52 protein-coding genes are annotated in these 53,608 nt (G+C 72.6%); 32 read left to right on the top strand and 20 right to left on the bottom strand.

Translation table 11 applies throughout. From position 1 onward, the window contains the following. Positions 1 to 21: 21 nt before the first annotated feature. From QMO56_RS06110 to QMO56_RS06080, 7 genes are all read right to left on the bottom strand, one after another. Positions 22 to 438, bottom strand: a complete 417-nt coding sequence (locus QMO56_RS06110; RefSeq protein ID WP_283524171.1) for a hypothetical protein — start codon at positions 436 to 438, stop codon at positions 22 to 24. Further along, a complete protein-coding gene (locus QMO56_RS06105; RefSeq protein WP_283524169.1) occupies positions 435 to 2,048 on the bottom strand; it encodes an ABC transporter ATP-binding protein in 1,614 nt (537 codons plus the stop codon). Before QMO56_RS06105 ends, QMO56_RS06110 begins: the two co-directional genes overlap by 4 nt. A 271-nt stretch (positions 2,049 to 2,319) precedes the next feature. Then, a complete protein-coding gene (locus QMO56_RS06100) occupies positions 2,320 to 3,357 on the bottom strand; it encodes an ABC transporter permease (RefSeq protein WP_283524167.1) in 1,038 nt (345 codons plus the stop codon). Further along, a complete protein-coding gene (locus QMO56_RS06095; protein ID WP_283524165.1) occupies positions 3,354 to 4,454 on the bottom strand; it encodes a microcin C ABC transporter permease YejB in 1,101 nt (366 codons plus the stop codon). The genes QMO56_RS06100 and QMO56_RS06095 overlap by 4 nt, the downstream gene beginning before the upstream one ends. Before the next feature lie 138 nt (positions 4,455 to 4,592). After that, positions 4,593 to 6,461 carry an extracellular solute-binding protein gene (locus tag QMO56_RS06090; protein ID WP_283524163.1) on the bottom strand — a complete coding sequence of 623 codons (1,869 nt, stop codon included), beginning with the start codon at positions 6,459 to 6,461 and terminating at the stop codon, positions 4,593 to 4,595. A 326-nt stretch (positions 6,462 to 6,787) separates the two neighbouring features. Then, complete coding sequence (hisN, locus tag QMO56_RS06085) at positions 6,788 to 7,561, bottom strand: histidinol-phosphatase (RefSeq protein WP_283524162.1); 774 nt, start codon at positions 7,559 to 7,561, stop codon at positions 6,788 to 6,790. After that, on the bottom strand, positions 7,561 to 8,097 hold the full coding sequence (locus QMO56_RS06080; RefSeq protein WP_283524160.1) for a cytochrome c family protein: 537 nt from the start codon (positions 8,095 to 8,097) through the stop codon (positions 7,561 to 7,563). The genes hisN and QMO56_RS06080 overlap by 1 nt, the downstream gene beginning before the upstream one ends. 252 nt (positions 8,098 to 8,349) lie before the next feature. Between QMO56_RS06080 and QMO56_RS06075 the strand changes: the two genes are divergently transcribed. Continuing rightward, complete coding sequence (locus QMO56_RS06075) at positions 8,350 to 9,204, top strand: prephenate dehydratase (RefSeq protein WP_283524158.1); 855 nt, start codon at positions 8,350 to 8,352, stop codon at positions 9,202 to 9,204. Positions 9,205 to 9,238: 34 nt separating this feature from the next. On the opposite strand, the gene QMO56_RS06070 is transcribed toward QMO56_RS06075, so the two are convergent. Further along, on the bottom strand, positions 9,239 to 10,102 hold the full coding sequence (locus QMO56_RS06070; protein WP_283524157.1) for a sigma-70 family RNA polymerase sigma factor: 864 nt from the start codon (positions 10,100 to 10,102) through the stop codon (positions 9,239 to 9,241). Next, complete coding sequence (locus QMO56_RS06065) at positions 10,092 to 10,559, bottom strand: carboxymuconolactone decarboxylase family protein (RefSeq protein ID WP_283524156.1); 468 nt, start codon at positions 10,557 to 10,559, stop codon at positions 10,092 to 10,094. The genes QMO56_RS06070 and QMO56_RS06065 overlap by 11 nt, the downstream gene beginning before the upstream one ends. Before the next feature lie 164 nt (positions 10,560 to 10,723). Between QMO56_RS06065 and QMO56_RS06060 the strand changes: the two genes are divergently transcribed. Beyond that, on the top strand, positions 10,724 to 11,539 hold the full coding sequence (locus QMO56_RS06060; protein WP_283524154.1) for an MBL fold metallo-hydrolase: 816 nt from the start codon (positions 10,724 to 10,726) through the stop codon (positions 11,537 to 11,539). A 90-nt stretch (positions 11,540 to 11,629) separates the two neighbouring features. On the opposite strand, the gene QMO56_RS06055 is transcribed toward QMO56_RS06060, so the two are convergent. Beyond that, positions 11,630 to 14,311: an SLBB domain-containing protein gene (locus QMO56_RS06055; protein WP_283524153.1), complete on the bottom strand. Its 2,682-nt coding sequence runs from the start codon at positions 14,309 to 14,311 to the stop codon at positions 11,630 to 11,632. Positions 14,312 to 14,521: 210 nt separating this feature from the next. Between QMO56_RS06055 and QMO56_RS06050 the strand changes: the two genes are divergently transcribed. From QMO56_RS06050 to QMO56_RS06000, 11 genes are all read left to right on the top strand, one after another. After that, positions 14,522 to 16,243 (top strand): heparinase II/III family protein, encoded by a 1,722-nt coding sequence (locus tag QMO56_RS06050; protein WP_283524152.1) that lies wholly within the window; start codon positions 14,522 to 14,524, stop codon positions 16,241 to 16,243. A 31-nt stretch (positions 16,244 to 16,274) separates the two neighbouring features. Next, complete coding sequence (locus QMO56_RS06045; RefSeq protein WP_283524151.1) at positions 16,275 to 17,114, top strand: hypothetical protein; 840 nt, start codon at positions 16,275 to 16,277, stop codon at positions 17,112 to 17,114. Next, positions 17,111 to 18,340: an O-antigen ligase family protein gene (locus QMO56_RS06040; RefSeq protein WP_283524149.1), complete on the top strand. Its 1,230-nt coding sequence runs from the start codon at positions 17,111 to 17,113 to the stop codon at positions 18,338 to 18,340. Before QMO56_RS06045 ends, QMO56_RS06040 begins: the two co-directional genes overlap by 4 nt. Continuing rightward, positions 18,333 to 18,968: a sugar transferase gene (locus tag QMO56_RS06035; protein ID WP_283524147.1), complete on the top strand. Its 636-nt coding sequence runs from the start codon at positions 18,333 to 18,335 to the stop codon at positions 18,966 to 18,968. The genes QMO56_RS06040 and QMO56_RS06035 overlap by 8 nt, the downstream gene beginning before the upstream one ends. A 170-nt stretch (positions 18,969 to 19,138) precedes the next feature. Then, positions 19,139 to 20,269: a DegT/DnrJ/EryC1/StrS aminotransferase family protein gene (locus QMO56_RS06030; protein ID WP_283524145.1), complete on the top strand. Its 1,131-nt coding sequence runs from the start codon at positions 19,139 to 19,141 to the stop codon at positions 20,267 to 20,269. A gap of 5 nt (positions 20,270 to 20,274) precedes the next feature. After that, on the top strand, positions 20,275 to 21,519 hold the full coding sequence (locus QMO56_RS06025; RefSeq protein ID WP_283524144.1) for a glycosyltransferase family 4 protein: 1,245 nt from the start codon (positions 20,275 to 20,277) through the stop codon (positions 21,517 to 21,519). Then, on the top strand, positions 21,516 to 22,637 hold the full coding sequence (gene wecB / locus QMO56_RS06020) for a non-hydrolyzing UDP-N-acetylglucosamine 2-epimerase (RefSeq protein WP_283524142.1): 1,122 nt from the start codon (positions 21,516 to 21,518) through the stop codon (positions 22,635 to 22,637). Before QMO56_RS06025 ends, wecB begins: the two co-directional genes overlap by 4 nt. Next, positions 22,637 to 23,842, top strand: a complete 1,206-nt coding sequence (locus tag QMO56_RS06015) for a glycosyltransferase (protein ID WP_283524141.1) — start codon at positions 22,637 to 22,639, stop codon at positions 23,840 to 23,842. Before wecB ends, QMO56_RS06015 begins: the two co-directional genes overlap by 1 nt. Positions 23,843 to 23,922: 80 nt before the next feature. Next, positions 23,923 to 25,890, top strand: a complete 1,968-nt coding sequence (locus tag QMO56_RS06010) for a nucleoside-diphosphate sugar epimerase/dehydratase (protein ID WP_283524140.1) — start codon at positions 23,923 to 23,925, stop codon at positions 25,888 to 25,890. After that, a complete protein-coding gene (locus QMO56_RS06005) occupies positions 25,887 to 27,359 on the top strand; it encodes a nucleotide sugar dehydrogenase (protein ID WP_283524139.1) in 1,473 nt (490 codons plus the stop codon). Before QMO56_RS06010 ends, QMO56_RS06005 begins: the two co-directional genes overlap by 4 nt. A 38-nt stretch (positions 27,360 to 27,397) precedes the next feature. Then, on the top strand, positions 27,398 to 28,555 hold the full coding sequence (locus QMO56_RS06000; RefSeq protein ID WP_283524138.1) for a DegT/DnrJ/EryC1/StrS aminotransferase family protein: 1,158 nt from the start codon (positions 27,398 to 27,400) through the stop codon (positions 28,553 to 28,555). A 184-nt stretch (positions 28,556 to 28,739) separates the two neighbouring features. On the opposite strand, the gene QMO56_RS05995 is transcribed toward QMO56_RS06000, so the two are convergent. From QMO56_RS05995 to QMO56_RS05980, 4 genes are all read right to left on the bottom strand, one after another. After that, the gene (locus QMO56_RS05995) at positions 28,740 to 29,606 is read right to left on the bottom strand and encodes an aldose 1-epimerase family protein (RefSeq protein WP_283524137.1); all 867 of its coding nucleotides are present in this window, start codon (positions 29,604 to 29,606) and stop codon (positions 28,740 to 28,742) included. Next, positions 29,603 to 30,538 (bottom strand): 2-dehydropantoate 2-reductase, encoded by a 936-nt coding sequence (locus QMO56_RS05990; RefSeq protein ID WP_283524136.1) that lies wholly within the window; start codon positions 30,536 to 30,538, stop codon positions 29,603 to 29,605. Before QMO56_RS05990 ends, QMO56_RS05995 begins: the two co-directional genes overlap by 4 nt. Positions 30,539 to 30,643: 105 nt before the next feature. Beyond that, complete coding sequence (gene acs / locus QMO56_RS05985; RefSeq protein WP_283524135.1) at positions 30,644 to 32,578, bottom strand: acetate--CoA ligase; 1,935 nt, start codon at positions 32,576 to 32,578, stop codon at positions 30,644 to 30,646. A gap of 113 nt (positions 32,579 to 32,691) precedes the next feature. Next, on the bottom strand, positions 32,692 to 33,042 hold the full coding sequence (locus QMO56_RS05980; protein ID WP_283524134.1) for a Rieske (2Fe-2S) protein: 351 nt from the start codon (positions 33,040 to 33,042) through the stop codon (positions 32,692 to 32,694). Between the two features lie 176 nt (positions 33,043 to 33,218). Here QMO56_RS05980 and QMO56_RS05975 point away from each other — a divergent pair, with 176 nt between their 5' ends. Further along, positions 33,219 to 33,635 carry a hypothetical protein gene (locus tag QMO56_RS05975; RefSeq protein WP_283524133.1) on the top strand — a complete coding sequence of 139 codons (417 nt, stop codon included), beginning with the start codon at positions 33,219 to 33,221 and terminating at the stop codon, positions 33,633 to 33,635. An 8-nt stretch (positions 33,636 to 33,643) separates the two neighbouring features. Here the strand turns inward: QMO56_RS05975 and QMO56_RS05970 are convergent, their stop codons facing one another. From QMO56_RS05970 to QMO56_RS05960, 3 genes are all read right to left on the bottom strand, one after another. Then, on the bottom strand, positions 33,644 to 34,207 hold the full coding sequence (locus QMO56_RS05970) for a hypothetical protein (protein WP_283524483.1): 564 nt from the start codon (positions 34,205 to 34,207) through the stop codon (positions 33,644 to 33,646). Positions 34,208 to 34,346: 139 nt separating this feature from the next. Then, a complete protein-coding gene (locus tag QMO56_RS05965) occupies positions 34,347 to 34,778 on the bottom strand; it encodes an EVE domain-containing protein (protein ID WP_283524132.1) in 432 nt (143 codons plus the stop codon). A 9-nt stretch (positions 34,779 to 34,787) separates the two neighbouring features. After that, the gene (locus tag QMO56_RS05960; protein WP_283524131.1) at positions 34,788 to 35,084 is read right to left on the bottom strand and encodes a YciI family protein; all 297 of its coding nucleotides are present in this window, start codon (positions 35,082 to 35,084) and stop codon (positions 34,788 to 34,790) included. 117 nt (positions 35,085 to 35,201) lie between these two features. Between QMO56_RS05960 and QMO56_RS05955 the strand changes: the two genes are divergently transcribed. From QMO56_RS05955 to QMO56_RS05920, 8 genes are all read left to right on the top strand, one after another. After that, on the top strand, positions 35,202 to 35,999 hold the full coding sequence (locus QMO56_RS05955; RefSeq protein WP_408906511.1) for a heme ABC transporter permease: 798 nt from the start codon (positions 35,202 to 35,204) through the stop codon (positions 35,997 to 35,999). A gap of 64 nt (positions 36,000 to 36,063) precedes the next feature. After that, a complete protein-coding gene (locus QMO56_RS05950; protein ID WP_283524130.1) occupies positions 36,064 to 36,210 on the top strand; it encodes a hypothetical protein in 147 nt (48 codons plus the stop codon). Next, positions 36,207 to 36,740: a cytochrome c maturation protein CcmE gene (gene ccmE, locus QMO56_RS05945; protein ID WP_283524129.1), complete on the top strand. Its 534-nt coding sequence runs from the start codon at positions 36,207 to 36,209 to the stop codon at positions 36,738 to 36,740. Before QMO56_RS05950 ends, ccmE begins: the two co-directional genes overlap by 4 nt. Before the next feature lie 9 nt (positions 36,741 to 36,749). Next, positions 36,750 to 38,711, top strand: a complete 1,962-nt coding sequence (locus tag QMO56_RS05940; protein WP_283524128.1) for a heme lyase CcmF/NrfE family subunit — start codon at positions 36,750 to 36,752, stop codon at positions 38,709 to 38,711. A gap of 127 nt (positions 38,712 to 38,838) precedes the next feature. Next, on the top strand, positions 38,839 to 39,402 hold the full coding sequence (locus QMO56_RS05935; RefSeq protein WP_283524127.1) for a DsbE family thiol:disulfide interchange protein: 564 nt from the start codon (positions 38,839 to 38,841) through the stop codon (positions 39,400 to 39,402). Next, positions 39,402 to 39,866 carry a cytochrome c-type biogenesis protein gene (locus tag QMO56_RS05930; RefSeq protein WP_283524126.1) on the top strand — a complete coding sequence of 155 codons (465 nt, stop codon included), beginning with the start codon at positions 39,402 to 39,404 and terminating at the stop codon, positions 39,864 to 39,866. The genes QMO56_RS05935 and QMO56_RS05930 overlap by 1 nt, the downstream gene beginning before the upstream one ends. Then, on the top strand, positions 39,863 to 40,657 hold the full coding sequence (gene ccmI, locus QMO56_RS05925; RefSeq protein WP_283524125.1) for a c-type cytochrome biogenesis protein CcmI: 795 nt from the start codon (positions 39,863 to 39,865) through the stop codon (positions 40,655 to 40,657). Before QMO56_RS05930 ends, ccmI begins: the two co-directional genes overlap by 4 nt. Positions 40,658 to 40,924: 267 nt before the next feature. Then, on the top strand, positions 40,925 to 41,656 hold the full coding sequence (locus QMO56_RS05920) for a DUF1194 domain-containing protein (protein WP_283524124.1): 732 nt from the start codon (positions 40,925 to 40,927) through the stop codon (positions 41,654 to 41,656). 42 nt (positions 41,657 to 41,698) lie between these two features. On the opposite strand, the gene QMO56_RS05915 is transcribed toward QMO56_RS05920, so the two are convergent. Then, entirely contained in the window at positions 41,699 to 42,115 is a 417-nt protein-coding gene (locus tag QMO56_RS05915) for a DUF3775 domain-containing protein (RefSeq protein WP_283524123.1), read from the bottom strand. 149 nt (positions 42,116 to 42,264) lie between these two features. Between QMO56_RS05915 and QMO56_RS05910 the strand changes: the two genes are divergently transcribed. From QMO56_RS05910 to QMO56_RS05900, 3 genes are all read left to right on the top strand, one after another. Beyond that, entirely contained in the window at positions 42,265 to 42,612 is a 348-nt protein-coding gene (locus tag QMO56_RS05910) for a hypothetical protein (protein WP_283524122.1), read from the top strand. Between the two features lie 802 nt (positions 42,613 to 43,414). After that, a complete protein-coding gene (gene typA / locus QMO56_RS05905; protein WP_283524121.1) occupies positions 43,415 to 45,244 on the top strand; it encodes a translational GTPase TypA in 1,830 nt (609 codons plus the stop codon). Between the two features lie 111 nt (positions 45,245 to 45,355). Beyond that, positions 45,356 to 46,465 carry an AGE family epimerase/isomerase gene (locus QMO56_RS05900; protein WP_283524120.1) on the top strand — a complete coding sequence of 370 codons (1,110 nt, stop codon included), beginning with the start codon at positions 45,356 to 45,358 and terminating at the stop codon, positions 46,463 to 46,465. A gap of 66 nt (positions 46,466 to 46,531) precedes the next feature. Here QMO56_RS05900 and QMO56_RS05895 read toward each other — a convergent pair whose 3' ends face one another. Further along, positions 46,532 to 47,431: a LysR family transcriptional regulator gene (locus tag QMO56_RS05895; protein WP_283524119.1), complete on the bottom strand. Its 900-nt coding sequence runs from the start codon at positions 47,429 to 47,431 to the stop codon at positions 46,532 to 46,534. Between the two features lie 108 nt (positions 47,432 to 47,539). On the opposite strand from QMO56_RS05895, the gene QMO56_RS05890 reads away from it, so the two are divergent. The 4 genes from QMO56_RS05890 to QMO56_RS05875 all read left to right on the top strand — a co-directional run bounded on the left by QMO56_RS05890 (position 47,540) and on the right by QMO56_RS05875 (position 51,263). After that, entirely contained in the window at positions 47,540 to 48,094 is a 555-nt protein-coding gene (locus QMO56_RS05890; RefSeq protein ID WP_283524118.1) for a GNAT family N-acetyltransferase, read from the top strand. Next, positions 48,091 to 49,299, top strand: coding sequence for an MFS transporter (locus tag QMO56_RS05885; protein WP_283524117.1), 1,209 nt, complete (start codon positions 48,091 to 48,093; stop codon positions 49,297 to 49,299). The genes QMO56_RS05890 and QMO56_RS05885 overlap by 4 nt, the downstream gene beginning before the upstream one ends. Before the next feature lie 140 nt (positions 49,300 to 49,439). After that, positions 49,440 to 50,495 carry a DUF808 domain-containing protein gene (locus tag QMO56_RS05880; protein WP_283524116.1) on the top strand — a complete coding sequence of 352 codons (1,056 nt, stop codon included), beginning with the start codon at positions 49,440 to 49,442 and terminating at the stop codon, positions 50,493 to 50,495. 81 nt (positions 50,496 to 50,576) lie between these two features. Continuing rightward, the gene (locus tag QMO56_RS05875; protein WP_283524115.1) at positions 50,577 to 51,263 is read left to right on the top strand and encodes a hypothetical protein; all 687 of its coding nucleotides are present in this window, start codon (positions 50,577 to 50,579) and stop codon (positions 51,261 to 51,263) included. Positions 51,264 to 51,278: 15 nt separating this feature from the next. On the opposite strand, the gene hrcA is transcribed toward QMO56_RS05875, so the two are convergent. After that, positions 51,279 to 52,361, bottom strand: a complete 1,083-nt coding sequence (hrcA, locus tag QMO56_RS05870) for a heat-inducible transcriptional repressor HrcA (RefSeq protein ID WP_283524114.1) — start codon at positions 52,359 to 52,361, stop codon at positions 51,279 to 51,281. 171 nt (positions 52,362 to 52,532) lie between these two features. Between hrcA and QMO56_RS05865 the strand changes: the two genes are divergently transcribed. The 3 genes from QMO56_RS05865 to QMO56_RS05855 all read left to right on the top strand — a co-directional run bounded on the left by QMO56_RS05865 (position 52,533) and on the right by QMO56_RS05855 (position 53,483). Beyond that, positions 52,533 to 52,793, top strand: coding sequence for a hypothetical protein (locus tag QMO56_RS05865; protein WP_283524113.1), 261 nt, complete (start codon positions 52,533 to 52,535; stop codon positions 52,791 to 52,793). Beyond that, positions 52,790 to 52,966 carry a hypothetical protein gene (locus tag QMO56_RS05860; protein ID WP_283524112.1) on the top strand — a complete coding sequence of 59 codons (177 nt, stop codon included), beginning with the start codon at positions 52,790 to 52,792 and terminating at the stop codon, positions 52,964 to 52,966. The genes QMO56_RS05865 and QMO56_RS05860 overlap by 4 nt, the downstream gene beginning before the upstream one ends. Before the next feature lie 88 nt (positions 52,967 to 53,054). Beyond that, positions 53,055 to 53,483: a DUF2147 domain-containing protein gene (locus QMO56_RS05855; RefSeq protein WP_283524111.1), complete on the top strand. Its 429-nt coding sequence runs from the start codon at positions 53,055 to 53,057 to the stop codon at positions 53,481 to 53,483. Positions 53,484 to 53,608 lie beyond the last annotated feature (125 nt).

Here is a 53,608-nt window from a genome sequence, read left to right as displayed (position 1 = left end):
GGGGAAAGAATTCCCCCGGCCTTATTCTTCCGCCAGCCTCCGCACGAAGGCGCGCCAGTCGTCCTTGCGCGTCGCGGCGCGGGCGCTGCCATCCGGCCGCTCCGCGTAGAGCGTCAGAATGCCCTTGGCCCAGAGCCCATCGAACAGCCGCTCGTCGGAGAAGGCGAGATCGGCGGTGCGCTGGAACACGCCTTCCTTCACCTTCGGCTGCACCTTCAGCAGCCACCAGGCGACACCCACCGCCAGCACCAGCGCGGCGACATGGATGTTGACGAAGCGGGCCGTCAGGAAGGACGTGACCAGGATCGCCGCCGGCAGGGTCAGCGTCTCGGCAGCCCGGTAGACGGGGGATCCCGCCGCGTTCATCCGGCGGATGTCCACTCCCAGCCGGACCTTGTTCTGCGCGATCTGCTCGCGCAGCATTTCAAGCTCGTTCATTCGCTCGCAGAGGCTTCCAGCACACCGGCGCCATCCGGGAAGGCGGCGCGCATCAGCGCCCTTGTATACGCTGCCTGCGGTGCCCGCGTCACCGCATCCGCCTCGCCCGTCTCGACCACTTCGCCGCCCTTGAGCACCATGATGCGATGCGCCATGGCGCGCACCACCCGCAGGTCGTGGCTGATGAACAGATAGGCCAGCCGGTGCCGCGCCTGCAGGCCGCGCAGCAGTGCCACCACCTGCGCCTGCACCGAGACGTCGAGCGCGCTGGTCGGCTCGTCCAGCACCAGCAGGCGCGGCTGCAACACCAGCGCCCGGGCGATGGCGATGCGCTGCCGCTGCCCGCCGCTGAACTCGTGCGGGTAGCGCTCGGCAGTCGCGGGGTCGAGCCCCACCTCCTCCAGAGCCTGTGTCACCCGCTGCTGCCGCCCGGCGCGGCGGAGCGAGGGCTCATGCACCGCCAACCCCTCGCCGACGATCTCCGCCACGCTCATGCGGGGGGAGAGTGAGCCGAACGGGTCCTGAAAGACGATCTGCATCCGCGCCCGCAGCGGCCGCAGCGCGGCGCGCGAAAGTCCCTGGATCGGCTGGCCCTCGAACAGGATGCGCCCCGCGCTCCGCTCCAGCTGCAGCAAGGCGAGCCCGAGCGTGGTCTTGCCGCTGCCGCTCTCCCCCACCAGCCCGAGCGTCTCGCCCTGGCGCAGCTCGAGCGAGACGCCATCGACCGCCTTCACCACCCCGACCTGCCGGCGCAGCACGCCCCGGCGGATCGGGAAGTGCACCTTCACCGCCTCGGCCCGCAGCACCTCCGGCGCCCCGGCGGGCACCGGCGCCGGACGGCCGCGCGGCTCGGTGGCCAGCAGCAGCTTGGTGTAGTCGTGCTGCGGCGCGGCCAGCACCTGCCGCGCCGGTCCCTGCTCCACCACCCGGCCATGCCGCATCACCACCACCGTGTCGGCATGGGCGCGAACGATCGAGAGGTCATGCGTGATCAGCAGCAGCGCCATGGAGAGGCGGCGCTTCAGCTCGTCCAGCAGCTCCAGGATCTGCGCCTGGATGGTCACGTCCAGCGCCGTGGTGGGCTCGTCCGCGATCAGCAGCTTGGGATCGTTGGCCAGCGCGGCGGCGATCATCACGCGCTGCCGCTGCCCGCCGGAGAGCTGGTGCGGGAAGGCGTCCAGGCGGTCCTGCGCATTCGGCAGCCCGGCACGCTCCAGCAGCTCGACGATGCGCGCCCGCAGCGCGGCACCACGCAGCGGCCGATGCAGCCGCACCGCCTCGCCCACCTGCCGGCCGATGCTGTGCAGCGGGTTCAGCGAGGTCATCGGCTCCTGGAACACCATGCCCGCGACACCGCCGCGCAGGCGCTGCAACGCGGCGGGCGTGGCCTTCAGCACATCCGTGCCGTCCAGGAGGATGCGCCCGGTGGGGTTGGCGCCGGCATTCGGCAGCAGGCGCAGGCAGGACAGCGCGGTGACGCTCTTGCCGCTGCCGCTCTCTCCCACCAGCGCCACCGTCTCGCCGGGGTTCACGCGGAAGGAGACATCATGCACCACCTGCCGGCCACGGAAGGCGACGCCCAGGTTCTCGACCTCCAGAAGGGTGCTCATGCGGGCCGCCTCCCAGGGGGCGCCGCCCCCTGGACCCCCGCCGGGGTGACAGTGTCACCCCGGACCCCGCCCTTCGTTTTTCCGCTGCTGGCCAAAGAGCCCCCTGGAAAATCCAAATGGCCACAGGAGCGGAGCTCGCAGTCGCCGGAGGGCCATGCCCTCCGGCGCGCCAACAACTCAAAGGCCGCTGAGGGTGGGGTCCGGGGTGACACTGTCACCCCGGCGGGGAGGGTTCGGGAGGGGCGGAGCCCCTCCTGAAGGCTGGAGCCGATCATGCCTCGCTCCCTCCGGGCAGCTTGCGCGGGTCGAAGGCGTCGCGCACGGCCTCGCCCACGAAGATCAGCAATGTCAGCACGCCGCCGAGCACCACGAAGGCAGTGATGCCAAGCCAGGGTGCCTGCAGGTTGTTCTTTCCCTGGCTGACCAGCTCACCGAGCGAAGGCGAGCCCGGTGGCAGGCCGAAGCCGAGGAAGTCCAGGCTGGCCAGGATGGTGACGCTGCCGGAGAGCAGGAAGGGCAGGAAGGTCAATGTCGCGACCATGGCGTTGGGCAGGATATGGCGCGTCATCACCCGCGTGTCCGAAACGCCGAGCGCCTTGGCGGCGCGCACATAGTCCAGGTTGCGGCCGCGCAGGAACTCGGCGCGCACCACCCCGGTCAGCGACATCCAGGAGAACAGCAGCAGGAAGATGAGCAGTGTCCAGAAGCCCGGCTCGATCACGCTGGCCAGGATGATGAGCAGGAAGAGCTGCGGCATGCCGGACCAGATCTCGATGAAGCGCTGGAAGCTCAGGTCCACCCAGCCGCCGTAATAGCCCTGCACCGCGCCGGCGGCGATGCCGATGACGGAACTGAACAGCGTCAGCGCGAAGCCGAACAGCACGGAGATGCGGAAGCCGTAGATCACGCGCGCCAGCACGTCCCGCGCCTGGTCGTCGGTGCCCAGCGGGTTCTTCCAGGAAGGGGGCGAGGGAGCGGGCCGGCCGAGGTCGCGAATGATGGTGTCGTAGCGGTAGGGCAGCAGCGGCCAGACCATCCAGCCGCCGCGCTGCCTGATCTCGTCCTGCAGATAGGGGTCGCGCCAGACCACGGCGGTCGGGAAGCCGTCGGGGATGACGTCGCTCTCGGCATATTCCCGCACCACCGGGAAGAACCATTCGTCGCCCACCCTGGCCACCAGCGGGCGGTCGTTGGCCAGCAGCTCGGCGAAGAGGGTGAGCAGGAACAGCACAAGGAAGATCCAGAGCGACCACCAGCCCCGCCGGTTGGCGCGGAAATTGGCCAGGCGCCGCTGCGTGATCGGCCTCATCGGCGCGCCTCGAAGTCGATGCGCGGATCGATCAGCGTGTAGGTCAGGTCGCCGACGATCTGCATGATCAGACCGAGCAGGGTGAAGATGTAGAGCGTGCCGAACATCACGGGATAGTCGCGCCGGATCGCCGCCTCGAAGCCGAGCAGGCCGAGCCCGTCGAGCGAGAAGACGATCTCCACCAGCAGCGCCCCGGTGAACAGGATGCTGATGAAGGCCGCCGGGAAGCCCGCGATGATCAGCAGCATGGCGTTGCGGAACACATGGCCGTAGAGCACGCGCCCCTCATCGGCGCCCTTGGCCCGGGCGGTCAGCACGTACTGCTTGCCGATCTCCTCCAGGAAGCTGTTCTTGGTCAGCATGGTGAGGCCGGCGAAGCCGCCGATCACCAGGGAGAGGGTCGGCAACACCATGTGCCAGGCATAGTCCAGCGCGCGCTGCCAGAAGGGCCATTCGGCGGCACCGGAGGAGGTCAGTCCCCGTAGCGGGAAGATCTGCAGGAAGCTGCCGCCGGCGAAGAGCACGACCAGCAGGATGGCGAAGAGGAAGCCCGGCACCGCATAGCCCACCAGCACCACGCCCGAGGTCCAGGCGTCGAAGCGCGTGCCGTCCCGCACCGCCTTGCGGATGCCGAGCGGGATGGAGACGAGATAGATGATCAGCGTGGACCAGAGGCCGAGGCTGACCGAGACCGGCAGCTTCTCCAGCAACAGGTCGATCACCTTGCGCCCCTGGAACAGGCTCTCGCCGAAATCGAAGGTCAGGTAGCCCTTCAGCATCTCGACGAAGCGCACATAGGCCGGCTTGTCGAAGCCGAAGGCCTTCTCGATCTCGGCCACCACGGCCGGGTCCATGCCACGCGCGCCGCGATAGCTGCCGACGGGGCCGGATTCGCCCTGCCGCATGGGCGCCCGCGTCTCGCCCTGGCTCTCGCCGGAGAGGCGGCCGATGGCGCTGCCGCCCTGGCCGCGCAGCTCGGCCAGCATCTGCTCCACCGGCCCGCCCGGGGCGAACTGAACCACGACGAAATTGATCAGGATGATGCCGAACAGCGTCGGCACCAGCAAGGCGATGCGCCGGAGGAGGTAGGCGCCCATGCGTCAGCCCATCCCACACGGGGGAAAAGAGCGGGGGGAAGGAATTCCCCCCGCACCCCCCATCTTTTTTTTATCCGTCAGAAAAAAGATGGGGGTTCGGGGGAATTCATTCCCCCGACCTTTTCTCGCGGCACCCATCTACTGCGCCGTGCTGCGGTCCGCCGGCAGCGCCCGCTCGCGCCCGGTGTCCACCCACCAGCTGTCGATGGCGAGCGCGTAGCGCGGGTTGTGCTCGGGCCGGCCGAACTTGTCCCACCAGGCCACGCGGAAGGTCCGGCTGTGCCAGTGCGGGATGACGTAGTGCCCCCAGAGCAGCACGCGGTCGAGCGCCCGGGTGCGGTCGATCAGCGCCTGCCGGTCGGGCGCCGAGATCACCAGCTCCACCAGCGCGTCCACCACCGGATCGGCGATGCCCATGTAGTTCAGGCTGCCCTTCTCGCGGGCCTTGGCCGAGGTCCAGAAGTCGCGCTGCTCGTTGCCCGGCGAGAGGCTCTCGGGGATGACCACGGTGGTCATGTCGTAGTCGAAGTCGTCCATCCGCACCTGGTACTGCGCCGGATCGATGGTGCGCACCCGCGCCTCGACGCCGAGCCGCTGCAGCGCCTGGATATAGGGCAGCGCGATGCGCTCGAAGGTCGGACCGTTCAGCAGGATCTCGAAGCTGAAGGGCTGGCCCTGGCCGTTCACCAGGCGGCGCTCCTTCACCTCCCAGCCGGCCTCCCGCAGCAGGCCGAGCGCCTTGCGGGCGTTCTCGCGGTTGTTGTTGCTGCCATCCGAGAGCGGCACGCGGAACTCGGTGGTGAACAGCGCCTCCGGCAGCTTCCCGCGGAAGGCGGAAAGCACCATCAGCTCGCCCTCGGAAGGCAGGCCATTGGCCGCCAGCTCGGAGTTCGAGAAGTAGGAGGTGGTGCGCGTATAGCTGCCGTAGAACAGGTTGGCGTTCATCCACTCGAAGTCGAACATCAACCCGAGCGCCTCGCGCACGCGCTTGTCCTGGAACAGCGGGCGGCGCAGGTTCATGGCGAAGCCCTGCATGCCCGTGGGCAGCTCGTGCGGAATCTCCTCCCGCTTCACCAGCCCGCGGCGGACGGCGGGGAAGTCGTAGGCGGTGGCCCAGTCCTTCGCCACGTTCTCGGTGCGCAGGTCGATCTGCCCGGCCTTGAAGGCCTCCAGCGCCACCGTCGTGTCGCGGAAATACTCGTAGCGCGTGATATCGACGTTGTTGGTGCCCTTGCGGGTGGGCAGGTTGCGGCCCCAGTAGTCCGGCACGCGGCGATAGACCACGCTGCGCCCCGGCTCGAAGCTTTCGATCCGGTAGGGGCCGGAGCCGAGCGGCACGGTCAGGCCGGGTTGGGTGAAGTCCTTGCCTTCCCACCAGTGGCGCGGCAGCACCGCCATCTGCCCGAGGATCTGCGGCAGCTCGCGGTTCTCGTTGGTGCTGAAGCGGTAGACGACGCGGCGCGGCCCCTCCGCCACCACCTCCGCCACATCAGCCCAATAGGCCCGGTAGAAGGGCCGGCCGTGCTGGCGCAGGGTGTTGAAGGTCCAGACCACGTCATCCGCCGTGATCGGCTTGCCGTCATGCCAGCGCGCTTCCTCGCGCAGCTCGAAGGCCACGCCGCGCCCGTCGCGCGGCACCTCGATGGCCTTGACCAGATGGCCATACTCGGTGCTGGCTTCCTCGCTGCTCGGCAAGGTGAGCGTGTCATAGAGCATGGTGAGGCCAACCGCCGGCGTGCCGCGCAGGATGTAGCCGTTGAAGGAATCGAAGCTGCCGATGGCGGTCAGCGTCATCTGGCCGCCTTTCGGGGCGTCCGGGTTGACCCAGGGCCAGTGCGTGAAGTCGGCCGGCAGCGAGGGCTCGCCCAGCAGCGACAGCGCATGGGTCCGCCGCGGCGGCGGGTTGCCGTCCGCGAGGTTGGGCGTCGGTGCCTGCGCCCAGGCGCGCGGCAGCACGGGGCCGGAGGCGAGGGCAAGGCCGGAGGCCAGCAGGTGTCGGCGGCGCATGGGCCTTAGGATGAGGGTTCCGCCCCGCCGGGACAACACCTCCCTGCCGCCCGCTTGCTCTTTGCAACGAAAGGCGGGGAGGGCGCCGCCCTCCCCCGAAGCCCTCCCGCCGGGGGAACGGTGTCCCCCGGACCCCGCCCTCAACGGCCGATGCAGTGTGGACGCGCCGGAGGGCATGGTCCTTCGGCGGCTGCCGGCGCCGGGCCTGCGGCTTCCCGGATTTTCCATGGCCGCTGCGCGCCTGGCAGAGCCCCAACGGATGGCAGGGTCCGGGGTGACACTGTCACCCCGGCAGGGGTCCAGGGGGCGGCGCCCCCTGGCCGCGTTCAGGCCAGCAGCCCGCAGACTTCGGACAGCAGCGCCTTATCGCCCACTGCGGCCACCTGCCCCGCCGCACCCAGCCGCAGCGGCTCCCCCGCCCAATCGGTCATGGCGCCACCGGCAGCCTCGATCACCGGCACCAGCGCCGCCCAGTCCCAGGGCTTGAGGTCGGATTCGACCACCACATCCACCAGCCCGAGCGCCAGCAGCCCATAGGCGTAGCAATCGCCCCCCCAGGTCACGCGGCGCGCGGCGGCGCGCAGCTTCGCGAAGCGCGGCGCCTCCTCGGGGGAGAACATCTCGTGGCTGGTGCAGGACAGCTCCGCCTCGGCCAGGCGGGCGCAGGCGCGGGTGCGCGGCGTGCCGCCCATCGGCCCACGGAAACGCAGCGGCTCCCCTTCCACCCCGACCCAGCGCTCACCCGTGGCGGGCTGGTCGATCACGCCGAGCACCGGGCGCCCCCGATGCAGCAGGCCGATCAGGCTGCCGAAGAGCGGCCGCCCGGTGACGAAGGCGCGGGTGCCGTCGATCGGGTCCACCACCCAGACGTACTCGGCCTCAGCCCGCTCGGCGCCATACTCCTCGCCGATCACGCCGTGATCGGGGAAGCGCTCGGCCAGCAGGGTGCGGATGGTGCGTTCGGCGGCGCGGTCAGCCTCGGTGACGGGGCTGGCATCGCCCTTCGCCTCGACCAGCAGCGCGGAACGAAAAAGGGGGCGGATCACCGCCCCCGCCGCATCGGCGGCCGCCTCGGCCGCCTCCAGCAGCGCCTGCCGCATCAGGGCAGCGGCAGCGGGTTGTCGGACAGCGTGCGCAGATAGGCGATCACATCCGCCCGCTGGTTCACGCTGCGCAGCCCGGCGAAGGCCATGCGGGTGCCGCGGATCGCGCGGGCGGGGCTGGCCAGGAAGTGGTTCAGCGCCTCGTAGTCCCACTGCTTGTCGGACAGGCCCTGCATGGCCGGCGAGTAGTTGAAGCCCTCCAGATGGGCATGGTGGTTGCCGACCACGCCATAGAGGTTCGGACCCACCTTGTTCGCCCCGCCCTGCTCGAAGGTGTGGCAGGCGCTGCAGATGCGGGCGGCGATCTGCTTGCCGTCCTCGATGTTGGCGGCGGCCAGCAGCGGCGCCACCGGCTCGATCTGCGGCTCGCTGGCGGCAGGGGTCGCGGCGGTCTCGCCGACGCCTTCGATGGTGATCGCGGTCTTTTCCAGCCTCTTCGGATGGACGACCGTTTCGCCGATGAGGCCCGCAACCATGAAGGCGATGCCGGCCGTGAGCACAGCCGCGAACGCCTTATTGACCTCCAAGCTCATGCTGCCGATCCATCCCCCGCTGATCTGGCCGCGCACGATTTGCGTGCTGTCCGGGCCTCGACTAGAAGCGCCCGGACCATAGTGGGGAAGTACGGGCGCATCAACCCGTTGCCCCACCGCGGCGGGGGCCATCGTGCCGGAGGCGGCACTATTCCTGCTGCGCGCCAGAGTGTGGGGATCAGTGGACGGATGCGCCGGCAGGTTGCGCGAATCGGCGCCCACCCTCCGGCAGGGGACGGAGCAGGGAATACGATGAGCGGTGTGATCGCCTTCCAGGGGATGCCCGGGGCCTATTCCGACCTTGCCTGCCGCAGCGCCTATCCCGGCTGGACCACCCTGCCCTGCCCGAGCTTCGAGGCCGCCATGGCCGCCGTGCGCGAGGGTCGCGCCGAGCTGGCCATGCTGCCCTGCGAGAACTCCCTGGCCGGCCGGGTGCCCGATATCCACCGCATGCTGCCCGATTCCGGCCTCTTCGTGGTGGGTGAGCACTACCAGCGCGTCGAGCACTGCCTGCTGGCCCACAAGGGCGCCACGCTGGAGGGGCTGAAGCGCGCCCACAGCCATCCCGTCGCGCTCGGCCAGGTGCTGAACCTGCTGCGCGAGCGCAGGCTGGAGCCGGTGATCGAGGCCGATACCGCCGGCGCCGCCAAGCTGCTGGCCGAGCACCCGAGTCTGGAGGACGCCGCCATCGCCTCCTCGCTGGCGGGCGAGATCTACGGGCTGGAGGTCCTGCTGCGGAACGTCGAGGACGCGGCCCACAACACCACCCGCTTCTATGTCATGTCGCGGGAGCCGAGCTATCCGCCGCTCGATGCGCCCGACACCGTCACCACCTTCGTCTTCCGCGTCCGCAACATTCCGGCGGCGCTCTACAAGGCGCTCGGCGGCTTCGCCACCAACGGCGTGAACATGACCAAGCTGGAGAGCTACATGCTTGATGGCGAGTTCACCGCCACCCAGTTCCTCTGCGACGTGGATGGCCACCCCGAGCACCCGGCGCTGAAGCGGGCGCTCAGCGAGCTGGCCTATTTCTCGCGCGAGATGCGCGTCCTCGGTGCCTATCCGGCGCATCCCTACCGGCTCGGCCAGGCGGCCCAGGCGGACTGAAAAGGCGCCGGGGGAACTCTTCCCCCCCCCTCTTCTACTGGAGCAGATGCCGGAGCTTGTCCGGGTTGCGCTGGATGTAGATCGCGGCGATGGACTCCCCTTCGGGTTGCAGGGCGGTGGCCTGCAACCCCGCATCCGGCTCGCGGGTGATGAAGCCCGGCAGGCCGTCGATCATCCCGACATGCAGGGGCGGCGCGGTGGTGAAGACGCCCTTGCGCGCCAGCCCGGCGAAGAAGGCGATGATGCGCTCCGGCCCGAGGATGGGGTTCAGCGCCGCGCGGCGCCGGCCGCCACCGTCGGTCACCGCCACCGCCTCGGCCGCCAGCATCTGCCGCAGCGCGGAGGCATCCCCGCTGCGCGAGGCGGCGAAGAAGGCCTCGGCCAGCCGCAGCCCCGCCTCCGGCGCCACCGGGAAGCGCGGCCGCGCCGCCTGGAGCTGCCTGCGGGCGCGGCTGGCAAGCTGCCGGCAGGCGGCCTCCTCGCGCTCCAGGCTCCGCGCGACCTCGGCGAAGTCCAGCCCGAACACGTCGTGCAGCAGGAAGGCGGCGCGCTCGGCGGGAGAGAGCCGCTCCAGCACCAGCATCATCGTGAGCGTCAGCTCGTCCGCCACGGATGGCCCCACGGGCGCGAAGGGATCCACCAGCGGCTCCGGCAGCCAGGGGCCGACATAGGTCTCGCGCTGCCGCCGGGCCGAGCGCAGCGCGTCCAGGCAGAGCCGCGTCGCGATGCGGATCAGGAAGGCCTCCGGATCGCGGAGGTCCTCCTTGCCGGCCCCCTGCCAGCGCAGCCAGGTCTCCTGCACCACGTCCTCCGCCTCGGCGACCGAGCCGAGCATCCGGTAGGCGAGGCGCAGCAGGCGCGGCCGCAGCCCGACAAAGGCGGCCAGTTCAGGCGGCATGCGCCGCCGCCGTCTCGGGCACCGGATGGACATAGCGGAAGCCGATCGCCAGCCGGTTCCAGCTGTTGATGGTGCCGATCATCAGCGTCAGCACCACCTGCTCCTGCGGCGAGAAGTGTCCGGACAGGACGGCATAGTCCGCATCCGGCGCGTGTGTCTCGGCGACGCGGGTCAGCGCCTCGGTCCAGGTCAGGGCGGCGCGCTCGCGCGGCGTGTAGAGCGGCGACTCGCGCCAGGCATCCAGCAGGTAGAGCCGCTGCTCGCTCTCGCCATCGGCGCGCGCCTCGGCAGTGTGCATGTGCAGGCAGAAGGCGCAGCCGTTGATCTGCGAGGCGCGGGTCTTCACCAGATGGACCAGCGAGGGCTCCAGGCCGCCCTTCTGCAAGGCGCCTTCCAGCGCCAGCATCGGGCGCAGCATCTCCGGGGCGACTTGATGGGGGTTGAGGCGAGGGGTCATGGCTTCATGCTCCTGTGGACATCGACGCTCCCAGGACGCGCCAGCCCGGCGCGGTGTGACATCCGGCGGCGAAAAATCCGCGCCTCCGATGGCAGGGCCGGGCGGGGGCAGCTTGGCGCGCCACCCCGCAGCACATTACCGTTCCTTCAGGAGAGGAGCACACGATGGCCACGCCCTTCATCTGCACCGCCTGCGGAACCCAGTTCCCGCCCGCCGACCAGCCGCCCCCCTGCTGCCCGATCTGCCAGGACGAGCGCCAGTACGTGCCCGAGTCGGGCCAGGGCTGGACCACGCTGGAGCGGCTGGCCCAGAGCCGCAAGGCGTTGCTGAAGGAGGAGCACGGCCTGCTCGGCATCGGCTGCGCGCCGGATTTCGCCATCGGCCAGCGCGCCCTGCTGCTGCCCACGCCCCCCGGCAACATCCTGTGGGACTGCATCGCCTTCCTGGATTCCACCCTGCTGCGGATCATCCAGGCGCTGGGCGGCCTCGCCGGCATCGCCATCTCCCATCCGCACTACTACACCACCATGCTGGAATGGAGCCGCGCCTTCGGCGGCATCCCCATCCACCTGCACGCCGCCGACCGCGAATGGGTCATGCGCCCGGGGCCGGAGATCGCCTTCTGGGATGGCGAGACGAAATCCATCGCGCCGGGCGTGACGCTGATCCGCCTCGGCGGCCACTTCACCGGCGGCACCGTGCTGCACGCCGCCCAGGCGGAGGGGCGTGGCGCCCTCCTCTCGGGGGATATCCTCCAGGTGGTGCCGGACCGCCGCCATGTCGGCCTGATGCGCAGCTACCCCAACCTCATCCCCCTCGGTGCGGCCGCGGTGCGGCGGATGGGTGAGGCCATCGAGGCCTGGGACTTCGATGCGGTCTACGGCGCCTTCTGGGGGCGCGTCATTCCGCAGGGCGGGCGGCAGGCGGTGACCGAATCCGTCGGCCGCCACATCGCCCATCTGCACCGCGACCGGCCTTGAGCGGAGGGCCGGCGCGCATTCGGGCGGCAACCCCGCGGAGACTGTGCCGGAGGCCTTCGCGGCACGGCCGGCCCGGAGAGGGGGCCGCCTTCACTTCACCTGCCCGGCGATCACCGACAGGGCGGCGGCGCTGATCGAGATCTGCCCCAGCGTCTGCGTCAGGTCGCGCACGAAGCCCCAGGTCTCGTAGGGCGAGGGGTCCTGCGGCACGACGACGAGGCTGCCGGGCGGGATCGGCGGCCCGCCCGCCTGCCAGGCGCCCAGCCCGGCCGGCACGCTCTGCCCGTTGGGCAGCACCACGAAGGCGCGCGAGCCATCGGCGAAGCGCTGCTGCCCGCCCGAGGCGCGCACGTAGTCATTCGCCTTCCAGCCGGTGGAGAACTGCAGGCTGCCCGGGTTCAGCACCGCGCCGACCACCGTCACCTCGTTGGGCCGCTTGGGAATGACGATCAGGTCGCCCGGCTCCAGCAGCACGTCCAGCTCCGGCCGGGCCGCGAGGATGACCGGGTTGGCCTCCACCACCATGCGCCCGGCGGCGCGGGCGTCGCGCAGGGCGCTGGCCAGCTCGCGCCCGGCGGTGATCGCGCCGCCCAGATCCATGCTGCCGGCGCGGCTGCCCGCCACCGCCTGCCCCGCCGCCACCTGGATCAGGCTTTGCTCCAGCTCGCGCGCGGTGCGGGCGAAGCCTTCCTGCTGCCGCTGCCGCACGCTCTCGCGGGTGAACACCGCGCCGTAAGGATAGGCCTGCGGCGAGAGCCCGCCGGCCCGCGCGATCAATTCGGAAAGCCGCTCGCCGCGGCGGATGTCGTAGATGCCCGGGCGCAGGAATTCCCCGGCCAGCGTCACCGGCCCGGCGTCGCGGTCGCCGAAGCCGCGCGGGATGCGGATGCCGTCGCGCGGCGAGAGCCGGATGGCGGCGAAGTTGCGGCTGCGCAGGTCGAGCAGCGTGCGGGAGAGCGGGATCGCCCCCGCCTGCTCCAGCGGCTCGCGCGACAGCTCGACGGCGGAGAGGTCGGCGGTGTCGGTCACGCCGCCGGCGGCGGCCAGCACCTGGTCCAGCCCGGTGTCGTTCAGGATCGGGTAGAGGCCCGGCAGCCGCGCCTCGCCGGAGATCAGCACGGACTGGTCGAGCAGGAAGGGCAGCAGCGCCGGGTAGTCCACGAAGACCTGCGGACAGGGCGGCGCGCCGAGATCGGGGAAGCCGGCGCCGCGCACATGGGCGAAGCGCACCGGCGAGGAGCGGGCGGCGATCGCCAGCGCCTGCAGCGCGGCGCAGTCCGCCGGGGCGGCGGGCGCGGCGCCGGCCGCCGCCGGCGTGGCCAGCGGCGCGCCCGCCGTTGCCTCGCCGCGCAGCGCGCGCTGCACCGGCGGACTGCCCAGCCACAGCACGTCGGCCTGGGAGAGCAGGATGACCTCGTCGTCCTCGCGCAGCGGCAGGTCGGCGCGGCCCTGCATCACCCGCCCGAAGTCGAAGGCCTCGAAGCGGCGCACCCGGGTCGCCGCGTCCACCCGCCACACCACCCCGAGCCGCACATAAGGGTCGGGCCGCACGATGCGCGGGTCGGCCAGCAGGCTGCGCAGCCCCGCACCGCGCGCCGGGCGCAGCAGCGGCGCCACCACATGCCCGGCCAGCCGCACCTGCCCCGCCACCACGTCGGCGCCCGGCTGCACCACCACCGCGTCGCCGCGCCGCAGCCGTGCGCCAGGGCCGATTTCCGAAAGGCTGCGCCGCCCCTGGGCATCGGTGCCGTGCAGCAGGAAGCGGTTGCCGGCCGGGCGCAGCGCCTCGCCGGCCAGCCGCAGCAGGGTGTCGAGCGGGGCGGTCGGTGCGCGGGCGGGCAGTTCATAGATGCCGGGGCGGGTCACGTCGCCGGCCACCGCCACCGTGGCGCCGAGCGGCGGCACCACGACGCGCTCGCCCTCGCGCAGCATCAGGTCCGGCTGGCCCGGCTCGCTGCCGATCACCGAATAGAGGTCGATGACGCGGGAGCCGCGCGGCCCCTCGACGCGGATCGCCCGCAGCGAGCCGGTCTTCTTGACGCCTCCGGCCAGGGTCAGGGCATCCAGCACCGAACCCAGCGCCGGCAGCGCCTGCAGCCCCGGCCGCACCACCTCGCCGGCGATGAAGACGCCGATCTGCCGCAGCTGCCCGATCGAGACGAAGGCCTCCGAGCCGCCCAGCTCGCGCGCCACGCGATCCTGGATGTCGGCGCGCAGCTCGCCCAGGGTCCGGCCGGCGGCGATGAAGGGCGGCAGGTCAGGCAGCAGCAGCGTGCCGTCGCGGGTGACGCGCAGCGTGTGGTTCTGCCGGGTGCGGCCGCGGATGCCGATCAGCACCTCGTCGTCCCGCCCGATGATATAGCTGTCGGGCAGGCTGCCCACGGCGGTGGGCGGCGCCGGCATGGCCGCCATCTCGCGGAAGGTGTCGTAGCCGAACTGGCGCAGCGGCATGTCCAGCCGGCCGGCGAAGAAGGCCTCCGCCTGCGAGAGCGGCTCGGCGAGCACGGGCACCGGGGCCGGCGCCGCAGGGCGCGCGGAGGCCGGCGGCGGGAAGGCGGGCGCCCCGGAAGGAGCCGGCGCGACCGGGGCCGGAGCGGCGCCGCCGGAGGCGTCGAGGATGCGCTGCAGGATGTCCTGCTGCACGGCCGGCGGCAGGACGGGCATCGGCAGGCCGCCCGGCAGCGTGGAGGGCAGGGAGGGTGGCGAAAGCAGCGGGCTGGGCACCTGCCCGCCCGGTGGGCCAGGCTGCGCCAGGGCCGGAAGGATCTGCACCGCGAGGAGCGATCCGGCTCCCAGTGCCAGTCCCGCATGACGAAAGGCCATGGACCGCAACAACCGGGAAGCGAGGAGGAGGGGGTCAAGCACGGCCCGGCACCACCTTCAACGGGAGCATGGCGTTCTGCCTGCTCGCAAAAGTATTAGTTTTGCTATAACAGTTTCGTGATGTCTATCCAAGCGCGCAAAGCCGCTCTGGCAAGAACGATGCTGCTGGCCGACGTGGCCTGGCGCCTCGGCCCTCGCGCGCTGACCCTCTATGGCTGGCACCGGGCGCAGCGCCTCGCCGGCCTGCCGCAGCGCCGCCTGCGGGAAGGCGCCTGGCCGGCCGCCCAGCCCGGCGTCCTGGGGCCGGCCCCCCTCCCTCCCGCGCCCGCCCTGCCGTCCAGTGCGCGGGAGAGGGTGCGCGCCGCCCTGGATGCCCTGCCCCCCGCCGCCTGGCATGGCCCCTTCGCGGCGGAGGCGGACGCCCTCGGGCTGGACCTGTTTCGCCCCGGCGACGTGCGCCCGGTCTGGGAGGCCAACCGCCTCGCCTGGCTGCCGCTGCTGGTGCAGGCGGGGCGTCTCTGGCCGGAGGAAGGCCATCACGCCGCGGCGGAAGCGCGGCTGGCCGCCTGGTGTGCGGCCAACCCGCCCTATCGCGGCCCCAACTGGGCCTGCGGCCAGGAGGCGGCGCTGCGGGCGCTGCACCTGGCGCTGGCGCTGCTGCTGGCAGGGCGGGAGCGGGCGCCACCGGCGGCCGCCCGCGCCTTCCTGCAGGTGCATGCCCGCCGCATCGCCGCCACGGGCGCCTATGCCCGCGCGCAGGACAACAACCACAGCATCAGCGAGCCGGCCGGGCTTCTGGCCTGCGGCTGGCTGCTGGAGGATGCCGCCCTGGCCCGCCATGCCGCCGCCGATCTGGCTGCCGCGCTGCGCCGGCTGGTGGCACCGGATGGCGGCTTCGCGCAGGTCTCCACCGGCTATCACCGGCTGCTGCTGGACACGCTCGCCGTGGTGGAGCTGCTGCGCCGCCGCCTCGGGCGCCCGCCCCTGCCCGCCCCCTTCGCCGACCGCGCGGCGGCGGCGGCGCGGTGGCTGGCCCGGCTGGTGGCGGCGGATGGCGCCCTGCCGGCGCTCGGCCACCAGGATGGCTCCGCCTTCGCCGACCTCGCCCTCGGCGGCCCCGCCGATGCGCGCGGCAGCGCCGAGCGGGCGATGCGCCTCTTCACCGGGAGCTCTGCGGGCTTCCCGGGCGAGCCGGGCTGCCGATGGCTGGACCTGCCCGAGTCGCGCCCCTTCCCGCGGCCTGCCGCCTGGACCGCCAGCGGCACGCGCGGCTGGGAGGCGGCGGAGGCGCGCGCCCTGCTGCGCACCGGCCCGCTGCGCTTCCGCCCAGGCCAGGCGGACCTGCTGCATCTCGACCTCTGGGATGGCACGCATCCGGTGCTGGCCGATGCCGGCACCGGCGCCTACAACCCGCCCGCCGGGGAGCGCTGGTGGCTCGACTACTTCCCCGCCGCCCGCGCCCACAACACCATCCTGTTCGACGAGCGGGAGCCGATGCCGCGCCTCTCCCGCTTCCTGCTGGCCCGCTGGCCCCGCCTCGCCGCCCGGCCCCATGGTGCCGCCCTGCGCGACGCCCATGGCAACCGGCACGCGCGCGACGTGCGGCCGGAGGGCCGTTGCTGGACCATCGCCGACGAGGTCGCCGGCCCCTTCCGCAGCCTGGCGCTGCGCTGGCGGCTCGGGCCCGGCGAGTGGCGCCTGCTGGCGGACGGGGCGGAGGGCCCGGCCCGGCTGCGCCTGGGGGGCGATGCGCCGCTGCGGCTCTCGCTGGAGGAGGGCTGGGAGAGCCCCGCCTATGGCGTGGTGCGGCCCTGTCGCGTGCTGGTGGCCCGCGCCGCCGCGCCCGTCTCCCGCATCGTCACGCAGGTGCTGCTGCCGTGAGGGCCGGCATCCCGCCGCGAGGAAGGCCGCCATGCCGCTCGACCAGCTGCTGAGAGGCGTCGCGGCGCTCTGGCGCTGGCTGCTGCTGGCCACCCTGCTGGTGCTCGGCGCCGGCGGCACGGTGATCCTGTCCCTGCCGCGCGCCTATGTGGCGGAGCTGGTGGTGGCGCCGGCCGAGACCACCGGCATCGCCGCCTCCAGCCTGATCTCGGCCGCCGCCCTGGCGCCCGGCAGCCTGCTGGACACCCGGCCGGGCGGCAACTACGCGGTCTATCTCTCGGCGCTGCGCAGCCCGGAGGCGGCCGCCATGCTGGCGCGCGACACCAGCCTGCTGGCCGACCTCGCCACCTGGAAGGCGGGCAGCCCGCTGGCCCCGTTGCGCCGGCTGCTCGGCCTCGGCCGCCCGCCCGATGCCGACGACGCCCAGCGCTGGCTGGAGCGCAACCTCGCGGTGACGCAGTCGCTCGCCTCGGTCACCTGGACGCTGGAACTGGCGCATCCCCGCCGCGAGGCGGCGCTGGACGCCCTGGCCCGGCTGCACGCCTTCGCCGAGGGGCGGGTGCGGGAGGATCTCCTGGCCCTGACCCGCCGCCGCATCGCCGCGCTCGACGCTCGGCTGGCGCAGGAGCGCGACATCTATCTGCGCACGCCGCTGTTCGAGCTGCTGGCGCAGCATCAGCGGGTGGCGCTGGTGCTCTCGGCCGACCAGGCCGTGGCGGCGCGGCTGGTCTCCGGCCCCAATGTGGAGCTGCACCCCTCCCTGCCCAACCGGCCGCTGCTGCTGGCGATGCTCGCCGTGGCGGCGCCCCTGGCCTGCCTGTTTCTCGGCGCCTGCTGGGTGCTGCTGCGCGGCGGAGCGCGCCGCCGGTGAGCTGGCGGGCGTTGCGCATCGACAGTGCCGCGCTCGGCGCGCTGGCCGGGCTCGCGGCGGCAGGGCTGCACTTCGCCGGCGCGCTGAAATCCACGCCGCTCGGCGCCGCGCTGCCGCTCGACCTGACGCTGCTCGCCGGCGCCCTGCTGCTGCCGCTGCTGGCCCTGCTGCTGCTGACGCGCCGCTGGTGGCTGCACGGCCTGCTCGCACCCCCGCTGGCCGGGGCGGCGCTGCTCTGGCTCTGGCTGGTGCTGGCCGGCGCCTGGAGCCGCAGCAGCGTGATCCTGGCCGCCAAGCTGCCCGAGCTGGTGCTGCTGGGGCCGCTGATGCTGCTGGGCGGCCTCGCCGTGGGCGCCGATGCGGCGGCGCGGCGGCTCTTCGTCGGCGCCACGCTGGCGGCCGGGCCGCTGGTCGCCGTCTCCGTGGCGGTGGGGCTGGCCACCGGGCGGGTGGTGCTGGGCGGCGCGGTGGGCGCCAACCCGGACCTGCTGCGGGTGCAGTACCAGCTCGCCGGCCTCGCCATCGCCTGTGCCGCCGGGCTCGGCGCCGTGCGGCTGGTCGAGTCGCCGGGCTGGAAGGGGCGCCTGTTCTGGGCCTCCTACACCCTTGCCCTGGCGGCGGCGGCGCTGCTGCCGGGTGGCCGGATGGGGCTGATCTCGCTGGCGCTCTCGGTCCTGCTGACGCCGGCGCTGCGCTGCTGGTCCGCCGGCTGCCCGCGCGCGGCGCTGCGCTGGGCCGGCGGGGCGGCGCTGGCCGGCCTTGCCGGTCTGGGCCTGCTGCTCCTCCAGGCGCAGGCGCTGGACGGGCTGCGCACGCTGGAGCGCTTCACCGAGGGCGGGCTGGAAGCCTCGGCCCGCCCGGCGCTGTGGCGCGCCGCGCTGGACTGGGGCGCCGCCACCCTGCCCTGGGGCCTGGGCACCGGGGGCTTCACCCTCGCCGCCGGCTATGGCGAGCGGCGCGGCCTCTACCCGCACAACCACCTGCTGGAGGCCTGGGCCGAGGGCGGATTGCCTGGATTGCTGCTCTGGATGCTCTGCTTCGGCGGCGCGGCGGCGCTGCTGCTGCTGCGCGCGCGCCACGCGGCGCCGGAGCGGGTGGCGCGGATCGCCGCCCTGGTGCTGCCGGTGGGGCTGGCGGCGATGGTTTCGACCGACCTCGGCAACCGGATGGTCTGGTTCGCCCTGGGTCTGGCGCTTTCGGTGGGAGTGGTGGCGCGCCGTGCCTGAACAGGGACCTTACGAACGATGGGGCAAGCGTTGCCTCGATATCCTGGGCGCCGGCCTCGGCCTGCTGCTGCTCTCGCCCCTGCTGCTCGGCACGGCGCTGGCGGTGCGGCTGGCGCTGGGGCGGCCGGTGCTGTTCCGGCAGGAGCGCGCGGGGCGGGACGGAGCGCCCTTCATCCTGCTGAAGTTCCGCTCGATGCGGGAGGGGCCGGGCGATGACGCTGCGCGGCTGACGCCCTTCGGCCGCCGCCTGCGCGCCACCGCGCTGGACGAGCTGCCGCAGCTGGTCAACGTGCTGCGCGGCGAGATGAGCCTGGTCGGCCCCCGGCCGCTGCCCACCGCCTATACCGCGCGCTACACGGCGCGGCAGCGGCAGCGGCTGCGTGTCCGCCCGGGCTTGGCGGGGGTGGCGCAGGCCGCCGGCCGCAATGCCCTGCCCTGGGAGGAGCGACTGGAGCTGGACGCACGCTACGCCGCGCGGGTCACGCTGGGCGCCGACCTGGCCGCGATGCTCGGCACGCTGGCGATTCTGCTGCGGGGAAAGGGCGTTCACGCCCCGGGCTGCGCCACCATGCCGCGTTTCGATGTCGCCTCGCCCGCCGACTCCGAGAGGGCGTCAACGAGCTTTTAACACCATAGGTTGTTTTCTGTCTTGAAACAGAACGTCGAACCTGTTTGGCTGTCTGCTATCACAAAAATGTGAGTGGACCCATGGCTGCGATCCACCTCCGGGCAGAAGACGATGCCCCCTCCCGTCCGCAGGGGGTTCTCTTTTTTCCAAGCCGCGGCATGCCTGCCCGCATGCCGCGGACCCGCCTGCACCTGTCGCCCCCCAGCCTGGTCGGCGGTGAGCTCGCAGTCCTCAGTCGCACCCTCACGGACGGCTGGATCGCTCCGGCGGGGCCGGTGCCCGAATCCTTCGAGCAGGCGATCGGCGAGGCGACCGAATTCACGCATGTCGCCGCGGTCGCTTCCGGCACGGCGGCCCTGCATCTCGGCTACCGCGTGCTCGGCGTGGAGCGGGGGGACGAGGTCTGGACCCAGAGCCTGACCTTCGTCGCCACCATTGCCCCCGCCGTGCAGATGGGCGCCAGGCCGCGCTTCCTCGACGTCGCGGCGGAAAGCTGGACGATGGACCCGAACCTGCTGGAGAGCGCCCTGCAGCGTGCGGCGCAGCGCGGCAAGCTGCCGCGCGCCGTGGTGCCGGTGGACCTCTACGGCCAGCCCTGCGACCTGGACGCCATCCTCACCCTCTGCGGCCGCTGGGGCGTGCCGGTGCTGTGCGACAGCGCCGAGGCGATGGGCGCCCGCTACCGCGAGCGCCCGGTGGGCAAGGGTGCCGCGCTCGCCGCCTTCTCCTTCAACGGCAACAAGATCATCACCGCCGGCGGCGGCGGCGCCCTCGCCTCCGACGACCCTGCGCTGATCGCCCGCGCCCGCCATCTCGCCAGCCAGGCGAAGGAGGTGGCGCCGCACTACCAGCATGAGACGACGGGCTATTCCTATGGCCTCTCCTCGGTGCTGGCAGCAGTCGGGCTGGCGCAGATCGGCGCGCTGGAGGCCCGCGTGACCGAGCGCCGGCAGGTCTTCGAACGCTATGTGGAGGGGCTCGGCAACCTGCCCGGGATCGGCTTCATGCCGGAGCCGGCCTGGGCCCGCGCCACCCGCTGGCTCTCCGTCATCCTGATCGACCCGAAGGCCTTCGGCAGCACGCGCGAGGCGGTCCGCCGCGCGCTGGACGCCGCCAGCATCGAGAGCCGCCCGGTCTGGAAGCCGCTGCACATGCAGCCGGCCTTCCGTGGCGCCCGCTATGACGGCGGCGGGCTCTCCGGCCAGTTCTTCGAGCACGGCCTCTGCCTGCCCAGCGGCGCCATGACCGCCGAGGAGCAGGAGCGGGTCATCACCGTCATCCGCGGCTGCTGCAAGGGATAGGCCCGATGCGCATCCTCTACCTGCACCAGCACTATTCCGCGCCGAACGGCGCCACCGCGACGCGCAGCCATGCCTTCGCCACCGCGCTGCTGGCGCGCGGCCATCAGGTGACCATGGCCTGCGGCCGCTATGAGGGCGCCGCCACCGGCCTCGCGGGCGAGTTCCATTCCGGCCGGCGCGAGGGGCGGCTGCGCGGCCTGCGCATCGTCGAGTTCGACATCCCCTGCGGCAACGCCCAGGGCTTCGCCGCCCGCAGCCTCGCCTTCGCCCGCTATGCCGCCCGCGCCAGCAGGCTGGCGCTGGCCGAGGACTGGGACCTGGTGATCGCCAGCTCGACGCCGCTCACCGTCACCCTCCCGGCCCTGCTGGCGCAGCGGGTGAAGGGCACGCCCTTCCTCTACGAGATGCGCGACCCCTGGCCGGAGCTGCCGCGCGCGATGGGCGGGGTGCCCGGCTGGGCGCTGGCGGGCATGGAGGTCATGGCCAATGCCGCCTGCCGCCAGGCCCGCGCGGTGGTGGCGCTCAGCGAGGGCATGGCCGCCACCGCCCTGGCCCGCGGTGCGCCGCGCGACCGGGTGCATGTGGTGCCCAATGGCTGCGACCTCGACCTGTTCGGCCCGCAGGTCTCCCCCTGGCGCCCGGCCGAGGCGGCGCCCTGGGAGATGCTGGCCGTCTATGCCGGCGCGCATGGCCGCGCCAACGGGCTGGACCAGATGCTCGATGCGGCCGCCGTGCTGCGCGCCGCCAACGAGCACCGCATCCGCATTCTGCTGGTGGGCGAGGGCAGCGAGAAGCCGCGCCTGCGCAGCGAGGCGGCAGCGCGCGGCCTGCACAATGTCAGCTTCCTGCCGCCGCTGCCGAAGCGGCAGCTCGCCAGCCTGCTGGCGGGCGCCCAGGTCGGCCTGCAATGCCTCGCCCCGGTGCCGGAATTCGCCGAGCTGACGGCGCCGAACAAGCTGATGGACTATCTGGCCGCCGGCCTGCCGGTGGTCTCCAACCTGCCCGGCCGCGCCGCCCGCCTGCTGGCCGAGGGCCCCTGCGGCATCGCCACCGCGCCCGGCGACGCCGCCGCCCTGGCCGAGGCCCTGCTGAAGATGGCCGACAACCCGCTCCAGCGCGGTGCCATGGGCCGCGCGGCGCGGGAGCAGGCGGTGCGCCGCTGGGACCGGCGGCTGCTCGCCGGCCAGTTCATCGAGGTGGTGGAGGCAGCCGGCGAGATGGCGCCGGTCGGCCTGCTGGCCGCCGCATGACCGCCGCCACCGCCATGCCCGAACTGCACTTGGTGGCGGCGGCGCGGCCGAACCTGCCGAAGCTGGCGGCGCTGTGGCACGCCCTCGCCGCTGCGCCGCCCTTCTGCCGCCCGGTGCTGCTGCATACCGGCCAGCACGCCGATCCCGCGATGTTCGGCGCCCACCTGGCCGATCTCGGCCTGCCCGAGCCGGAGATCTCGCTCGGCGTCACGGCGGGCGGCGGCCATGCCACCTTCACCGGCCGCACCATGGCGGCCTGCGCCGAGCTCTGGTCGGACCGCCGTCCCGCGCTGGTGGTGGTGGCCGGCGATGTGGACGGCACGCTGGCCGCCGCCCTGGCGGCGCGCAAGCTCGGCATTCCCGTGGCGCATCTGGAGGCCGGGCTGCGCTGCGGCGACCGCGACATGCCGGAGGAGATCAACCGCCGCGCCGTGGACGCCATCAGCGACCTGCTCTGGGCACCGGACCGCGCCACTGCCGGCCGCCTGCTGGCCGAGGGCCACGCGCCGGAGGCGGTCTGCGCCGTCGGCAACGCGATGATCGACACGCTGCTGGCCCGCCTGCCCGCCGCCCTGGCCCGGCCGCTGCCCGAGGGGCTGGCACCCTCCGGCTACGGGCTCGTGACGCTGCACCGCCCGGCCAATGTGGACGATCCGGCCAGCCTCGCCGCGCTGCTGGTGGCGCTGGATCGGACCGCCGCGCGCCTGCCGCTGGTCTGGCCGCTGCACCCGCGCACCGCCGCCCGCCTGCGCGACTCCGGCCTGGCACCGCCGCCAGGCATTCGGATGCTGCCGCCGCTCGGCTATCTCGACTTCCTCGGCCTGCTCGCCCGCGCCCGCCTCGTCGCCACCGACAGCGGCGGCGTGCAGGAGGAGGCGGCGGTGCTGGACCGCCCCTGCCTCACCCTGCGCCCCTCCACCGAGCGCCCGGTGACGCTGGAATCCGGCGCCAACCGCCTCGTCGCCCCCTCCACGCTGGAAGCGGCCGTCGCCGAGGTGCTGGCCGGCGGCTGGCCCACCGCCCGGCCGATCCCGCTCTGGGACGGCAAGGCCGGCGCCCGCATGGTGGCGCATCTGCGCGCGGCCCTGGCGCCCGCCCCGGCCCGGAGCGCCGCCTGATGCCCGACGGTTCCGCCCTGCTGCGCCAGCCGGCCGCGCCGGCCCGCGCGGAGGCGCCGCTGGCCTGCCTGCTCTCGGCGGCGCATCCACCCACCGATGTCCGCGTCGTCGGCAAGGAGGGTGCCGCCCTGGCCGCGGCCGGCTGGCGCGTGCTGCATCTCTGCCCCGGCGGCCCAGAGGGCAGTCCGGAGGGCAGCCCCGGGGCGCCGGCGATGCATGAAGGCGTCGCCATTCGCACCTATCGCCGCGCCGGCGGCTGGCGCGGCCGGCTCGCCAACATCCCGGCGCTGGCACGGCTGGCGGCGGCGAGCGGCGCCGCGGTGCTGCATGCCAGCGAGCCGGATGCCTGGCTGGCCGCCCTGCTCGCCGCCCGGCGCAGCGGCGCCCGTGTGGTGCTCGACGTGCACGAGCACTACCCCTCGCGGCTCGATCCCCGCCTGCCGGCGGCGCTGCGCCCGCTCGGCCGCGCCGCCATCCGCTGGGCCTGCCGCCGCATGGCGCTGCGCGCCGATGCCGTGGTGGTGGCGAAGGACGGGCTGGATGGCGACTTCGCCACGCCCGACCGCATCGTGCCGGTGCGCAACTACGCCACCGCCACCCCCGTCACCCCGCGCGAGCACCAGCCCGGACCGCTGACGCTCGTGCATCTCGGCGCGCTCGGCCGCGCGCGCGGCGCGATGGAGATGCTGGACGCCCTGGCACTCTGCCCGGAGGGCACGCGGCTCAGCCTCATCGGCCGCTTCACCGACGGCTCCGGCCCCGACTTCGCCGCCCGCGCCACCGCGCTCGGCCTGACGGCGGGGGTGGAGCAGCATGGCTGGATGCCGCACGCCGCCGCGCTGGAGCAGGCGGCGCGCGCCGATATCGGCCTGGTGCTGTTCCAGCCCGGGGTGGAGAACCACCGCCTGGCTTTGCCGCACAAGCTGTTCGACTGCATGCTGGCCGGCCTGCCGGTGATCGCCCCCGCCTTCGCCGAGGAGGTCGCCGCGGTGATCCGCGAGGCCGGCTGCGGCCTGCTGGTGGACACCGCCGACCCCGCCGCCATCGCCGCCGCCGTGGCCAGCCTCGCCGACCCCGCCCGCCGGGCCGAGCTGGGCGGCCGGGGCCGGGCCGCGGCGCTCGGCCGCTTCGGCTGGGCGGCCGAGGCGGAGCGGCTGGTCGGGCTGTACCGCCGCCTCGCCCCGCTGGGCTGCGCGACGAAATGACCGGCGGCCTCACCCTGCGGGACGGGAGGCCGCGCGGCAATCCTTCACCCCTCGCGGTGCGGCGCCTATACGCGGCAATCATGGCCCTCCCCCGCATCCTGCTGAACCTCGGCCTCGATTCGCTGCTGGCCGCCCTCGCCCTGCCGCTTGCCGTCTGGATGGCGGCGCCGGGCGACTGGCCCCCGCCCGCCCTGTGGTGGCTCGGCGCACTGCCCGGCGCGATGGTGGCGCTGCTGCTGGCCGGCGTGCCGGTGCGGCTGCCGCAGCAATACTGGCGCTTCGCCGGATTGAAGGACCTGGTGGCGGTGGTCGGCGCCGGCATCGGCGGCGCCCTGCTCTTCGCCCTCGGCCTCTATGCGACCGACGCCTGGGCGCCCGGCAATCCCGCCTTCCCGCTGATCCATGCCGGCACCCTCTCGGCCCTGCTGCTGGCGCCGCGCATCCTGGCGCCGCTGAAGCAGGTCCACCGTGTCGGCCCGCTCAGCGAGGCGCCGGCGCAGCCGGTGCTGCTGGTCGGCACCGGCGATGCCGCCGACCTGTTCATTCGTGCGCTGCTGCAGCAGCGCGCGCCGGGCTACCGCGTCGTCGGCATCCTGGCGCGCCGCCCACGCGCCGCCGGCCGCCGCATCCATGGCCATCCGATCCTGGGCGGGCTGGAGGAGGCGGGGGAGGTGCTGGACCGGCTGCGCGCCGAGCTGCGCCTGCCCCGCGCCATCGTCCTCGCCGACCCCGACCTGCAGGGTCCGGCGCTGGAGGAGCTGCTGGACGCCGCCGACCGCCACGGCGTGCCGGTCAAGCGCGCCCCGCGCCTGACCGCGCTCGACCCCGCCCGGCGCGAGGCCGCCGTGGTGCGCCGCTTCGACCTGCGCCCCGTCGCCATCGAGGAGCTGCTCGACCGCCCGCAGGTGCCGCTCGACCGCGAGGGCATGGCGCGGCTGGTGCAGGGCCGCCGCGTGCTGGTCACCGGCGCCGGCGGCACCATCGGCGGCGAGCTGGCGCGGCAGGTGGCCGCCCTCGGTCCGGCGCAGCTCATCCTGCTCGACCATGGCGAGTTCGCGCTCTACTCGATCGACCTGGAACTGGCCGAGAACCACCCCGGCGTGCCGCGCCGCGCCATGCTGGCCGATATCCGCGACGCCGCCCGCATCGCCCGGCTGGTGGAGGCCGAGCGGCCCGAGCTGGTGTTCCACGCCGCCGCGCTGAAGCACGTGCCGATGGTGGAGAACGACCCGCTGGAAGGGCTGCTGACCAATGCCCTGGGCACCCGCATCGTGGCCGATGCGGCGCGGGCGGTGGGCTGCCGGGCGATGGTCTTCATCTCCACCGACAAGGCGGTGAACCCGACCAGCGTGATGGGCGCCAGCAAGCGGCTCGCCGAGATGTACTGCCAGGCGCTCGACATGCAGGCGCGGCGCGCCGGCGGCATGCGCTGCGTCACCGTGCGCTTCGGCAACGTGCTGGGCTCCACCGGCTCGGTGGTGCCGCTGTTCCGCCGGCAGCTCGAGCGCGGCGGGCCGCTGACCGTCACCCATCCCGACATGCGCCGCTACTTCATGACGGTGCGCGAGGCGGTCGGGCTGGTGCTGCAGGCCAGCGTCGTCGGTACCGCCGACGCGGAGAATTTCCGCGCCTTCGGCGCGGCGGGCGCCGAGGAGCGGCAGGGCCAGCCGCCGGAGCTCGCCGATGGCGGCATCTTCGTGCTCGACATGGGCAAGCCGGTGAAGATCGTGGACATGGCGCGGCGCATGATCCGCCTTGCCGGGCTGCGGCCGGACGAGGATGTCGAGATCCGCTTCACCGGCCTGCGCCCGGGCGAGAAGCTCTACGAGGAGCTGTTCCACGGCCAGGAGCCGCCGCGCCCGACGCAGTTCGCCGGCCTTCTGGTCGCCACCCCGCGCACCGCCGATGCCGCCCTGGTCGGCCGCGCCATCGACGAGATCGCCGCCGCCGCGCGCGGCGGCAATGCCGAGGCGGCGCTGGTCCAGCTCGCACGGCTGGTCCCGGAGTTCGCCCACAACCCAGGTACAGCCCCCGTAGCCCGCGCATGACCCCCTCCAGCGACCCCGCCACCACCCTCCTCGGCACGGCGCCCGGCCGGCCGGGCTCGCTGGACCTCCTGCGGCAGGCCGCCGAGGCCGTCCGCCTGCCGCAGGACCCCGCCGCCGACCTGATCGTGCGGCTGGAGGCCCGCACGGCGCGGATCGGCGTGGTCGGGCTCGGCTATGTCGGCCTGCCGCTGGCGCTGCGTTTCGCCGAGCTGGGCTTTCCCGTCACCGGCTTCGACATCGACGCTGGCAGGGTCGAGGCCATCACCGCCGGCCGCAGCCCGCTGCACGGCATCGCCGATGCGCGCGTCGCCGCCGCCGGCCTGGCGGCCTATGCCGACATGGCGGCGGCGCGCGGCTGCGACGCCCTCATCATCTGCGTGCCGACGCCGCTCGGGCCGCACAAGGAGCCGGAGCTCGGCCCGGTGCGGGCGGCCCTGGCGGCGCTGGCGCCCCATCTCCGCCACGGCCAGGCCATCGCGCTGGAGAGCACCACCTATCCCGGCACCACCGAGGAGTTCGTCCTCCCCGTCCTGGCCGCCGCCGGCCTGACGGTGGGCAAGGACGCCTTCGCCATCTACAGCCCCGAGCGCGAGGACCCCGGCAACCCGGAGGGCACGGTGGGCCGCGTGCCCAAGCTGGTGGCCGGCGCCACGCCCACCTGCCTGACGGTCGGCCAAGCGCTCTACGGCCCGGCGGCCGGCGCGCTGGTGCCGGTTTCCTCGCTGCGCGCCGCCGAGCTGGTGAAGCTCTACGAGAATGTCTTCCGCGCCGTGAACATCGGCCTGGTCAACGAGCTGAAGCGGATCAGCCACGCCCTCGGCCTCGACGTGCAGGAGGTGATCGACGCCGCCGCCACCAAGCCCTTCGGCTTCATGCCCTTCCGCCCCGGCCCCGGCCTCGGCGGCCACTGCATCCCGGTGGACCCCTATTACCTCGCCTGGAAGGCGCGCGAGCTCGGCGTGCCGAGCGACTTCGTCGAGCTGGCCGGCCGGGTGAACGACGCCATGCCGGCCTATGTGGTCGGCCGCCTGCGCGACGCGCTGGACGCCCGCGGCACGCCCCTGCGCGGCGCCCGCATCCTGCTGATCGGCCTCGCCTACAAGCCCGGCGTGGCCGACACGCGCGAGAGCCCGGCGATCGAGATCCTCCGCCTGCTCGCCGGGCGCGGCGTCCAGGCCGCCTATCACGACCCGCTGGTGCCGCGCTTCGCCGCCGCGCATGGCGCGCCCGCGCTGGAGAGCCAGCCGCTCGACCCCGCCTTCGTCGCGGCGCAGGACGCGGTGCTGGTCGTCACGCCGCAGCCGGGCATCGACTTCGCCGCGCTGCGCGCGCATGCCCGCCTGATCGTGGACACGCGCGGCGTCTACCGCGACGCGGCGGTCGAGACCGGGGCCGCGTTGCCCTTTGAAACGCGCGGTGATTTCCCACCTCCGGCCGAACCGGCCTATCACCCCGTCATCCAGGCCTGAGCCCCGCGCCCGGGCCGCACTGACGGAGCGATCCGCTGATGACTGCCGAGACTTCCCCGCGCCCGATCTCCCTGTTCGACATGAAGGCGCAGCAGGCGCTGATCCGCCCCGAGATCGACCGCCGCATCGCCGCCATCCTGGACAGCGGCGCCTTCATCAACGGGCCGGACGTGCGCGAGCTGGAGGCGAAGCTGGCCGAGTTCGCCGGCGTGGGGCATGCCGTCGGCGTCTCCTCCGGCACCGACGCGCTGCAGATCGCCATGATGGCGGAGGGCATCGGCCCGGGCGACGCGGTCTTCCTGCCCGCCTTCACCTACACCGCCACCGCCGAGGTGCCGCTGGTGCTCGGCGCCACGCCGGTCTTCGTGGACATCGCCGAGGACAGCTTCAACATCGACCTCGACGACCTGAAGCGCCGCATCGCGCTGGTGAAGGAGGAAGGCCGGCTGCGCCCGCGCGCGGTCGTCGGCGTGGACCTGTTCGGCCGCCCCGCGGACTGGCCGGAACTCGAAGAAGTCTGCCGCGCCGAAGGCATGTTCGCGCTGGACGATGCCGCGCAGGCCTTCGGCGGCGCGCTGCACGGCAAGCGGCTCGGCGCCTGGGCCGATGCCACCGCGCTCAGCTTCTATCCAACCAAGACGCTTGGCTGCTACGGCGATGGCGGCGCCATCCTGACCAACGACGCCGCCCGCGCCGAGCTGTACCGCTCGCTGCGCACCCATGGCGAAAAGACCCGCTACGAGGTGGAGCGCACCGGCATGAACGGCCGGCTCGACACCATCCAGGCGGCCATCCTGCTCTGCAAGCTGCCGCTGCTGGCGGAGGAGCTGAAGGCCCGCACCCGCATCGCCGGCTGGTATGCCGAGCGGCTGGCGAGGCATGTCGTCGTGCCCGGCGCCCAGGCCGGGGCGGAGAGCGCCTGGGGGCTCTACTCCATCCTGCTGCCGGAGGCCGGGACGCGCAGCCGCGTGCAGGCGGCGATGCAGGCGCGCGGCGTGCCCAGCGCCATCTATTACCCGAAGCCGCTGCACCATCAGCCCGCCTATGCCGCCGCCCATGCCGGGGGGCTGCGCCAGGCGCCGCCGCTGCCGGTCAGCGAGAATGTCTGCCAGCGCATCCTGGCGCTGCCGATGCACCCCTATCTCGACGAGGAGCAGGTCAGCCGGGTCGCGGAAGCGGTGATCGCCGGGCTGTAAGGCACCAGGGGCTCCGCCCCTGGACCCCGCCGGGGGAACTGAGTTCCCCCGGACCCCCACATTCGTGGGGCGGAACATGTCCGTCAGCCACCGCCCAGCGAACATGGCGGTGCGGGATCTTCCCTTCCGGTCGTACCCTCGTCAGCCTTTATGGCAGCTTCAACGCTGGCGATGGCAGCCTTGGTCACTCCGGGCTGACGGACCAGGTGAAGTCGTGGCTTTCGCCGGGCGCCAGGGTGAGGGTCCCCGGCTTCATGTCGAACTCCCCGTCCCAGCCCACCGGGCTGGCGGTGCCGTACCAGGGCTCGATGCAGAGGAAATCCGCCCCTTCCGGCTTCGACCACAGGCCGAGATCGCGATAACCCTCCCAGGCCACGCGCAGCGCCGGGCCACCGGCAGCGGCGAAGCGCACCGCCCGGCTGACCAGGCCAGGCAGGATCACCGCATCACGGGCGAACAGGGCGGGCGAGAGCGGCAGCTCCCGCCCCTGCAGGAGCGAGGGCTCCTCCGGTCCCAGCAGCCCGTCCTGGAGGTAGCGCACGGGGCCGGGTTCGGGCGCCTCGAAGCTCAGCCGGTGCTCCGCCTTTGACAGGCCGGGCGCCAGGGGCCAGCGGAAGGCAGGGTGCGCGCCGATGGAGAAAGGCAGCGGGCCGCGCCCTGGATTGGTCACCGTGGCGGTGACGGTGAGCCGTGTGTCCGCCACCTCGTAGGTCAAATCGAGCGCGAAGGCGAAGGGGAAGACCGCCTTGCTCTCCTCGTCGGAGACGAGGCGGAGGCGGCATTGCGTTGCCTCGCGCGCCACCCAGTCGAAGCGGCGGTCGCGCGCGAAGCCGTGCTGCGGCAGCCGGTAGGCCTTGCCGGCGTGGCGCAGCGTGTCGCCGGCCAGCTTGCCGACGATGGGGAACAACACCGGCGCGTGGCGCCGCCATTCCGGCCCGCCGTGCCACAGCAGTTCGATGCCTTCCGCGTCACGCAGGCTGATCAGCTCCGCCCCGTGCGCGCGGATGGTGGCGGAGAGCCGGCCGTTGCCGATGCGATGGCGGTCGGTCACGGGCCGGCTTCCTCGGCACGGCGCTGCTCATAGGTGCGGGCATGCAGCATGGTGAGTTCATGCAGTGCGGGTTCGATCCCGGCGCGCCGTGCGCCTTCCAGCAATTCGCCCAGGATGGCGTCCGACTCGATCCGCCCGCCGCTTTCGAGGTCGCGCAGCATGCTGGCGGTCAGCTTGCTGGCCGGGTCGCCGAACATGGCCCGGATCGTCTCCAGGGCGGCCGGCGCCAAGGGCGCGCCATGATGCGCGGCGATGGCGGCGTTGCGCTCCAGCAGGCTGCGCAGGAAGCCGGCGCCGCCCGGCGCCCGCAGGATCTGCCCGACCGAACCGCGCATCAGCACCGTGGCCCCGGCCAAGGTGCCGAGCATCACCAGCTTGGCCCAGAGGGCGCCGCGGATATCGGAGCTGGCCTCGGCCTGGATGCCGCCCTTGCCGGCCAGGGCGACGAAGCCGGTGACGCGCGGCGTCGTGCGCCCGTCCAGCTCGCCCACCGTCAGGGCGCGCCACTGGGCGAAGTTCCGCACCTCGCCTTCCGGCGTAAGGGTGGCCTGGATGCGGGCGACGCCGCCGAGCACGGCGGCCTCGCCGAAGGCTTCCTGCAGCCGGCCGATATGGGCGAGGCCGTTGAGCACCGGCAGGACGGCCGTTTCCGGCCCGACGGCGGGGCGGATGGCGGCGATGGCGTCCTCCAGGTCGTAGGCCTTGCAGGTCAGCAGCACGAGATCCCAGCCGGGGCGCACCTCGCTGGCCTGCAGCGCGGTGACGGAGCGCTGCGTGGTGCCGAAGACCGGGCAGTGCACGACCAGCCCGTTCTTCCGCAATTGCTCCTGCCGCCGCGCCCGCACGAGAAAGGCGAGATTGGCCCCCGCCTCCAGCAGCCGCGCGCCGTAGTAGCCACCGAGCGCACCCGCGCCGAGAACCAGGATCCGCATGGCTTTCCCTCCCTCTCGCCGCAGCACGGGCCGGCGGCGCCCAACTGACAGAAAAAAGATGGGGGTCCGGGGGAATTCCTTCCCCCGGACTTTTCTCTCAGCCTCTCAGCCAGCGCGGTTGCTGATCAGCTCCTGCACCACGGTCGGATCGGCGAGGGTGGAGGTATCCCCCAGGCTGTCGGTCTCGTTGGCCGCGATCTTGCGCAGGATGCGGCGCATGATCTTGCCCGAGCGGGTCTTGGGCAGGCCCGGTGCCCACTGGATGGCATCCGGCGCGGCGATCGGGCCGATCTCCTTGCGCACCCAGGCCACCAGCTCCTTGCGCAGCGCCTCGGAGGGCTCCTCGCCCGACTTCAGCGTCACGTAGCAGTAGATGCCCTGGCCCTTCAGCTCGTGCGGCATGCCGACCACGGCCGCCTCGGCCACCTTGGGGTGGGCGACCAGCGCGCTCTCGATCTCGGCGGTGCCCATGCGGTGGCCGGAGACGTTCAGCACGTCATCCACCCGGCCGGTGATCCAGTAATAGCCGTCGGCGTCGCGCCGGGCGCCGTCGCCGGTGAAGTAGCGGCCGGGGAAGGTGGAGAAGTAGGTCTGGATGAAGCGCTCGTGGTCGCGATAGACGGTGCGCATCTGGCCCGGCCAGGAGTCCATCAGCACGAGGTTGCCCTCGGTGGCCCCCTCCAGGATGTTGCCTTCATTGTCCACCAGCGCCGGCTGCACGCCGGGCAGCGGCAAGGTCGCGGAGCCCGGCTTCTGGTCCACCGCGAAGGGCAGCGGGGAGATCAGGATGCCCCCGGTCTCGGTCTGCCACCAGGTGTCCACCACCGGCAGGCGGCTTTCGCCCACGGTGCGGTAGTACCAGAGCCAGGCCTCGGGGTTGATCGGCTCGCCGACGCTGCCGAGGATGCGCAGCGACTTGCGGGACCACTTCTTCACCGGCGCCTCGCCCTCGCGCATCAGGCTGCGGATGGCGGTCGGCGCGGTGTAGAAGATGTTGACCTGGTGCTTGTCCACCACCTGCCAGCAGCGGTCGATGCCCGGCCAGTTCGGCACGCCCTCGAACATCAGCGTGGTCGCGCCGTTCGCCAGCGGGCCATAGACGATGTAGGTGTGGCCGGTGACCCAGCCGACATCGGCGGTGCACCAGAACACCTCGCCCGGCCGGTAGTCGAAGACCAGCTCATGCGTGAAGGCGGCCCAGACGAGGTAGCCCGCAGTGGTGTGCAGCACGCCCTTCGGCTTGCCGGTGGAGCCGGAGGTATAGAGGATGAACAGCGGGTCCTCCGCGTTCATCGGCTCCGGCTCGCAGTGCGGCGAGGCCTGGGCGCAGAGCTCGTGGTACCAGTGGTCCCGCCCGCCCTGCATCGGCACCTCGCCGCCGGTGTTCCGCACCACGATGACGTTCTGCACCGTGGGGCAGGCCTTCAGCGCCTCGTCGGCATTGGTCTTGAGCGGCACCTTGCGGCCGCCGCGGCGGCCTTCGTCGGCGGTGATCAGCAGCGTGCTCTCGCAATCCTCGATGCGCGAGGCCAGGCTGTCGGGCGAGAAGCCGCCGAACACCACCGAATGGATCGCGCCGATGCGGGCACAGGCGAGCATCGCCACCGCCGCCTCGACGATCATCGGCAAATAGAGCGTGACGCGGTCGCCCTTCTTCACGCCCAGCCCCTTCATGGCGCTGGCCAGGCGGCAGACCCGCTCGTGCAGGTCACGATAGGTGATCTTGGCGTCGGTGTCCGGGTCGTCGCCCTCCCAGATGATCGCCACCTGGTCGCCACGCTGCGCCAGGTGCCGGTCGAGGCAGGAGACGGAGACGTTCAGCACGCCGTCCTCGAACCACTTGATCGAGACGTCGCCGGTGAAGCTGGTGTTCTTGATCTTCGTTGGCGGCGTCATCCAGGCGATGCGCTTCGCCTCCTCCCGCCAGAAGCCCTCCGGGTCGCGCAAGGCCTCGGCCGACATGGTTCGGTAGCGCGCGGCATCCACCTTGGCGCCCTGCGCCAGCTCGGGCTTCACCGTGATCAGCGCATCATCGGGCATGTCTCTTTCCTCCCCGCTCCGCTCTCCGCCCATGCGGCGGCGCGCCGCGTATTCAGCGCCTATTGGGCCAAGCCGCCCTGAGGCACGTCAAGTGCCGCGAAAGCCGGCTGGTTTCAGGCCCCTGCATCCGCCGGCACCCAGACGGTGCCGTCAGCGTCAATCCGCGCCTCCACCGCCTCCAGGCTGTCCCCGGCGCAGGGGCCGGAGACGCAGAAGCCATCCTCGATGCGGAAGCGCGCACCATGCACGGCACAGACGATCATCCGGCCCGGCCCGTCAAGGAAGCGGTCCGGCATCATCTCCAGCGCCACGCCGACATGCGGGCAGGAATTGACGTAGACGAACACCCGCGCGCCCCGTCGGACCGCCAGCAGGCCGATGAAGCTTCCCTCAGGGCCCGGGAAGCCACGGGCCTTCCCGTCGGGGATGTCGTCCAGTCGGCACAAGGCGCGCGCATCGCTCATGCCGGCCGGATGGCGCAGGCACGGCTGGAAGGCAAGCCGGGCCGGGGCTTGCGGCAGGGTCGGGAGGGGGGAGGTGGCGCCTCCCGGACCTCCCTTCGAAGGGGAAGCGCGGCGCCCCATGGCTTAACCTTTCATTGACCGACGAAGGGCAGCCTGTCCGGGCGGAGGGAGCACGGATGCAACGACTGGGACGCCACGCGCTGGCACTGGGGCTGCTGCTGGGCCTGGCCACGCCGGCCCGCGCGCAGCCCCGGCCCGATTTCGACGCGTATGGCCGCTATCTCGGCCGGAGCGAACGGCAGGGCGGCGAGACACGCTACTATGACCCCTGGGGCCAGTATGAGGGCCGCTCCGAGCGCTCCGCCGGCGGCGGCGTGCGGCGGTACTATGACCAGGAGGGCCGCTATCTCGGCCGCGAGGACGTCGAGCGCGACTTCCGCCGCCGCCGTGGCGGGCCGGGCGGCTCACCCTCCCCGGACAACGGCGTGCAGATCTATATCGACCCCATGCCCTTCCTGCAGGAGCAGCCGCCGGACCCCGCCGGACGGCCCGATTTCCAGCGCGGCCGCACGCCCTGGTTCGGCGGGCGATAAAGGCGCGCTCAGCCCTTCGGGCTCTGGCCCTGCTGTCGCTGGTCCTGGCGGCGCTCCGCCCGGTGCCGGCGGTGCACGCCGGCGGCGCAGCCCGCCGCCGCTCCCGCCACCGCATGGCCCTTGCCGACGAAATGCCCGGCCACCGCCTCCACGGCGCCACCCTTGACGGCGGCAGCATCCTCCATGCGCACCTGACGGCCTGAGGCTGCCGGGCAGGCTCGGCGGCCGGCGAGCAGGTTGTTGAAGTCGTGCACCAGGCCGCCGGTGAGCTGCCCGACCGCCTCCATCTTGTGCGACTGGCGCAACGCCTCTTCGACCCGCGCGCGCTCCTCCGCCGCGGCGCGCAGCCGGGCATTCGCCTCCGTCAGCGCCTGCGTGCGCTCGGCGACCTTCGCCTCCAGGTCCTCGTTGGCCTGGCGCAGCGCCTGCTCGGCCAGCTTGGAGGCCGTGACGTCCACCGCGGGGCCGGTATAGCGGATGGGGCGGCAGGCTTCCGTCAGGATCGCGTCGAGGTCATCGGACCTGAGGGCGAGTTCGCCGCACCGCGCCAGGATGTCCTGCTGGTGCAGCAACCCGTCGCCACCTTAAGCCCCTGTTTCAACCACTTCCCAGCCTCCGAAGGAGGGGGGCATAAGCGCTTCTCCCAGGCCTTCGGTTGCCGGTCCGGTTGGCCGTCTACCTTGCGGAACCCGGATACAGCCGCCGCCGGCCTCACCCGGCCGCCCAGCCTCCCATCCGGCAGAGCAGCGCCCAGTGCTCCGCCGAGACCGGCATCACCGACAGGCGGGACTGGCGGATCAGCGCCAGCTCCGCCAGCGCCGGCTCGGCCTTGATGGCGGCCAGCGTCACCGGCCGGGGCATCGGCCCGACCGCGCGCATGTCCACGCAGCACCAGCGCGGGGCCTTGCCCGCCGCCACGTCCTCAGTGGGGTCGGGATAGGCCTCGCGCGCCACCTCGACGACGCCGACGATCTCCTTCCCCACGTTCGAGTGATAGAAGAAGGCGCGGTCGCCGCTGCGCATGGCGCGCAGGTGCTTCGCCGCCAGGGCGTTGCGCACGCCGGTCCAGGGCTCGGTGCCGTTCGCCACCTGCTGGTCCCAGGAGAAGGCGTCCGGCTCGCTCTTGACCAGCCAGTGGGCCACCGCCGCGCCTCAGGCGCTGACGGGCGCGCCGTTGGCGAAGGCCTGGCGGAAGGCACGCACGGTGACGCGCTGGAACAGCCCGGCCTGCACATAGGGGTCCTCGGCAGCCAGCTTCTCGGCGGCGGCCAGGTCGGGCGCCTCGACCAGGATCAGGCTGCCGCAGGGCTTGCCCTCGGCATCCAGCATGGCGCCGCCCTGCACCAGGGAGGCCGCCTTGGCGGTGAGGTATTCGAGATGTGCCGGACGGGTCGCCGCCCGCTGGTCCAGCACGCCCGGCTTGTCCTCGTAGATGATGGCGAACAGCATAATCAGGCTTCCTTCTGCATGGCGGCGGCGGAATCGCTTCGCGCGCGGCTGTTGCATGACGTAACCGCGTGCGGCGATGGCTTCAATCCGGCGCCGCAAGCGCCTAGTTTGCCCGCCGTGAGCACCCTGCCGCCCCGTCCCCGCCCTGCCGCCCTGTCCCCCTCCCGCGGAGGCGGCGCGCTGCACCGCTTCGCCAATCCCGGCCGCTTCCTGCGCCTGACCGACCGGCTGCTGCCCTGGCTCTGGGGCGCCGCGCTCCTCGTGCTGGCGGTGGGCGCCGCCTGGGCGCTGGCCTTCTCGCCGCCCGACTGGCAGCAGGGCGAGACGGTGCGCATCATGTATGTCCACGTCCCGATGGCCTGGCTGGCGATGGGCGGCTATGCCGGCCTGGCCGTGGCCTCGCTGCTTTCCCTGGTCTGGCGCCACCCGCTGGCCGACCTCGCGGCGCGCGAGCTCTCCCCGGCGGGCGCCATGGTCACGGCGCTCTGCCTCGTCACCGGCAGCCTCTGGGGCCGGCCGATGTGGGGCACCTGGTGGGCCTGGGACGCGCGGATGACCTCCGTGCTGGTGCTGTTCTTCCTCTGGGTGGGCCATGCCGCCCTGGTCCGCGCCTTCGACGACGAGGAGCGCGGCGCCCGCGCCGGCGCCATCCTGGCGCTGATCGGCGCGGTGAACCTGCCGGTCATCAAATGGTCGGTGGACTGGTTCAACACGCTGCACCAGTCGGCCTCCGTGGTGCGGCTGGGCGGGCCGGCGATGCATGTGGAGATGCTCTATCCCCTGCTGATCTGCGCGGTCGGCTTCACCCTGGCCTTCGCCGCGCTGGTGCTGGCCCGCACCCGCGCGGCGGTGATGGAGAAGCGGGTGCGGCAGCTGCAACTGGCCCAGGCGCGCCGGCACGAGGCGGACGCGTGAGGGGCGGCGTGGCGGCCCTTTCCTGCTTGACGCAGGTCAATGTGGCCGGGAAGGCGGTGCCGGTATGACGGAACACTGGTGGCATGTGGTGATTTCCTGGGCGCTCACGGCGCTCGGCTTCGGCACCATGGCGGCGCTGGCGGCGCGGCGGCATACGGCGGCGAAGCGGCGCCTCGCGCGGCTCGGCCCGCGGGAAAGGAGGCAGGGGTGAAGCTCTCGCGCAAGCGGCGGCGGCTGTGGGTCGTGGTGCTGGCCGGGCTTGGCCTCGGCACCGCCACGGCGCTGGCGCTGACAGCCTTCCAGGACAACCTGGTCTTCTTCCTGGCGCCGAGCGACATCGCCGCCAAGCATCCCGCCCCCGACCGCGCCTTCCGCCTCGGCGGGCTGGTGGTGGCCGGCAGCCTGCAGCGCGACCAGACCCCCGACGGCAAGCCCGAGGCGCGCTTCCGCGTCACCGACGGCCCCGCCACCATCCCCGTCCGCTATGTCGGCGTGCTGCCCGACCTGTTCCGCGAGGGCCAGGGCGTGGTGGCGCTGGGCAAGCTCGGCACCGACGGCCAGTTCCGCGCCAGCGAGGTGCTGGCCAGGCATGACGAGACCTACATGCCCCCCGAGGTGGCCGAGGCGCTGAAGCGCACCGGCCACTGGGACCCCGCCAAGGGCGCGCCGCCGCCGGCCGCCTCCTGGAACACCCTTGAGCCGGCCGCCGCTTCTGCCACGCCCGCCCGCCCCGGAACCTGAGGAGCGCCCATGATCGGCGAATTCGGCCATTTCGCCCTGGCGCTGGCGCTCGCCCTGGCGCTGGCGCAGACGGTGCTGCCCATCCTTGGCGCGGCGCGCGGCGAGGCCCGGCTGATGGCCGCCGCCGGACCGCTGGCCGTGGGGCACCTGCTGGCGGTCGGCGCCGCCTTCCTGGCGCTGATCACCGCCTTCGTGGTGAACGACACCAGCGTCATCTCCGTGGTGCAGAACAGCCACTCGGCCAAGCCGCTGCTCTACAAGGTGGCCGGCGCCTGGGGCAACCACGAGGGCTCGATGCTGCTCTGGGTGATGATCCTGGCGCTCTGCGGCGGTGCCGTCGCCGCCTTCGGGCGCCGCCTGCCCAGCGGGTTGCGCGCGCGCGCGCTCGGCGTGCTTGGGCTGGTGGCGGTGGGCTTCCTGGTCTTCATCCTGGCCACCTCCAATCCCTTCGGCCGTGTCTGGCCGCCGGCGCCGGACGGACAGGGCCTCAACCCCGTGCTGCAGGACCCCGGCCTCGCCTTCCACCCGCCGATGCTCTACCTCGGCTATGTCGGATATGCCGTCACCTTCGCCTTTGCCGTGGCGGCGCTGATCGAGGGGCGGGTGGATGCCGCCTGGGGCCGCTGGGTGCGCCCCTGGGCGCTCGGCTCCTGGTGCTTCCTGACGCTCGGCATCACCCTCGGCTCCTACTGGGCCTATTACGAGCTGGGCTGGGGCGGCTACTGGTTCTGGGACCCGGTGGAGAACGCCTCCCTGTTGCCCTGGCTGGCCGGCACGGCGCTGCTGCACTCCGCCATCGTGGTGGAGAAGCGCGAGGCGCTGAAGGTCTGGTCGGTGCTGCTGGCGCTGCTGGCCTTCGGCTTCTCGCTGCTCGGCACCTTCCTGGTGCGCTCGGGCGTGCTGAACTCGGTGCATGCCTTCGCCAACGACCCGGCGCGCGGCATCTTCATCCTCGGCCTGCTGCTTTTCTATGTCGGCGGCAGCTTCGCCCTCTTCGCCTGGCGCGCCCCCGCCATGGCGCCCACGGGCATGTTCGCCCCCCTCTCCCGCGAGGGCGGGCTGGTGCTGAACAACCTGCTGCTCTGCTCGATGGCCGCGGTGGTGCTGAGCGGCACGCTCTGGCCGATGTTCGCCGACCTGCTGTTCCAGCAGAAAATCTCGGTCGGCCCGCCCTTCTTCAACACCGCCATCCTGCCGCTCGCCGTGCCGCTCATCCTGGCCATGGCGACCGGGCCGCTGCTGCCCTGGAAACGGGCGCGGCTCTGGCCGGTGCTGCAGCGCCTCTGGTGGGCCGCGCTGATCGCCGCCGCCGGCGTGGCGGTCATGCTGGCCTTCTCGGGCTGGCGCGTCGGCCCCGCCTTCGGCATCGGCGGCGGCCTCTGGCTGGTCTGCGGTGCCGCCGCCGACATCGCCGACCGCACCGGCCTGTTCCGCCGCCCTGCCGCCGCCTGGGCGCGCGCCCTTGGCCTGCCGCGCGCGGCCTGGGGCGGGGCGCTGGCGCATGCGGGGCTCGGCGTCTCGGTGCTCGGCATCGCCGGCATGGGGCTGGCCACCGACCGCCTCGCCGCCGTGCGGCCGGGCCAGAGCCTTTCGCTCGCCGGCTACGAATGGCGGCTGGACAAGGTAGGGGACGTGGTGGGCCCCAACTGGTCGGCGCGCCGTGCCACCGTCACGGTGCTACGCGACGGCGCGGTCGTCACCGTGCTGACGCCGGAGCGGCGTTTCTTCCCGGTCGGCCGCACCACCACCACCGAGGCGGCCATCCACACCACCCTCTTCTCCGATCTCTACGCCGTGATGGGCGAGGAGCAGGACGGCGCCGCCGTGCTGCGCCTGCACTACAACCCGCTGGCGCCCTGGATCTGGTTCGGCGGCGGCATCATGGCCCTGGGCGGCGCGCTCTCCCTCACCGACCGGCGCATCCGCGTGGCGGCGCCGGCCCCCCGTGCTGCGGCGAAGGCGGCGGCATGAGGCCGCCCGCAAAAGCCCGGGGAGGAGGAATCCCCCTCGCCCGCCCCATCTTTTCCCTGACTGACGAAAAGAAGATGGGGGTCTGGGGGAATTCCTTCCCCCAGCCTTTTGCCTGCGGAGACGCCTCATGCCGATGACTTCCCGCCGCATGCTGATGCTGGCCCCGCTGGGCCTGGCCGCGGCCGGCGGCGTCGGCTTCTATGCGATGCTGCGCGGCCTCGGCACCGGCGGATACGACCCGCATGGGGTGCCCTCCGTCCTGGTCGGCCGCACCCCGCCCGAGTTCAGCCTGCCGCCGCTGGCGCCTTCCGGCCTGCCGCCGCTCGCCAGTGCCGACCTGCAGAACCTCGAAGGCCCGGTGCTGGTGAATTTCTGGGCGAGCTGGTGCGTGCCCTGCGTGGTCGAACATCCACAGCTCATGCAGCTGAAGCGCCAGGGCGTGCCGATCTACGGCATCAACTACAAGGACAAGCCCGAGGCGGCGATGGAGTTCCTGACGCGTCACGGCAATCCCTTCGACCGCCTCGGCCGGGACGAGCCGGGCCGGGTGGCGATCGACTGGGGCGTCTATGGCGTGCCGGAGACCTACTTCATTGACCGCAAGGGCGTCATCCGCTGGCGCTGGGCCGGGCCGATCACGCCGGAAGTGCTGGAGCAGGACGTCCGCGCCCTGCTGCGGCACTACGCCTGATGCGGCGCCTGCTGCTCGCGCTGGCGCTGCTGGCGGCCTGGGTGCCGCTGGCGCTCGCCGTCAGCTCGCCCTCCGAGATGCTGCCGGACCCCGCGCAGGAGCAGCGCGCGCGCGAGATCGGGCGGCAGCTCCGCTGCCTGGTCTGCCAGAACGAATCGATCGAGGACAGCAACGCCGACCTGGCGCGCGACCTGCGCCATATCGTGCGCGAGCGGGTGGCGGCCGGCGACAGCGATGCCGCGGTGATCGACTACGTCCACGCCCGCTATGGCGACTTCGTGCTGCTGCGCCCCCCCTTCAACCTGCTGACGGCGGCGCTCTGGGGCATGCCGGTGCTGGCGCTCGGCGGCGGGCTGGTGGCCATCCTGCTGCTGCGCCGGCGCGGCGCGGCGCCCGAGCCGGTGCCGCTCTCGCCCGAGGAACAGGCGCGCCTCGCCGCGCTGGAGAAAGACGCGGCGCAATGATCTGGCTGCTGTTCCTGCTGCTGGCGGCGCTCGCCCTGGCGCCGCTGGCCTTCGCCCTGCTTCGCCCCGCCCGCCTGACCGGCCGGCGCGAGGCCGACCTCGCCCTCTACCGGGCCCAGCTCGCCGAACTGGAGCGCGAGCATGCCGCCGGCCGGCTGGAGGAGAGCGCCCATCGCGCCGCCGTCGTGGAGGTGCAGCGGCGGCTGCTCGCCTCCCCGGAGGCCGCGCCCGCCCCGCGCACCACGCGCGGCGCCGCGCTGCTGGCGGCCTCGCTGTTCCTGATCCCGGCGATCGGCCTCGGCATCTATCTCCGGGGCGGCCACCCGGACATCCCCGCCGCGCCCTTCCGCGAGCGCGCGGCGGAGGCGGCACGGGACGAGGCGCTGCTGGCGCAGCTGCGCAGCCGCCTGGAGCAGCTGCCGCCTGACAGCGAAGCGGCGCGGCAGGGCTGGATCCTGCTCGGCAATGCCCAGCGCGGGCGCGGCCAGCTCGCCGCCGCCGCCGAGGCCTGGGAGCATGCCCTGGCGAGCCGTTTCGATCCTGATCTGGCGGCCGAGCTGGCAGGCCTGCGGATCGAGCTCAGCCAGTTCGACGCGGCCGCCACCCTGCTGGACCGGGCGCTCGCCGTGGCACCGGAAGCGCCGCAGCTCCGCTTCCTGCGCGGCATGGCCGATGCCCGGGCAGGCCGCACAGAGGCGGCCCGCCAGGCCTGGACCGCGCTGATGGCCGAGCTGCCGCCGGACTCGCCCTGGCGCGGGCTGCTGCGGCAAAGGCTGGACGAGCTGCCCTGAGGCCAGACCACAAGGGGGCTCCGTCCCCCCTGGAACTGTCGCCGAAGTGGCCGCGACCATCCCGAGCCCCGCGGAAAGGGAGGGGAAGTTCGGACGGGCAGGCTTTCCTCCCGGCACGGCGGATTTTTTTGCGGCTTCGTTATGAGCCTGTGGCACCATGAAGCTCCGCCAGGACGGAACGATGACCGCACAATCTTGTGCGCGTAACGGTTGCAGCATTTTCTTGCCCCGCGGCTTTTCTGACCTTGGACAGGCAGGAGGCGGATGATGCGGCGGCGTTCCTTGCTGACAGGGGCAGGTTTGGCACTGGCCGGCGCCTGGCTTCCCGGGCGGCTCCGGGCGCAGGAAGCGGTGGACGTCCTGCTGGTGCTCGCTGTGGACGTCTCCCGCTCCGTGGACGAGGACGAGGCCCGGCTGCAGCGGGAAGGCTACCGGACCGCCATGACCGACCCGAAAGTGGTCGAGGCGATCCAGGGCGGCATGCTCGGCGCGATCGGCGTCACCTATGTCGAATGGGCGGGGGCCGAGTACCAGCGGCAGTTGCTGCCCTGGCGGCGGATCGCCAGCCAGCGGGATGCGGAGGGCTGGGCCAGCGCGCTCGCCGAGGCGCCGCATGCCTCCCTCTCCTGGACCTCGATCTCCAGCGGCATCGCCTTCAGCGTGCAGATGCTGGCCCAGGCCCCCTTCGAGGGGATGCGGCGGGTGATCGACATCTCGGGAGACGGCGTGAACAACTCGGGCCCGCCGGTGGAGGGCGCGCGGGACGCCGCGGTCGCGCAGGGCATCGTCATCAATGGCCTGCCCATCATCAATGACCGCCCGACTTTCGGCCGCCGTCCGGCCCTGCCGCTCGACCAGTACTATGCCGAGGCGGTGATCGGCGGCCCCGGGGCCTTCATCGTGGCGGCCGAGGGTTTCGACAGCTTCGGCACGGCGGTGCGCCGCAAGCTGATCCGCGAGATCGCCGGCCTGCCGGGACCGGTGCGCGAATACGCCTGAGGCGGCCGGCGCCCCCGCTCCGGGGGGCGCCGGCACCGTGCCTCAGCGCTCGACATCCTCCACCGAGATCCCGAAGGCCGCGAGCCCCTCAGCGAGCAGGTCGCCGGCCATGTCCATGCCCAGCAGATAGGCCGCCGTATCGGTGCCGGCGCCGCGCTCCTTGGCGAGGCGCAGTGCCTCCTCCCACTCCTCGGCGTCGTAGTCGCCGCGGCCGATCCAGGCGAGCGCCACCAGCGCGGCCTGCTCGTCCTCGTTCAGCTCCTCGATGAAGGCGGTGAGGGTGCTCTCGTCGAAGTCCTGCTCCGTGTCCTCGGCGCCCTCTTCAGCGGTATCGAACTCGTCGCTGTCCTCAGTCTCCTGAATGGCACGAAGGTGGTCCACCACGGTGGCAACGGTTTCCAGGCTGACGCCCAGATCAACCTCGGCGCCATTGTCGTCATCCCTCGGGGTTTCGCTCATCAGGGTCTCCTCGCCGAAATCCGGGTCTGGCACGCGAAGCCGGAAGCCCACCCGCCAGTTGCTTAAAATCTTTTGTGTTGGGCGACCTTCAAGACGGCTCGCAAACAATGCAGGCGCGGACTCGTTCTTTCGGCATGCGCCCGACAATCATGCTCCCCCTCATGGCGGCGGGTCTCCTGGCAATCGGCACGGCTTCGATGACCCCCGCCTCGCCCGCCCCTCGCTCCGGCCCCGCCTTCCAGCGGGTCGCGCTGGAGGCGAACCTCGCCGCGCCCCCCGGCTGCGCCGAATCCGCCCCCCTCTTCCGCTCCTACATGCCCTCGCGGGTGGCCTACCGCCCCGCCGCTGCGGACCGGAAGAGCGCGCCGCCGCCGGACAGCCTGGCGGAGGAGAGCCTCACGCCGGCCATGCACCAGGCGGTCCAGCTTTGCGCCGTCGAGAAGTTCGACCCCGCCCGCCCCTTCAGCGGGGCCCGGAAGGCTGTCTACCGTACCTGAACCGCCCACTCCGGTGGCAGTGGCCGGTGCCGACGTCGCTCCTCTTGTTGCCGCTGGTTGTTGCCGCTGGCCCGTCTCCGGACTGACATGCCTGCGCTAAGGCTGGCTCTTTCTATCCGACGAGCCGGGAGCAGGGCAGCGAAGGCGCCGGTCCTGGGCGACGGGGTTCCGAGTCTCCAGCTTGGCCCCACCTCAGCGAGGGTGAGGCGAGGAACTGGAAAGGGGGGCGCGCGCCGCCAGGCGACCGGCATGACCGGACGGACAGTCTCACCCGGCTTCGCACCGGCATGCTTTCCATTCCGGCCGGCCAGGCGTTGCGCATCATCGGCACCCGGCGGCGGCTGTCCGGCTTCTTCAACGATCCCGGCAACCTCAAGGCAGTCCGGTGGTGCAGGGTGCGCCGGCAATGCGCTGAGCTCCGCCCGAGGCTTCCTTCGCACCGGTCTCGGGCGCCGCTCCTCTCACCTGACGCAGGACCGGCCCGAGATCCGTTCCAGGCCTTCGGCCTGGCCGGCACGGTCGCCAGGGCCCGAAGGTGGACCTCTCCGGGTCCGACCTCGCCCGTGCCACCACCGGCGCCTGGAACCCGGAGGAAGCGCTCCAAACCGTCCCAGCGGGTCAGCCCTGCGCGCCCGGACGGGGTGGCGATGTCGTTAAAGCTCGCTTTTTCGGGCACGAGCGCCTATCTGTGCGGTGCACAACAAGCCGCCCGGCCCGCATTGCCCGGCCCGACCACCCTCCCGCGGTGGCCAGGGCGCCGGGCCGCGCGCACAGGCGGCGCAGCCCCGGGACTGCCCGCCTTATGGAACTGCGCAACGTCGCCATCATCGCTCACGTCGACCATGGGAAGACCACCCTGGTCGACAACCTGCTGAAGCAGGCCGGTGCCTTCCGCGCCAACCAGGCCGTCGCCGAGCGCGCCATGGACCGCAACGACCTGGAGCGCGAGCGCGGCATCACCATCCTCGCCAAGTCCACCGCCGTCGAGTGGAAGGGCGTCAAGATCAACATCGTGGACACGCCCGGCCACGCCGATTTCGGCGGCGAGGTGGAGCGTATCCTCTCCATGGTGGACGGCGCCGTCGTGCTCTGCGACGCCGCCGAGGGCCCGCTGCCGCAGACCAAGTTCGTGCTGACCAAGGCGCTGGCCCGCGGCCTGAAGCCGATCGTCGTCATCAACAAGGTGGACCGCCAGGACGCCCGGCCGGACGAGGTGCATAACGAGGTCTTCGATCTCTTCGCCGCCCTCGGGGCCACCGACGAGCAGCTCGACTTCCACACCCTCTTCGCCTCCGGCCGCCAGGGCTGGGCCGACACGACGCTCGACGGTCCCCGCGAGGATCTGTCGCCGATGTTCGACCTGATCCTGAGCCATGTGCCGGCGCCGAAGGTCGAGCTGGACAAGCCCTTCGCGATGAACGCCACCATCCTGGAGGCGGACAACTTCCTCGGCCGCGTGCTGACCGGCCGCATCGAGCAGGGCGTCGCCCGCACCAACATGCCCGTGCGCGTGCTGCGCCAGGACGGCACGGTGGTCGAGACCGGCCGCCTGACCAAGCTGATGACCTTCTCCGGCCTCGACCGCGTGCCGGTCGATGAGGTGCAGGCGGGCGATATCTGCGCCATCGCCGGCCTGTCGGATGCGACCATCCCGGACACCATCGCCTCCCCCGAGGTGGCCGAGCCGCTGCACGCCATCCCCATCGACCCGCCGACGCTGAGCATGACCTTCCGCATCAACGACGGCCCGCTCGGCGGCCGCGAGGGCAAGAAGGTCACCTCCCGTCAGATCCGCGACCGTCTCTACAAGGAGACGGAAGGCAATGTCGCCATCCGGGTCAAGGACTCGGAGGAGGCCGACAGCTTCGAGGTGGCCGGCCGCGGCGAGCTGCAGCTCGGCGTGCTGATCGAGCAGATGCGGCGCGAGGGCTTCGAGCTGACCATCGGCCGCCCGCGCGTGCTGACGCAGACCAATCCGGAGACGGGCGAGCGCGAGGAGCCCTTCGAGGAGGCGGTGATCGACGTGGACGAGGAGTATTCCGGCGTCGTCGTCGAGAAGATGTCGCTGCGCAAGGGCATGATGCAGGACATGCGCCCCTCGGGCGGCGGCAAGGTGCGGCTCACCTTCCACATCCCTTCGCGCGGCCTGATCGGCTACCACGGCGAGTTCATGACGGACACGCGCGGTACCGGCATGATGAACCGGCTCTTCCTGGGCTACCAGCCCTGGGCCGGGCCGATCGAGGGCCGGGTGAAGGGCTCGCTGATCTCCAACTCCGACGGCGAGGCGGTGCAGTATTCCCTGTTCTCGCTGCAGGAGCGCGGCACGCTCTTCGTCGATCCGGGCGCCAAGGTCTATGTCGGGCTGATCCTCGGCGAGCATTCGCGCGAGAACGACCTCGAGGTGAACCCGATCAAGGAGAAGAAGCTCACCAACATCCGCGCCGCCGGCAAGGACGAGGCGCTTCTCCTGACCCCGCCGCGCCGCATGTCCCTGGAGCAGGCCATTGCCTACATCGAGGATGACGAGCTGGTGGAGGTGACGCCTTCCGCGGTCCGCCTGCGCAAGCGCTACCTGGACCCGCATGAGCGCAAGAAGCACGCCCGCCGCGCCGAGAGCGAGGCGGCGTAAGCCATCCGCAAGGGGGAGCTTCGGCTCCCCTTTTTTCGTTGGCGGATATTCCGGGGGATTTCATCCCCCTGTGGCTTGTCTGTGCCGTGGCGGCGTCGTAACGCCGAAGCCGTGCAGAACGATCTCTGGTCCTGGCTGACGCAGCGCGCCTGGCCACTCTGGCTCGCGCATGGGGTGGATTGGCAGGCTGGCGCCTTCCATGAATCCCTCGACCTGAACAGCCTGCGCTGTCCCGCCACCTTCCGGCGGCTGCGCGTCGTCACCCGGCAGGTCTTCAGCTTCAGCCTGGCGCACCGGCATGGCCTGCCGCGCGCCGCCGAGGCGGTGGAGCTGGGCCTCGCCTTCCTGCGCCGCCACGCCGCCCACCCGGACGGCGGCTACGCCTGGCGCTTCGCCCTGGACGGGCGGGTGCTGGACGACCGGCGCGACCTCTATGACCACGCCTTCGTTCTGCTTGCCCTGGCCGCCGCTGCCGCCGTGCTGCCCGCCGGGCCGCTGCGGCGGGAGGCGCTGGCGCTGGACGCCTTCATCGAGCACCGCATGACCCATGCGGATGGCGGCTTTCTGGAAAGCCTGCCCCCTGCCCTGCCCCGCCGCCAGAATCCCCACATGCACTTGCTGGAGGCCCGCCTGGCGGCCGCCGAGGCCTTCGGGGAGGAAAGCTTCATCGCCGGCGCCACGCGGCTGGTCGCACTGTTCCGCCAGCGCTTCTTTCAGCCCCGCAGCGGCACCCTGGCCGAGTTCTACCGCGACGATCTCGTCCCCCTGGCCGATTCGCATCCCGTCGAGCCGGGGCACCATTGCGAATGGATCTGGCTGCTCGACTGGCACGCCCGCCTCGTCGGCGGCCATGCGGCACCACAGGAAGCCTCCGCGCTGCAGACCTTCGTGGACGCTTACGGGCATGACCCTGAGACGCGCGCGCTACGCGACCAGGTCGGCAGCGACGGCATGCCCCTCCCCGGCGGCGCCCGCCTCTGGCCGCAGGCGGAGCGGCTGAAATCCGCCGTGCTGCGCCGTGCCGCCGTGCCCTGGGACGCGCCCGAGGCCGAGGCGGTGCTGACGGCCTATCTGCGCCCGGACGGGCTGTGGCACGAACGCCGCCTGCCCGGCGGCGCGCTGAGCGGCGAGCCGGCACCGGCCAGCAGCCTCTATCATCTCAGCAGCGCCATCGTCTTCGCGCGCCAGGGGGCGCTGCCCCCTGGACCCCCGCCGGGGTGACCGTGTCACCCCGGACCCCGCCATCTCCTTCAAAACTCGCAAAAAAAGAAGGGGGTCCGGGGGAATTCATTCCCCCGGCCTTTTTCCCTTCAGCCCTTCCAGCGCCTCCACCAGCGCACGCAGCCCGCGGTCCAGCACCTTCTCCCGCCGCAGCACCAGCCCGAGCTTCCGCTCCAGCGCCGGCTCCAGCGGGCGCACCACCGTCCCCGGCACTGCCTGCCCGGCCGCCAGCAGGGGCAGCACCGAGGCGCCCAGCCCGCTGCTCACCAGCCCCTTGATGGCCTCCACGCTGCCCAGTTCCATCGCCGGACGCGGCGACAGCCCGGCCCGCTCGAACCAGGCGTCGATCAGCCTCCGGGTGCGTCCGCCGGCCTCGTAGAGGATCAGCGGCAGCGCAGCGAGTTCGGGGGGGCGGATGGCCCTGCCCGGCCCGGCCATCGCCTCCGGCAGCAGCGCCACCAGCGGATCGTCCAGCAGGGGCGTGACCTGCAGCGCCCGGTTATGGGCCAGCGGCAGCGTGACCAGGGCACAGTCCAGCGCTCCCTCCTCCAGGCGGCGCACCATGTCATCCGAATTTCCGGTCACCACCACCACCTCCAGCGCCGGCAGCCGCTGCTTCAGCGTGGCGAGCAGCGGCGGCAGCAGGTGGATGCAGGCCGTGGCGCCGGTGCCGACCCGCACCCGTCCGGCATGACCCTCGCGATGCGCCAGCGCGGCGGCGACCGCCTCCTCTGCCGCCGCGACGGCCCGTCGGGCGGGGGCGGCGAAGGCGGCGCCGGCGGCGGTGGGCAGCGAGCGCCCGGCAGCGCGATCCAGCAGCCGGACGCCGAGATTGCGCTCCAGTTCCCGCAACTGCTGGCTCGCCGCCGGCTGGGTCAGGCCGAGGGCACGGGCAGCAAGGGAGACGCTGCCCTCGTCCACCACGGCGAGGAAGGTGCGGAGCTGGCGGAGGGTCGGAAGCGGCATAAGCGCAACTTATCCGAATGCGCGGTATCAGAAGAGTTTTCTGGGCACCCCCCGCAACGCGGGTGCAGCATGAAGGGCATCTTCTTCAGGCCTGGAACCCGCTGCCGCATGCCGCTCCCCGAAGACATTTCCGCCCTGCTCCTCCGCCCCGCCACGGCGGAAGACATCCCGGCCATCACCGCCATCTACGCCCATCACGTGCGGCACGGCTGCGCCTCCTTCGAGATCGAGCCGCCGGACATGGCGGAGATGCGCCGCCGCCAGGACGCGCTGCTGGCCCAGGACATGCCCTACCTCGTGCTGGAACAGGATGGCGTGGTGCTGGGCTACGCCTATGCGGGCCCCTACCGCCCCCGCCCCGCCTACCGGGACACGGTGGAGAACTCGATCTATGTCCGTGCCGACCAGGCCGGCCGCGGCCATGGCCGGCGCCTGCTCGCCGCGCTGATCGAGGCCTGCGAGGCGCGCGGCCTGCGGCAGATGGTGGCCGTGGTGGGCGACAGCGCCAATGCTGCCTCGATCGGCCTGCACCGGGCCCTGGGCTTCCGCGAGGTCGGCGTGCTGCGCGCCGTCGGCTGGAAGCACGGCCAGTGGCTGGACAGCGTGCTGCTGCAGCGCGCCCTCGGCCCGGGGGAGAGCACGCCGCCGGTGCCCCGCGCATGAGCGCCGCGGCTTCCGCCGCCCCGGTCGCCCACGTCCCCGCGGGTGCCTGGCGCGTGGCCGCCGTTCTGGCGGTGACGCAGGTCGTCCACTGGGGCTCGATGTTCTACGCCTTCTCGGTGCTGATGCCCGCCGTCACCGCCGAGACCGGCTGGCCGCGCGGCACGGTGGTCGGCGCCTTCTCCGCCGGCCTGCTGGTGCAGGCGGGCGCGGCGCTGGGCGTCGGCCCGATGCTGGACCGGCTGGGGCCGCGCAGCGTCATGGCGGCGGGCTCGGTGCTGGCGGGGCTCGGGCTCTGGCTGGCCGGGCGGGTGGAGAGCCTCTGGCAGTTCTACGCCGTCTGGGCCGGCATCGGCGCGGTGATGGCGGCGACGCTCTACGAGGCCGCCTTCACCGCCGTCGCGGCCGCCTTCGGGCGCGCCGCCATGCGGCCGGGCATCGCGCTGGTCACCTTCGCCGGCGGCCTGGCCAGCACGGTCTTCTGGCCGCTGACCGCCTGGCTGGTGGCCGATCTCGGCTGGCGCACGGCCTGCACCGTGCTGGCATTGGTGAACCTAGCCTGCGCCCTGCCCCATGCCGCCGCCCTGCCCGGCCGCGCCCCGCCCCCCAGGCCCGGCACGGCGGGCACCGACCTGCATCTCGGCGCCGTCTGCCGCCAGACGTGCTTCTGGGCGCTGGCCTTCGTCAATGTCGCCATTGGCTTCGTCAGCGCGGTGATCGGGGTGCATCTGGTGCCGCTGCTGGAGGAGCGCGGCCTCGGCAGCGCAGCGCCGCTGCTGGCGGGACTGCTCGGCGTCGCCCAGGTGGCCGGGCGGGTGATCGAGTTCGGCGGCAGCAGGCGCTGGCCGCTGCGCACGGTCGGGCTGGTCGCGCTGCTGGCGCTGGCGCCGGCCTCGGCGCTGCTGGCCTGGGGCAGCGGCATTCCCGCCATGGCCTGCGCCATCGCCGTCTATGGCCTGGCCAATGGCGTGATGACCATCGTGCGCGGCGCCCTGCCGGCGCAGCTCTTCGGCACCGGGCACTATGGCGCCATCAGCAGCGCCCTCGCCGCACCGGGCGCCCTGGCGCGGGCAGCGGGGCCGGTCGCGGCCGGTTGGCTCTGGGCCTGGAGCGGCGGCTACGCCATGCCGGTCGCGTTGCTCGCTGTGCTCTGCCTGCTCGCGGCCCTGGCGCTCGCCGCGGCGGTGCCGGCGGCTCCGCACAGCTGAAGCCATGCCAAGGCCGGGGGAAGGAATTCCCCCGGACCCCCTTCTTTTTCCTGTCGGGTCAAAGGAAGGCCGCTGGCACGCAGCGGAATCATGACTGGCGTGTTAGCCAATCCGACCGGATCAGAAAGGTGGGGGAGTTCGTGAGCATAGGCCTGATCGCGCTGCTGGACGACTTGGCCGGGCTCGCCAAGGTCGCCGCCGCCTCCCTGGACGACGCGGCCACCCAGGCCACCCGCGCCGGCGCCAAGGCGGCGGGCGTCGTCATCGATGACGCGGCCGTCACGCCGCGCTACGTGGTCGGCTTCACCGCCGAGCGCGAGTTGCCGATCGTCGGCAAGATCGCCCTCGGTTCGATCAAGAACAAGCTGGTCTACCTGCTGCCGCTGGCGCTCCTGCTGAGCCTGCTGGCGCCCTGGGCGGTCACGCCGCTGCTCATGCTGGGCGGCGGCTTTCTTTGCTACGAGGGCGCCGAGAAGATCTGGCACGCCCTGCGGCCGCACCATGCAGAGGCACATGAGGCGGCGGTCGCCACGGCGGGAGCCTCGGCCCGCAGCCTGGAGGAGCAGAAGGTCCGCAGCGCCATCAAGACCGACTTCATCCTCTCGGCGGAGATCATGGCGCTCACCCTCTCCACGGTCGCCACGGCCTCCGTGCCGCTGCAGGCGGCGATCCTCGCCATCGTCGGGCTCGGCCTCACCGCACTGGTCTATGGCGGCGTCGCGCTGATCGTGAAGGCGGACGATTTCGGTCTGGCGCTCGCCCGCAACCCACGCCCCGCCTCCACCCTGCTGGGCCTGCGTCGCCAGCCGTCGGGAGGCCCGGCGCCCGGCGGCGCCGACCGGCTGCTGCGGCCACTGACGCAGGGCCTGGGGCGCGGCCTCGTCCGCGGCATGCCCTATTTCCTCTGGCTGCTCGGCATCGTGGGCACGGCGGCGATGCTCTGGGTGGGCGGCGGCATCCTCCTCCACGGGCTGGAGAGCTTCGGCCTGGCGGCGCCCGGCCATGCGGTGCATGCGGCGGCGCTGGCCGCCGGCCATGCCCTGCCCGCCATCGCCGGCGCGGCCGAGTGGATCGTGACGGCGGCCGTCTCGGGCGTGTTCGGCCTGCTGGCCGGGGCGCTGCTGATTCCGCTGGTCCAATGGGTGGCGGTGCCGTTGCTGGCGCGGCTGCGCGGCGGCACGGCGCCGCCGCATTGAGGCCGAGAAGCGGCAACCAGCCGTTCATCTCCGCGGGTTTAAAAGGATTCTCCACCCTGCTCGCCGCGTTGGAGCCCTTCGATGAATGCCCAGGTCAGCAACGACCCCGCCCAGGCTGTGACCCATGGGGACCTGCGCGCCGCCCTGCAGGCCGAACTGACGCCGATGTTCAAGGAGATGCGCGGCTTCGTGGACCGGCGCATCGCCGAACTGAGCGCCGAAGTGGCCGCCACCTCCGAAATGGCCGACATGGCGGAGGAGAAGCTTTCCAAGAAGCTCAGCCAGGTGCATGAGCAGATCGCCCAGCTCGTTGCCATCCCCGTAGCCAGCACGCGCAACAGCGGCCTGGAACTGGAAGCCGTCGTGCAGGCCACGGAAGCCGCCGCCAACACCATCATGGAAGCCACCGAGGCCATCCAGTCCTGGATCACCAGCGGCCGGAAGGATGCCGCCTCGATCGAGGCGCTCTCCGCGCGGGTGAACTCGATCTTCGAGGCCTGCAGCTTCCAGGACATCACCGGCCAGCGCATCCGGCGCGCCATCCAGCACCTGCAGCAGGTGGAAACGATGCTGGAGCAGATCGTGCCGGGGGTCGCCTCGAGCGTTCCGCAAGTGCAGGTCGCGACGAAGATGCGGACCGTGGATGACGAGGCACAGAAGACGCCCGACCTTTCCCAGAGCGACATCGACAGCCTGCTGACCGGCGCGCCGGCGCAGCCCGTGGCCGAGCTTTCCCAGGCCGATATCGACGCGCTGCTCAACGGCTGAAGGGCGCGGAACACCTCAACCCAGCAGCTGCCCGATCACCCGCGCCGTATAGTCCACCACCGGGATGATGCGGCCGTAGTTGATGCGCGTCGGCCCGATCACGCCGATGGCGCCGACGATCTGCTCCTTCCCGTCCCGGAAGGGCGAGACCACCATCGAGAGGCCGGCGCTGTTGAACAGGCCGGACTCGGCGCCGATGAAGATCTGCACCCCCTCCCCGCGCTGCGCCAGCTCCAGCAGGCGCAGCATGGTCTCCTGCGCCTCCAGCCGCTCGAACAGCGCCTGGATCTCCTGCACGCGGGCGAGCTGGTCCACGTTCTCCAGCAGCTTCGCCTGGCCGCGCAGGATCAGCGAGCCGCCGCCGCCGCCCGCCCAGGTGGCCAGCCCCGATTCGATCATCTGCTGGGTCAGCTCGTCGAGCGCGGAGCGGTTGGCCGTGATCTCCTCGGCCACCGTGCTGCGCGCCTCCTCCAGCGTGCGGCCGGAAAGCCGGGCGTTGAGGAAGTTGGAGGCCTGGGTGAAGGCGCTGGCCGGCAGGCCTGGCGGCACGTCGATGACGCGGTTCTCCACCTGCCCGTGCGCGTTCACCAGCACCACCAGCGCCCGGCCGGCGGAGAGCGAGACGAACTCGATATGGCGGATCGCCGCCTCGGTCTTCGGCGCCACCACCAGCCCGGCCGCGCCGGCCAGGCCGGAGAGCATCTGCCCGGCCTCCGAGAGCGTCTCCTCCACGCTGCGGCCGGCGGCGGCACAGCGCGCCGCGATCGCGTCGCGCTCCTGCTCCGTCAGGTCGCCGAACTCCAGCAACCCGTCCACGAAGAGCCGCAGCCCCTGCTCCGTCGGCAGCCGCCCGGCCGAGGTGTGCGGCGCATAGAGCAGCCCGGCTTCCTCCAGGTCCGCCATCGCATTACGAATCGTTGCGGGGGACAGCGCCTGGGGCAGCCGGCGCGAGAGGGTGCGCGAGCCCACCGGCTCGCCCGTCTCGACATACAGCTCCACCACCTGGCGGAGAATGGCCGCGCCCCGGCTGTCCAGCCCAGGCAGGGCCGTGGCGCCGCCGCGCCGTCCGGTGAACAGGGGAGATGGGCCTCTCGCCAAAGCGGGAACTCCTTCGGTCTGCCGCCGCGGGAAGGCGCCCATGCTCAGGCTTGAGACACTCTCCGGCGGGATCGGCGCAATCTTGTCACGTGCGGACACATCCTGGCCATGAATGCGTTGCATCCCTTGGTAATGGTGTGCCGCAGGGCGCAGACAAGCGCGGAGGGCCTCATGACCGATATGCCTGGATCCCGGCTCTGGCCGCTGGCGCTGATGGGCTGGCTGGCCGCCATTCCGCCGCTGCCGGGCGAGGCCGATGCCCAGCCCGTGGCTGTGCAGGACGAGGCCGAGCGCCATGACCGCTGCGAGCACCCCCAGCCTGGCAGCCGCACCGCCTGGCTGCAGGCGGCCCGTGCCCGCTACGCCGCGCTCTCCCCCGAGGAGCGGGACCGCCTTCGCCAGCAGCGCCGCGGCGCGGCGCACCGCGCATGAGCAACCCGGTGCTGGCCGGTTTCCTGCTGGTGCTGCTGCTTTTCGCCATCGGCGCCACGTTCGCCGGGCTGCTGCTGGATCGCGCCGTCCGCTATCCCGGCATGGCGACCGGCCTGGTGGTGGTGGCGATGCTCGGCCTTTCCTGGGGCGGGCTTCTGCTGCTGGGGGAGTGAGAAGATCCGGCTGCCCTCCCTCCAGCCGCCGCTTCCGGCGGCACGCTCCGGAAAACGCCGTGCCCTGCGCCTCCTGGCCGCGGCGGCCATGCTTGCGGCGGGGTTTGTGGGGCCGCTCGCGGCGCAGGAAAGCAGCTCTCTGGCCGGGCAATGGCTGGTTCCGGACGGGGACGGGGTCATCGAGATCGGCCCCTGCGGGCCTTCCCTTTGCGGCTGGATCGTGGGCATGTCGCTGGACAGTCCCGACGAACCCATCCCCCGGGACGTCTATGGCCGGTCGCAATGCGGCCTGCAGATCCTGACGATGCGGCCCGAGGACGGGGCCTGGCGGGGGACCATCATGGATCCGCGCGACGGCGCTGTCTGGCGGGCCGAGATGTGGCTCGGGGAGGATGGCAACCTGCGTCTGCGTGGCTATCTGGGCATCCCGCTGTTCGGCCGGACCCAGACCTGGACCCCCTTCAGGGGCCGCATCCTGGCAGAATGCCGGATGCCGGCGCGCGCCGCCGGGGACTAAACACTTAGAGCACCTTTCAAAACCTGGAAAAGCGGTAGGGCTATGCCGATCTGAAGGGCATGGCGAAGCCCCTGATTTCAGATGAACTCTGGTTGGTCATTGAGCCGCTGTTGCCGCCCGAGCGA

Source organism: Roseomonas sp. E05 (assembly GCF_030063475.1).
GTDB lineage: Bacteria > Pseudomonadota > Alphaproteobacteria > Acetobacterales > Acetobacteraceae > Pseudoroseomonas.
Note: the sequence above shows the minus strand (reverse complement) of the source record. Positions and strands in the feature narration are given on the sequence as shown.

What these genes read in the sequence shown, in the direction of transcription:
- QMO56_RS06110 (WP_283524171.1), bottom strand. Translation starts at nt 438, where the DNA reads ATGAACGAGCTTGAAATGCTGCGCGAGCAGATCGCGCAGAACAAGGTC.
- QMO56_RS06105 (WP_283524169.1), bottom strand. Translation starts at nt 2,048, where the DNA reads ATGAGCACCCTTCTGGAGGTCGAGAACCTGGGCGTCGCCTTCCGTGGC.
- QMO56_RS06100 (WP_283524167.1), bottom strand. Translation starts at nt 3,357, where the DNA reads ATGAGGCCGATCACGCAGCGGCGCCTGGCCAATTTCCGCGCCAACCGG.
- QMO56_RS06095 (WP_283524165.1), bottom strand. Translation starts at nt 4,454, where the DNA reads ATGGGCGCCTACCTCCTCCGGCGCATCGCCTTGCTGGTGCCGACGCTG.
- QMO56_RS06090 (WP_283524163.1), bottom strand. Translation starts at nt 6,461, where the DNA reads ATGCGCCGCCGACACCTGCTGGCCTCCGGCCTTGCCCTCGCCTCCGGC.
- hisN (WP_283524162.1), bottom strand. Translation starts at nt 7,561, where the DNA reads ATGCGGCAGGCGCTGCTGGAGGCGGCCGAGGCGGCCGCCGATGCGGCG.
- QMO56_RS06080 (WP_283524160.1), bottom strand. Translation starts at nt 8,097, where the DNA reads ATGAGCTTGGAGGTCAATAAGGCGTTCGCGGCTGTGCTCACGGCCGGC.
- QMO56_RS06075 (WP_283524158.1), top strand. Translation starts at nt 8,350, where the DNA reads ATGAGCGGTGTGATCGCCTTCCAGGGGATGCCCGGGGCCTATTCCGAC.
- QMO56_RS06070 (WP_283524157.1), bottom strand. Translation starts at nt 10,102, where the DNA reads ATGCCGCCTGAACTGGCCGCCTTTGTCGGGCTGCGGCCGCGCCTGCTG.
- QMO56_RS06065 (WP_283524156.1), bottom strand. Translation starts at nt 10,559, where the DNA reads ATGACCCCTCGCCTCAACCCCCATCAAGTCGCCCCGGAGATGCTGCGC.
- QMO56_RS06060 (WP_283524154.1), top strand. Translation starts at nt 10,724, where the DNA reads ATGGCCACGCCCTTCATCTGCACCGCCTGCGGAACCCAGTTCCCGCCC.
- QMO56_RS06050 (WP_283524152.1), top strand. Translation starts at nt 14,522, where the DNA reads ATGCTGCTGGCCGACGTGGCCTGGCGCCTCGGCCCTCGCGCGCTGACC.
- QMO56_RS06045 (WP_283524151.1), top strand. Translation starts at nt 16,275, where the DNA reads ATGCCGCTCGACCAGCTGCTGAGAGGCGTCGCGGCGCTCTGGCGCTGG.
- QMO56_RS06030 (WP_283524145.1), top strand. Translation starts at nt 19,139, where the DNA reads ATGCCGCGGACCCGCCTGCACCTGTCGCCCCCCAGCCTGGTCGGCGGT.
- QMO56_RS06025 (WP_283524144.1), top strand. Translation starts at nt 20,275, where the DNA reads ATGCGCATCCTCTACCTGCACCAGCACTATTCCGCGCCGAACGGCGCC.
- wecB (WP_283524142.1), top strand. Translation starts at nt 21,516, where the DNA reads ATGACCGCCGCCACCGCCATGCCCGAACTGCACTTGGTGGCGGCGGCG.
- QMO56_RS06015 (WP_283524141.1), top strand. Translation starts at nt 22,637, where the DNA reads ATGCCCGACGGTTCCGCCCTGCTGCGCCAGCCGGCCGCGCCGGCCCGC.
- QMO56_RS06010 (WP_283524140.1), top strand. Translation starts at nt 23,923, where the DNA reads ATGGCCCTCCCCCGCATCCTGCTGAACCTCGGCCTCGATTCGCTGCTG.
- QMO56_RS06005 (WP_283524139.1), top strand. Translation starts at nt 25,887, where the DNA reads ATGACCCCCTCCAGCGACCCCGCCACCACCCTCCTCGGCACGGCGCCC.
- QMO56_RS06000 (WP_283524138.1), top strand. Translation starts at nt 27,398, where the DNA reads ATGACTGCCGAGACTTCCCCGCGCCCGATCTCCCTGTTCGACATGAAG.
- QMO56_RS05990 (WP_283524136.1), bottom strand. Translation starts at nt 30,538, where the DNA reads ATGCGGATCCTGGTTCTCGGCGCGGGTGCGCTCGGTGGCTACTACGGC.
- acs (WP_283524135.1), bottom strand. Translation starts at nt 32,578, where the DNA reads ATGCCCGATGATGCGCTGATCACGGTGAAGCCCGAGCTGGCGCAGGGC.
- QMO56_RS05980 (WP_283524134.1), bottom strand. Translation starts at nt 33,042, where the DNA reads ATGAGCGATGCGCGCGCCTTGTGCCGACTGGACGACATCCCCGACGGG.
- QMO56_RS05975 (WP_283524133.1), top strand. Translation starts at nt 33,219, where the DNA reads ATGCAACGACTGGGACGCCACGCGCTGGCACTGGGGCTGCTGCTGGGC.
- QMO56_RS05960 (WP_283524131.1), bottom strand. Translation starts at nt 35,084, where the DNA reads ATGCTGTTCGCCATCATCTACGAGGACAAGCCGGGCGTGCTGGACCAG.
- QMO56_RS05950 (WP_283524130.1), top strand. Translation starts at nt 36,064, where the DNA reads ATGACGGAACACTGGTGGCATGTGGTGATTTCCTGGGCGCTCACGGCG.
- QMO56_RS05940 (WP_283524128.1), top strand. Translation starts at nt 36,750, where the DNA reads ATGATCGGCGAATTCGGCCATTTCGCCCTGGCGCTGGCGCTCGCCCTG.
- QMO56_RS05935 (WP_283524127.1), top strand. Translation starts at nt 38,839, where the DNA reads ATGCCGATGACTTCCCGCCGCATGCTGATGCTGGCCCCGCTGGGCCTG.
- QMO56_RS05930 (WP_283524126.1), top strand. Translation starts at nt 39,402, where the DNA reads ATGCGGCGCCTGCTGCTCGCGCTGGCGCTGCTGGCGGCCTGGGTGCCG.
- ccmI (WP_283524125.1), top strand. Translation starts at nt 39,863, where the DNA reads ATGATCTGGCTGCTGTTCCTGCTGCTGGCGGCGCTCGCCCTGGCGCCG.
- QMO56_RS05920 (WP_283524124.1), top strand. Translation starts at nt 40,925, where the DNA reads ATGCGGCGGCGTTCCTTGCTGACAGGGGCAGGTTTGGCACTGGCCGGC.
- QMO56_RS05915 (WP_283524123.1), bottom strand. Translation starts at nt 42,115, where the DNA reads ATGAGCGAAACCCCGAGGGATGACGACAATGGCGCCGAGGTTGATCTG.
- QMO56_RS05910 (WP_283524122.1), top strand. Translation starts at nt 42,265, where the DNA reads ATGCTCCCCCTCATGGCGGCGGGTCTCCTGGCAATCGGCACGGCTTCG.
- typA (WP_283524121.1), top strand. Translation starts at nt 43,415, where the DNA reads ATGGAACTGCGCAACGTCGCCATCATCGCTCACGTCGACCATGGGAAG.
- QMO56_RS05895 (WP_283524119.1), bottom strand. Translation starts at nt 47,431, where the DNA reads ATGCCGCTTCCGACCCTCCGCCAGCTCCGCACCTTCCTCGCCGTGGTG.
- QMO56_RS05890 (WP_283524118.1), top strand. Translation starts at nt 47,540, where the DNA reads ATGCCGCTCCCCGAAGACATTTCCGCCCTGCTCCTCCGCCCCGCCACG.
- QMO56_RS05885 (WP_283524117.1), top strand. Translation starts at nt 48,091, where the DNA reads ATGAGCGCCGCGGCTTCCGCCGCCCCGGTCGCCCACGTCCCCGCGGGT.
- QMO56_RS05875 (WP_283524115.1), top strand. Translation starts at nt 50,577, where the DNA reads ATGAATGCCCAGGTCAGCAACGACCCCGCCCAGGCTGTGACCCATGGG.
- QMO56_RS05865 (WP_283524113.1), top strand. Translation starts at nt 52,533, where the DNA reads ATGACCGATATGCCTGGATCCCGGCTCTGGCCGCTGGCGCTGATGGGC.
- QMO56_RS05860 (WP_283524112.1), top strand. Translation starts at nt 52,790, where the DNA reads ATGAGCAACCCGGTGCTGGCCGGTTTCCTGCTGGTGCTGCTGCTTTTC.
- QMO56_RS05855 (WP_283524111.1), top strand. Translation starts at nt 53,055, where the DNA reads ATGCTTGCGGCGGGGTTTGTGGGGCCGCTCGCGGCGCAGGAAAGCAGC.